At 64.2% G+C, this 57,671-nt stretch carries 47 protein-coding genes and 4 pseudogenes; 35 read left to right on the top strand and 16 right to left on the bottom strand.

The window, feature by feature from the left end:
* Positions 1-192 precede the first annotated feature (192 nt).
* From AB3X99_RS36640 to argG, 3 genes and pseudogenes are all read left to right on the top strand, one after another.
* On the top strand, positions 193-1,203 hold the full coding sequence (locus tag AB3X99_RS36640; RefSeq protein WP_342949367.1) for a glycosyltransferase family 2 protein: 1,011 nt from the start codon (positions 193-195) through the stop codon (positions 1,201-1,203).
* A 335-nt stretch (positions 1,204-1,538) separates the two neighbouring features.
* Positions 1,539-1,774: pseudogene (locus tag AB3X99_RS36635) on the top strand (GntR family transcriptional regulator); the annotation flags it as partial.
* 172 nt (positions 1,775-1,946) lie between these two features.
* Positions 1,947-3,281 (top strand): argininosuccinate synthase, encoded by a 1,335-nt coding sequence (gene argG / locus AB3X99_RS36630; RefSeq protein WP_069263475.1) that lies wholly within the window; start codon positions 1,947-1,949, stop codon positions 3,279-3,281.
* Positions 3,282-3,535: 254 nt separating this feature from the next.
* On the opposite strand, the gene AB3X99_RS36625 is transcribed toward argG, so the two are convergent.
* Positions 3,536-4,879, bottom strand: coding sequence for a replication initiation protein (locus AB3X99_RS36625; protein ID WP_368606552.1), 1,344 nt, complete (start codon positions 4,877-4,879; stop codon positions 3,536-3,538).
* Positions 4,880-6,276: 1,397 nt separating this feature from the next.
* Between AB3X99_RS36625 and AB3X99_RS36620 the strand changes: the two genes are divergently transcribed.
* From AB3X99_RS36620 to AB3X99_RS36595, 6 genes are all read left to right on the top strand, one after another.
* Positions 6,277-7,485 carry an AAA family ATPase gene (locus AB3X99_RS36620; RefSeq protein ID WP_062859876.1) on the top strand — a complete coding sequence of 403 codons (1,209 nt, stop codon included), beginning with the start codon at positions 6,277-6,279 and terminating at the stop codon, positions 7,483-7,485.
* Positions 7,482-8,480, top strand: coding sequence for a ParB/RepB/Spo0J family partition protein (locus tag AB3X99_RS36615; RefSeq protein WP_069262986.1), 999 nt, complete (start codon positions 7,482-7,484; stop codon positions 8,478-8,480). The genes AB3X99_RS36620 and AB3X99_RS36615 overlap by 4 nt, the downstream gene beginning before the upstream one ends.
* A gap of 2,542 nt (positions 8,481-11,022) precedes the next feature.
* The gene (locus AB3X99_RS36610) at positions 11,023-12,273 is read left to right on the top strand and encodes an exonuclease SbcCD subunit D (protein WP_368606551.1); all 1,251 of its coding nucleotides are present in this window, start codon (positions 11,023-11,025) and stop codon (positions 12,271-12,273) included.
* 3 nt (positions 12,274-12,276) lie between these two features.
* Positions 12,277-15,747, top strand: a complete 3,471-nt coding sequence (locus tag AB3X99_RS36605) for an AAA family ATPase (RefSeq protein ID WP_368619717.1) — start codon at positions 12,277-12,279, stop codon at positions 15,745-15,747.
* 232 nt (positions 15,748-15,979) lie between these two features.
* A complete protein-coding gene (locus AB3X99_RS36600; RefSeq protein ID WP_069262990.1) occupies positions 15,980-16,492 on the top strand; it encodes an H-NS histone family protein in 513 nt (170 codons plus the stop codon).
* Between the two features lie 132 nt (positions 16,493-16,624).
* Complete coding sequence (locus AB3X99_RS36595; protein WP_368619716.1) at positions 16,625-17,422, top strand: sulfite exporter TauE/SafE family protein; 798 nt, start codon at positions 16,625-16,627, stop codon at positions 17,420-17,422.
* 12 nt (positions 17,423-17,434) lie between these two features.
* Here the strand turns inward: AB3X99_RS36595 and AB3X99_RS36590 are convergent, their stop codons facing one another.
* Both AB3X99_RS36590 and AB3X99_RS36585 read right to left on the bottom strand, forming a co-directional pair.
* Entirely contained in the window at positions 17,435-18,760 is a 1,326-nt protein-coding gene (locus tag AB3X99_RS36590) for an MFS transporter (RefSeq protein WP_368619731.1), read from the bottom strand.
* 291 nt (positions 18,761-19,051) lie between these two features.
* Entirely contained in the window at positions 19,052-20,455 is a 1,404-nt protein-coding gene (locus tag AB3X99_RS36585; RefSeq protein WP_368619715.1) for a GGDEF domain-containing protein, read from the bottom strand.
* Between the two features lie 265 nt (positions 20,456-20,720).
* On the opposite strand from AB3X99_RS36585, the gene AB3X99_RS36580 reads away from it, so the two are divergent.
* Genes AB3X99_RS36580 through AB3X99_RS36565 form a run of 4 tightly spaced genes read left to right on the top strand, consistent with a single transcriptional unit; the run spans position 20,721 to position 26,733 of the window.
* Positions 20,721-22,607: an SPFH domain-containing protein gene (locus tag AB3X99_RS36580; protein WP_368619714.1), complete on the top strand. Its 1,887-nt coding sequence runs from the start codon at positions 20,721-20,723 to the stop codon at positions 22,605-22,607.
* Between the two features lie 36 nt (positions 22,608-22,643).
* Positions 22,644-23,720, top strand: a complete 1,077-nt coding sequence (hflC, locus tag AB3X99_RS36575; RefSeq protein ID WP_368619713.1) for a protease modulator HflC — start codon at positions 22,644-22,646, stop codon at positions 23,718-23,720.
* Entirely contained in the window at positions 23,717-24,751 is a 1,035-nt protein-coding gene (gene hflK, locus AB3X99_RS36570) for a protease modulator HflK (RefSeq protein ID WP_069262995.1), read from the top strand. Before hflC ends, hflK begins: the two co-directional genes overlap by 4 nt.
* The gene (locus AB3X99_RS36565; RefSeq protein ID WP_368619712.1) at positions 24,748-26,733 is read left to right on the top strand and encodes a heavy metal translocating P-type ATPase; all 1,986 of its coding nucleotides are present in this window, start codon (positions 24,748-24,750) and stop codon (positions 26,731-26,733) included. The genes hflK and AB3X99_RS36565 overlap by 4 nt, the downstream gene beginning before the upstream one ends.
* A 9-nt stretch (positions 26,734-26,742) precedes the next feature.
* Here the strand turns inward: AB3X99_RS36565 and AB3X99_RS36560 are convergent, their stop codons facing one another.
* The gene (locus AB3X99_RS36560) at positions 26,743-27,651 is read right to left on the bottom strand and encodes a LysR family transcriptional regulator (protein ID WP_368619711.1); all 909 of its coding nucleotides are present in this window, start codon (positions 27,649-27,651) and stop codon (positions 26,743-26,745) included.
* A 107-nt stretch (positions 27,652-27,758) separates the two neighbouring features.
* Between AB3X99_RS36560 and mdlC the strand changes: the two genes are divergently transcribed.
* The 5 genes from mdlC to AB3X99_RS36535 all read left to right on the top strand — a co-directional run bounded on the left by mdlC (position 27,759) and on the right by AB3X99_RS36535 (position 34,650).
* Positions 27,759-29,411 (top strand): benzoylformate decarboxylase, encoded by a 1,653-nt coding sequence (mdlC, locus tag AB3X99_RS36555; protein WP_368619710.1) that lies wholly within the window; start codon positions 27,759-27,761, stop codon positions 29,409-29,411.
* A 49-nt stretch (positions 29,412-29,460) separates the two neighbouring features.
* Entirely contained in the window at positions 29,461-30,912 is a 1,452-nt protein-coding gene (locus tag AB3X99_RS36550; protein WP_368619709.1) for an aldehyde dehydrogenase, read from the top strand.
* A gap of 9 nt (positions 30,913-30,921) precedes the next feature.
* Complete coding sequence (locus AB3X99_RS36545; RefSeq protein ID WP_368619708.1) at positions 30,922-31,845, top strand: ketopantoate reductase family protein; 924 nt, start codon at positions 30,922-30,924, stop codon at positions 31,843-31,845.
* Positions 31,846-31,918: 73 nt separating this feature from the next.
* Positions 31,919-33,316, top strand: a complete 1,398-nt coding sequence (locus AB3X99_RS36540) for an MFS transporter (protein ID WP_368619707.1) — start codon at positions 31,919-31,921, stop codon at positions 33,314-33,316.
* 197 nt (positions 33,317-33,513) lie between these two features.
* Positions 33,514-34,650 (top strand): porin, encoded by a 1,137-nt coding sequence (locus tag AB3X99_RS36535; protein WP_368619706.1) that lies wholly within the window; start codon positions 33,514-33,516, stop codon positions 34,648-34,650.
* Positions 34,651-34,730: 80 nt separating this feature from the next.
* Here AB3X99_RS36535 and AB3X99_RS36530 read toward each other — a convergent pair whose 3' ends face one another.
* Positions 34,731-35,879 carry a branched-chain amino acid ABC transporter substrate-binding protein gene (locus AB3X99_RS36530; protein WP_368619705.1) on the bottom strand — a complete coding sequence of 383 codons (1,149 nt, stop codon included), beginning with the start codon at positions 35,877-35,879 and terminating at the stop codon, positions 34,731-34,733.
* A gap of 388 nt (positions 35,880-36,267) precedes the next feature.
* On the opposite strand from AB3X99_RS36530, the gene AB3X99_RS36525 reads away from it, so the two are divergent.
* Both AB3X99_RS36525 and AB3X99_RS36520 read left to right on the top strand, forming a co-directional pair.
* Entirely contained in the window at positions 36,268-37,110 is an 843-nt protein-coding gene (locus AB3X99_RS36525) for an intradiol ring-cleavage dioxygenase (protein WP_368619704.1), read from the top strand.
* 68 nt (positions 37,111-37,178) lie between these two features.
* Positions 37,179-37,673: a class I SAM-dependent methyltransferase gene (locus AB3X99_RS36520; protein ID WP_368619703.1), complete on the top strand. Its 495-nt coding sequence runs from the start codon at positions 37,179-37,181 to the stop codon at positions 37,671-37,673.
* A gap of 174 nt (positions 37,674-37,847) precedes the next feature.
* Here the strand turns inward: AB3X99_RS36520 and AB3X99_RS36515 are convergent, their stop codons facing one another.
* Positions 37,848-38,150, bottom strand: coding sequence for a DUF4148 domain-containing protein (locus AB3X99_RS36515; protein ID WP_368619702.1), 303 nt, complete (start codon positions 38,148-38,150; stop codon positions 37,848-37,850).
* Positions 38,151-38,425: 275 nt separating this feature from the next.
* Complete coding sequence (locus tag AB3X99_RS36510) at positions 38,426-38,800, bottom strand: BON domain-containing protein (RefSeq protein ID WP_368619701.1); 375 nt, start codon at positions 38,798-38,800, stop codon at positions 38,426-38,428.
* A gap of 129 nt (positions 38,801-38,929) precedes the next feature.
* Between AB3X99_RS36510 and AB3X99_RS36505 the strand changes: the two genes are divergently transcribed.
* The 5 genes from AB3X99_RS36505 to rpsU all read left to right on the top strand — a co-directional run bounded on the left by AB3X99_RS36505 (position 38,930) and on the right by rpsU (position 41,078).
* Complete coding sequence (locus AB3X99_RS36505) at positions 38,930-39,109, top strand: hypothetical protein (RefSeq protein WP_368602813.1); 180 nt, start codon at positions 38,930-38,932, stop codon at positions 39,107-39,109.
* A gap of 165 nt (positions 39,110-39,274) precedes the next feature.
* Positions 39,275-39,478 (top strand): cold-shock protein, encoded by a 204-nt coding sequence (locus AB3X99_RS36500; protein WP_091997204.1) that lies wholly within the window; start codon positions 39,275-39,277, stop codon positions 39,476-39,478.
* Positions 39,479-39,756: 278 nt separating this feature from the next.
* On the top strand, positions 39,757-39,981 hold the full coding sequence (locus AB3X99_RS36495; protein WP_368602836.1) for a hypothetical protein: 225 nt from the start codon (positions 39,757-39,759) through the stop codon (positions 39,979-39,981).
* Positions 39,982-40,494: 513 nt separating this feature from the next.
* Positions 40,495-40,761 carry a translation initiation factor IF-1 gene (gene infA / locus AB3X99_RS36490; protein ID WP_083245150.1) on the top strand — a complete coding sequence of 89 codons (267 nt, stop codon included), beginning with the start codon at positions 40,495-40,497 and terminating at the stop codon, positions 40,759-40,761.
* A gap of 104 nt (positions 40,762-40,865) precedes the next feature.
* Complete coding sequence (rpsU, locus tag AB3X99_RS36485; RefSeq protein ID WP_069263010.1) at positions 40,866-41,078, top strand: 30S ribosomal protein S21; 213 nt, start codon at positions 40,866-40,868, stop codon at positions 41,076-41,078.
* 12 nt (positions 41,079-41,090) lie between these two features.
* Here the strand turns inward: rpsU and AB3X99_RS36480 are convergent.
* A pseudogene (locus AB3X99_RS36480) lies at positions 41,091-41,573 on the bottom strand (substrate binding domain-containing protein); the annotation flags it as partial.
* Positions 41,574-41,587: 14 nt separating this feature from the next.
* Between AB3X99_RS36480 and AB3X99_RS36475 the strand changes: the two are divergent.
* Together AB3X99_RS36475 and AB3X99_RS36470 are read left to right on the top strand one after the other, a co-directional pair.
* A complete protein-coding gene (locus AB3X99_RS36475; RefSeq protein ID WP_368619700.1) occupies positions 41,588-41,953 on the top strand; it encodes an acyl-CoA dehydrogenase family protein in 366 nt (121 codons plus the stop codon).
* Entirely contained in the window at positions 41,950-42,234 is a 285-nt protein-coding gene (locus AB3X99_RS36470; protein ID WP_368619699.1) for a hypothetical protein, read from the top strand. The genes AB3X99_RS36475 and AB3X99_RS36470 overlap by 4 nt, the downstream gene beginning before the upstream one ends.
* 33 nt (positions 42,235-42,267) lie before the next feature.
* Here the strand turns inward: AB3X99_RS36470 and AB3X99_RS36465 are convergent, their stop codons facing one another.
* Positions 42,268-42,558, bottom strand: coding sequence for a hypothetical protein (locus tag AB3X99_RS36465; RefSeq protein WP_069263012.1), 291 nt, complete (start codon positions 42,556-42,558; stop codon positions 42,268-42,270).
* A 233-nt stretch (positions 42,559-42,791) separates the two neighbouring features.
* Between AB3X99_RS36465 and AB3X99_RS36460 the strand changes: the two genes are divergently transcribed.
* Entirely contained in the window at positions 42,792-44,225 is a 1,434-nt protein-coding gene (locus AB3X99_RS36460; RefSeq protein ID WP_368619698.1) for a DEAD/DEAH box helicase, read from the top strand.
* 412 nt (positions 44,226-44,637) lie between these two features.
* A complete protein-coding gene (locus AB3X99_RS36455; protein WP_368619697.1) occupies positions 44,638-45,513 on the top strand; it encodes a LysR family transcriptional regulator in 876 nt (291 codons plus the stop codon).
* Between the two features lie 345 nt (positions 45,514-45,858).
* Here AB3X99_RS36455 and AB3X99_RS36450 read toward each other — a convergent pair whose 3' ends face one another.
* Positions 45,859-47,070: a polysaccharide pyruvyl transferase family protein gene (locus AB3X99_RS36450; protein WP_368619696.1), complete on the bottom strand. Its 1,212-nt coding sequence runs from the start codon at positions 47,068-47,070 to the stop codon at positions 45,859-45,861.
* Positions 47,071-47,243: 173 nt separating this feature from the next.
* Between AB3X99_RS36450 and AB3X99_RS36445 the strand changes: the two genes are divergently transcribed.
* Complete coding sequence (locus AB3X99_RS36445; RefSeq protein ID WP_368619695.1) at positions 47,244-47,669, top strand: Fur family transcriptional regulator; 426 nt, start codon at positions 47,244-47,246, stop codon at positions 47,667-47,669.
* 24 nt (positions 47,670-47,693) lie between these two features.
* Here the strand turns inward: AB3X99_RS36445 and AB3X99_RS36440 are convergent.
* Positions 47,694-47,840, bottom strand: a pseudogene (locus tag AB3X99_RS36440) (zinc-binding dehydrogenase); the annotation flags it as partial.
* Between the two features lie 156 nt (positions 47,841-47,996).
* Here AB3X99_RS36440 and AB3X99_RS36435 point away from each other — a divergent pair.
* Entirely contained in the window at positions 47,997-48,434 is a 438-nt protein-coding gene (locus AB3X99_RS36435; protein ID WP_069263018.1) for a PRC-barrel domain-containing protein, read from the top strand.
* Positions 48,435-48,451: 17 nt separating this feature from the next.
* Here AB3X99_RS36435 and AB3X99_RS36430 read toward each other — a convergent pair whose 3' ends face one another.
* Positions 48,452-49,306 (bottom strand): DUF1989 domain-containing protein, encoded by an 855-nt coding sequence (locus AB3X99_RS36430; RefSeq protein WP_133180720.1) that lies wholly within the window; start codon positions 49,304-49,306, stop codon positions 48,452-48,454.
* A 280-nt stretch (positions 49,307-49,586) separates the two neighbouring features.
* On the opposite strand from AB3X99_RS36430, the gene AB3X99_RS36425 reads away from it, so the two are divergent.
* The 3 genes from AB3X99_RS36425 to AB3X99_RS36415 all read left to right on the top strand — a co-directional run bounded on the left by AB3X99_RS36425 (position 49,587) and on the right by AB3X99_RS36415 (position 51,990).
* Positions 49,587-50,486, top strand: coding sequence for a LysR family transcriptional regulator (locus AB3X99_RS36425; protein WP_342949343.1), 900 nt, complete (start codon positions 49,587-49,589; stop codon positions 50,484-50,486).
* A 159-nt stretch (positions 50,487-50,645) separates the two neighbouring features.
* The gene (locus AB3X99_RS36420; RefSeq protein ID WP_069263021.1) at positions 50,646-50,957 is read left to right on the top strand and encodes an antibiotic biosynthesis monooxygenase; all 312 of its coding nucleotides are present in this window, start codon (positions 50,646-50,648) and stop codon (positions 50,955-50,957) included.
* A 19-nt stretch (positions 50,958-50,976) separates the two neighbouring features.
* Positions 50,977-51,990: a zinc-binding alcohol dehydrogenase family protein gene (locus tag AB3X99_RS36415; protein WP_368619694.1), complete on the top strand. Its 1,014-nt coding sequence runs from the start codon at positions 50,977-50,979 to the stop codon at positions 51,988-51,990.
* Between the two features lie 136 nt (positions 51,991-52,126).
* On the opposite strand, the gene AB3X99_RS36410 is transcribed toward AB3X99_RS36415, so the two are convergent.
* Both AB3X99_RS36410 and AB3X99_RS36405 read right to left on the bottom strand, forming a co-directional pair.
* Positions 52,127-52,351 (bottom strand): hypothetical protein, encoded by a 225-nt coding sequence (locus AB3X99_RS36410; RefSeq protein WP_368619693.1) that lies wholly within the window; start codon positions 52,349-52,351, stop codon positions 52,127-52,129.
* Between the two features lie 241 nt (positions 52,352-52,592).
* Positions 52,593-53,087, bottom strand: a complete 495-nt coding sequence (locus AB3X99_RS36405; protein WP_069263023.1) for a MarR family winged helix-turn-helix transcriptional regulator — start codon at positions 53,085-53,087, stop codon at positions 52,593-52,595.
* A gap of 198 nt (positions 53,088-53,285) precedes the next feature.
* On the opposite strand from AB3X99_RS36405, the gene AB3X99_RS36400 reads away from it, so the two are divergent.
* Positions 53,286-55,307 (top strand): FAD-dependent oxidoreductase, encoded by a 2,022-nt coding sequence (locus AB3X99_RS36400; protein WP_368619692.1) that lies wholly within the window; start codon positions 53,286-53,288, stop codon positions 55,305-55,307.
* Positions 55,308-55,331: 24 nt separating this feature from the next.
* Here AB3X99_RS36400 and AB3X99_RS36395 read toward each other — a convergent pair whose 3' ends face one another.
* A complete protein-coding gene (locus AB3X99_RS36395; protein ID WP_368619691.1) occupies positions 55,332-56,633 on the bottom strand; it encodes an MFS transporter in 1,302 nt (433 codons plus the stop codon).
* A 42-nt stretch (positions 56,634-56,675) separates the two neighbouring features.
* Positions 56,676-57,545 (bottom strand): annotated as a pseudogene (locus AB3X99_RS36390) (mannitol dehydrogenase family protein); the annotation flags it as partial.
* Positions 57,546-57,671: the final 126 nt, after the last annotated feature.

Here is a 57,671-nt window from a genome sequence, read left to right as displayed (position 1 = left end):
ACGTCGGCACTTTGTGCGGATGCCGGCCAGTGTTGGCTTTGCGGGCCGCGTTGCGCAAGGCGCATTCCTTGCGAATTATTTTCAATTTCTTTCGCGTTTTGTTCCTTTACCGTCATGTGCAACGGATGAAGTTCGCATTACGAACCCACTTTTGCGAACGTCTCCGCATCCCTCAAGCACTGGGGTCTGCCCATGACGACAACAACGAAGGTCTCCATTTGCCTGCCGACGTACAACCGGCCTGAACTGCTGGTTCGCTGCATCGAATCGTGCCTCATGCAAACGCATGCGAACATCGAGATCGTGATCGGCGACGACTCGAGCGACGATCGCACGCAGCAGCTGATCGCCTCGCGTTACGGAGACGACCCGCGCATCGCCTACCGGCGCAACGTGCCGGCGCTCGGCCAGGCGCCCAACGTGGCCAGCCTTTTCGAGCGGGCGAGCGGAGACAAGATCCTCCTGATCCACGACGACGACTATCTGCTCGTGCACTGCATCGAGAAGCTGCTTGCGCAGTGGGAGCGTTATCCGGATCTGGAAGTCGCGTTCGGCGATCAATACGAAACCGATCACGACGGGCGCATCATGCACGCGGCCAGCGAACGCATGAACATCGCGTATCACCGTACGGCCAGCGCCGCGGGACTGCAACACCCGCCGGGCCGCGTGGGCATCGTGCAGATGTTCCCCAACAACGGCTGGCTTGCCAATGCGGCGCTCGTCAAGCGCATCGGCTACGACGACCGCTACGGCACCTGCTGCGATTACGTGTTCGGCACGCGCCTGTGCCTCGCGGCAAAACGGGTGTGCTACGTGAACGAATACGTTTCGTGCTATCGCATCACAGACGTTTCGGTGTCCCAGGCGACGCGCACGAGCATCAATGCCTCGTCGATCTCGGCGTGGCGTTTTCTCAACAGCCTCACGTTGCCGCCCGAACTCGAACCGGCGCGCAAGCTCGCCATGCGCCGGCTCGTGCCGATCGTGGTCTCGCTGCTCGCGCGCAATCGCGAGGCGCGCGCCGGGCTGCAGCTCGCACTCTGCAATCTCTACGCGTACCGCTTCGGCTTCAGCCCGCGACTCTACTATCACCTGCTGATGATCTGGAAAGCCACGCGGCGGCCCGGCGCGGAGCCCGTCGCCCTGTTGGGCATGAAGGACGAGCAGGTCGTGGATACGTCCCGAACGCGCATGCCGTAGCAGACATATCACGCCGTGAACGGGGCTGCAGGTCTTGGGTGCACCTTTCGTGACGGGCTCGCAGTCGTCCGTCTCGTTGGAATACGCGCACATGGCGTTGGCGAGCGCACCTGTACATGGCGTCTCCTTGCCGGACCGGTAGTCGATTGGAATGCCTTTTAGTATCGACAGTTGGATTCAGCATATGGCGAATTCCCGCCTTTCTCCGAGACCTTCTCGCGACCGTGTTGACATCTCCGTAACCGCCCTGCGATTTCGAGAGCGAAGCGGGCGGCGGATTTGTTACACTCCGCGGCGCTGCGCCCGGTCGCGGCGCCCCGGGGGAAAGAAAGCGCATGGATGAAGACGTCGGCGTACTGGCCGCCCTGGAAACGGGCGAGCAGTCGAGCGTCGCCGGGATTGTCGACCGAGTGGCGCGCGGCATCATCGAAGGCCGGCTCGTCCCGGCGACGACCCGAATTCGGTCGATCTCGCCAAACGCTTCGGTGTGAGCCCTACGCCCGTGCGTGAGGCGCTTTTCGCGCTCACGCGCGAAGGCCTCGTCGACTGGTCGCCGCGCCGCCGCCCGCAGCCTGCGCTGAGCAAGCGCCCTCGCTGCGCCCCTTTTTTATTAACGCGGACACCGCGGCGAACGGGGCCTGCCGCCCTCCCCGCCAGGCTTGCCGAAAGGCCGGGGATACAACATACTTGACGATTCGACCGAATTCCTTCCGCATTCTCGTTCTACCGGGTTCTTTCTCATCATGAGCACAATTCTTGAAAGCCTTCCGACCGGCCAAAAGGTCGGTATCGCCTTCTCCGGCGGCCTCGACACCAGCGCCGCGCTGCACTGGATGAAGCTCAAGGGCGCCGTGCCTTACGCCTATACGGCGAACCTGGGCCAGCCCGACGAAGACGACTACGATTCGATCCCGCGCCGCGCGACCGAATACGGCGCCGCCGGTGCACGCCTGATCGACTGCCGCGCGCAGCTCGTGGCGGAAGGCATCGCCGCCCTGCAATGCGGCGCGTTCCACATCTCGACGGCCGGCGTCACGTACTTCAATACGACCCCGATCGGCCGCGCTGTGACGGGCACGATGCTCGTGGCGGCGATGAAGGAAGACGGCGTCAACATCTGGGGCGACGGTTCGACCTACAAGGGCAACGACATCGAGCGCTTCTACCGCTATGGCCTGCTCGTCAATCCGGACCTGAAGATCTACAAGCCGTGGCTCGACCAGCAGTTCATCGACGAACTGGGCGGCCGCTCCGAAATGTCGGAGTTCATGCGCCAGTCGGGCTTCGAATACAAGATGTCGGCCGAGAAGGCCTATTCGACGGACTCGAATCTGCTCGGCGCAACGCACGAAGCGAAGGACCTCGAAAGCCTGGAAAGCGGCATCAAGATCGTGAACCCGATCATGGGCGTGGCGTTCTGGCGCGACGACGTCAAGATCGACCGCGAAGAAGTGACGATCCGCTTCGAGGAAGGCCAGCCGGTCGCGCTGAACGGCCAGACTTTCCCGAACGCCGTGGAACTGCTGCTCGAGGCGAACCGCATCGGCGGCCGTCACGGTCTGGGCATGAGCGACCAGATCGAAAACCGCATCATCGAGGCGAAGAGCCGCGGCATCTACGAAGCCCCGGGTCTGGCGCTGCTTCACATCGCGTATGAGCGCCTCGTGACGGGCATCCACAACGAAGACACCATCGAGCAGTACCGCGAAAACGGCCGCCGCCTGGGCCGCCTGCTGTACCAGGGCCGCTGGTTCGACCCGCAGGCCATCATGCTGCGTGAGACGGCCCAGCACTGGGTGGCGCGCGCCATCACCGGCGAAGTGAAGATCGAACTGCGCCGCGGCAACGACTACTCGATCCTCAGCACGAAGTCGGACAACCTCACGTATCAGCCGGAGCGTCTGTCGATGGAGAAGGTCGCCTCGACGTTCTCGCCGCGCGACCGTATCGGCCAGCTGACGATGCGCAACCTCGACATCACCGACACGCGCGAGAAGCTGCGTGTGTATTCGAAGGTCGGTCTGCTCGCACCGGGTGCGGCTTATACGCTGCCGCAGCTGAACGACGAGAAGAAGTAAGGCGTCGTCGCTCAAGGAAGAAAGGGAAGGCACTGGGCCTTCCCTTTTTTTATGTCTGCGCGGGTTTGCGACTGGCGTTCGAGTTACCCACAGATTTTGTTGGCAAGCTTGTGGAGAACACCTGGGACGAGTGTCCTAAACCATTGATCGACTGGAAGTTTTCCGCCACGTGAGCGCGGAAGGCAGTGACGGACTGCGAGGCCAGGCTGAAATACGCCCACCGACATATCAGCCGTCAAGCGTATTGCAGACACTCACTGCGCGGCAAGTTGCTTCATCTTCCCGTAGACGAATTGCCCGAAATACCACGACAGATCGGAGTGGTTGAGGATGTTCCCGTCGGAGAGCGCCCCCGCCTCGAGCTTCAGGCGGCGCAGCATGAGCTTGCCGGCCTGCGAGGCGATGTAGAGCCGCACCAGCTCCTTGCGGGTCTTCTCGTCGGCCGATTCGAAGTGCTCGCGGCCTCGCTTGACCTCCTCGTTGCGCTGCGAGCGCGCCTCTTCGTCGCGCGCCGCGATGCTCTGCTTCACCGCCGTGGTCGCGACCGTCCTGGCGGTCTCCTGAGCCGTCGCAGCCACGGCCAGCTCGCCCTGGATCGCCACCATCTTGCGCTCGGCCTCCGAGACCTGCCAGTTGTGGCTCAACGCCTTCATCAGATAGCCCGCAGGGCTCTTGGTCACCTTGCCCTGGTTGAGCCGGAAACGCGTGTATTCGATGGCCTGCTGGATGCGCTCGTCGGTCCAGCTCATGCGATGCTCCGCGATCACGTCGAACTGCTTGTTGGAGAGGCCGAACTCCTCCTTGAGCGTGAGCAGCAGGTCGTGCGCGTCGGGCTGCCGTGAGAGAAGCGCGGCGACCGTGTCCTTGCGCTTCATCCGGAAGCGGATCTTGTTGATTTTGCGCGAGGTTTCCGAGTCGGCCCGGGTTTCGTAGCTGAGGTCGATGTCGGATAGCTCGTTGATCTGGCGCACCGCCGGATCGAGATACTTGGGCCGGAAATGCTTGAACTCCGACGCGCTCGTACCGAGTTTGCCGGGCCAGCGCCGCATGACGTCGAGCTCGATCCAGTCGGTCAAGCCGGCCGCCACGAAGGGCAACACATAGTCGTAGATCGCGCGCGCGTAGGTCTGCGAGAACGACGCCGTGATGCACAGGTTCAGCCAGTGATGCTTGTCGGGCCCGGTGATGTGGCGCAGCATGAGCGGCGGAATGCGGAACTGGATGCGCCCCTTGCCGATCTTGACGCTGCCCATCAGTTGCTCGGAAATCCACTGGTCGTCTTCGCTGGGCGCGCGGTCGGGCGGCGTGTCGGTCACCTCGATCAGCACGCGCTGCGCTTCCTTGATGACGCTCTGCAAATGGCGCACGTTGCGGCTCTCATAACGCATGAGCCACTTGAAGTAATTCAGGTCGACGTCGTAGATATCGCGCGGCGCGGGTTCCTGGGCGGCAATGAAATAGGCGGCGTCGATGAAACGGCGCGAAGACAGCCCAAGTCCATTGATGGCGACGAACACGTTGTTGCGCTGAAAACCGATCTCCCGCGTGCTCTCATTGATCGGCTGGCCGGACATCTCCTCAAAGAGACCCAGCGACATCTGCAGTGTTGTAGTCCTTCGCCCGCTCTCCTCCGACATACGCACGCTCTCCCCGTCGACATTGGCGGGCACTCTATCACTACGCAAACACAAGTCAACACAATAAACGTTACCTCAAACAGGCACCGGATTCGGCTCGCGCACAAAAAACGTACCTGATCGCACAAATATCTCTACAGCGGCGGCACATAAAACGGCACCCGGCCGCACATAAAACGGTGCAGCGAGCACATAGAACGGTGCTTTTGGAAGGCAAGTCCTTGAAAAGCAAGAAAATGGGTGCGTACGTTAGTTGGTTGGTGGGTTTTTATCTTTAAGTAAACAAACAAACCGCTCACAAAAAAAGATGCTCAGTGCGAACTTTTTCGTGTTGTGTCTCGCGATGCAGTGAGGGAATTCAAGAGGAATAACCCTTCAAAGCCCCGCACGTAAAGGCTCCCGGTGGCGGTGCATCGGGACTGGATTTGCTTTTCGCCCGCCGAAACCCATGGAAAGGTAACGATTTCTGTGCAGTTCCAGTGAGCTATGGAAGTGGTTTATGTGCAGAACGTCTTTATGCGAGCCGACATCAAGTTGGATGCGGCAAAGGTGGTCGATGGGACGTTATTCAGAAGTGACTTTTCGGTGGGAGGAAGGAAGGCAACGGAATTTGTGCATGGCCGAGCGACGCCGTGATAGCAACGTTTTTTGTGCACATCCTGGAAGGCGGGCGGAAGGTAACGGTTATTGTGCGGTCGCCGTGTGATGATTCCGTCGTTTGCCGCCTGCGCGAGGTAACGAAATTTGTGCAGCGTGGGCGGTGAGATTCGTCCTGGTGGAATTGGGCTGCCTCGGGATAGCGAAATGGCAGCGGCATTGGCCGCGCAGGGGAAATCGGGTAACGGTTTTTGTGCCTTTACGGTGGTCGGCGCGTGCGCAGCAAGGCTTTCCCTGCGCGTACGGTAACGGTTTTTGTGCAATCGTGGCCGGCCAGGGTGGCTCGCAGAAGTCTGGAAGCACAAAAATCGTTACTCGCCCGCTAGGTCAGAGGGGGCTAGCGGATCACCCGGTGAAACTGCACAAAAACCGTGACTGTGCGGGGCACATGGGAGCGATGAAGCCTGCGGGGAATGATCTGCAGCTGGATTTGCACAAAAACCTCGACCGACATCGTCAACAACGAGGTGCTCTGGCCCCGGCGATTTGCACAAAAAATAGGCAGACCGCAGCGAAAGGGCCTACAACGGCCTGGGCGACGTTGCCGGTTTTGCTGCTACTTTGCCCTTGGGAATGTCCCACGAGGGCAATACGGGCCGTTTTGAAGGGTCATTTTTTTTCATATCGCCCTCAATTAGTGTGTTTTCATACGCTTTTGCTGTATTCTACGCTTTATCCAAATTCTGATAAAAAGCGTATTAATGGCGAAAACTATCGAATTGCCGTCGATCGATCGACGTGTGGATCTTTCCGCGATCACTGAATTTGCCGAAGAGGCCGGTCGTCTATCTGAAGAGCTTCGGGAGATGATGCTGGCGCCGCGGCCGCGAAAGATGGCGCCCACATTTACGTCCGCTCAGGTCGCAGAGATGTGCGGCATTGATCGCATCAAACTGAACAACCTGCTCGCCACCCGCGAGGGTCTTCCGCAAGGTGTGGCGCAAGGTTCCGGGCGCAGCCGGGTCTTCACGCTGCCGGAAGCGAGAACCTGGGTCCAGCAGGTCTCCGATATTTATCAGACACCGCTCCATACCGGGGTGCGCGACGCCGACGGCAAGGTGATCCTCGTTGCCAACTTCAAGGGCGGCTCGACGAAAACGACCACCACCATGTGTCTCGCCCAAGGCCTGACCTTGCGTGGTCGCAAGGTTCTGCTGATCGACCTGGATCCGCAGGCGTCGCTCACGGAGCTTTGCGGTCTGTATGCCGAAAAGGAAGTGACTGAGGATAGCACGGTCCTGCCGTTCATCTACGACCCGCATATGGAAGGCGGTCTGCTGAATTTTGTGCAGGAAACCTATTGGGACGGACTTGACGTCATTCCCGCGCACCCCACGCTGTTTTCCGCGGAGTTCCATATTCCCGGAACCGTGATCAAGAACCCGGGGTTCAAGTTCTGGGATCTGCTGCGTCAGGGGGTGGAGGCGCTGCGCAAGCAATACGACTACATCATTCTGGATACGGCGCCGTCGCTGTCTTATCTCACGATCAATGCGCTCATGGCCGCCGACGCGATGGTCATGCCGCTCGTGCCCGAAAGCCTGGACTTCATCAGCTCGGTCTCGTTCTGGAGCCTGTTTTCTGACCTCGCGCACACGATCATGGAACGCGGTGACGAGAAGACATACGACTTCGTTTCCGTCCTGCTTTCGAAGGTCGACTACGGCAAGACATCGTCTGCACCGGTTGTGCGCTCGTGGGTGCAGCGGACTTACAAGGACTGGGTGAACGCGCTCGAGGTGCCGGCCAGTTCCGCGATGAGTAACGGCGCACTCGCCATGGCGACCGTGTTCGACATCAGCAAGGGAGACCTCGCTGACAAGACGGTTGCGCGCGTGCGTCAGCCGCTGACTGATTACGTACAGTGGATCGACGATCTTTACGTCGAACAATGGAGGGCCGGCAAGTGAGTTCATTCCGCGACAAGATGGCGGCGAAGACCCGTGAACTCGGTTCGACGTCGGAGCGGCCAGCCGCCGAACGGCCGGCAGCCGTCGCTCCGGCCGAGCCGCCGCGCCGCAGCAGCGCGTTCAAGACCGGGCCCGGCATGCTCGGCGCGTTGGCGGTGGCGCAGCAGCGCATCCAGGAACTGGAGAACACGAGCGACAAGCTCATGCTTCCGGTGAACGCGATTCAGCCGAACCCGTGGCAGCCGCGCAAGATTTTCAGCGACGAGGGCCTTGCCTCGCTGGCCGAATCGATCCGCGAAGTCGGGCTCGTCGAGCCGATCGTCGTTCGTCGGGCGGAGAACGGCTATCAGCTGATCGCCGGTGAACGACGTCTTCGCGCGCACGCCCTGATTCAGGCACAGGATATTCGCGCCTCCGTGATCGAGTGCTCCGATCAGGACATGGCGGTGCTCGCGCTGGTGGAAAACGTCGGTCGCGAAGATCTCACCGACTACGAGATCGGACAATCGCTGCGCCGCGCCGAACGGGAGTTTCCGACGCGCAAGCGCATGGCGGAGGCGTTGGGAATGTCGCGCAAAGGCCTGTACCGCTTTTTGGCCTTTGAAAATCTGCCGGACTTCATCCGGCGCGATCTTGATTTGAATCCACGACTGCTCGGCGGCTCGGCTGCTGACGAGGTTGTTTCAGCAATCAAGAAGTACGGCTCGGCGGGTCTTTCGGCTGCGCGCGACTTGTGGCCGGCCGTGGTCGGCCGGACGCTGGACCAAGGCAAGCTGGCCGCGGCGATCGGAGCGCAGGCGAGTCGGGGGGAATCGACCGAAAGCGTATCCGAACGCAGCATCGAGAAGATCTTCTCGGGCAAGAGCCACGCCGGCAGCATTACCAAAGACACCAACAGCTTTACGGTGAAGCTCAAGACGGGTGTGCTGTCGGATGCCCAGGAAACGCAAATTCGGGAGCTGATCAGTCAGCTGTTCAATGTGAAGCCAGGCTGATTGGGCCTCGAGGCTGTTGATGTGGATGGAAGCCCGCCTCGGCGGGCTTTTTCTTTTTGCGGGTTAAGTTGTGTGTCGAGTTGACACACAGTTGTCCGGCGGGGCGAGCGTGTGTCGACTCGACACACGGGAAGGTGCGTCGTGGCCGGGACGTGTGCGGGCTGTGACGATGCCCTGTGCACGGTGCCTGGATTTCGGTTGCCGACAGCTCGTCGCGGGTTGGTTGTTGGGGGTGAGCGTTTCCAGACGTTGGGTCCATCGACTTGCTCCGTGTGTCGAGTCGACACACGGCGGGAAGAAGGTGTTCGGCTTGGCTTGCGTCGTGTCGAGCCGAGCGGGCGTCGAAAATGCCTGCGTTCCCCCGGCGATGGGTCGTGTGTCGACTCGACACACGACCGATGATCGTGCCGGCCGAAAGACGCAACATATAGCCGGCTTGAGTACGCCGCCGGCGACGCCCGCGGACTGCTGTCGGCGTGGGGCGCACTCGAAAACTGCGAGCAGCGGTCCACGATTTTGTCCGCGAGGGATTGGACGCTGTGTCGAGTCGACACACGCGGAGCGTCGCTGCAAACCGGAGAGTCATCAGACCGCGCGACGACGGGCACGGGGATGAGATCATCTCTCAAGCACTCTCATCGTGTCGCGTCCGCGAGGACGATGCATTGCCTGTTCGCTTGCAAGCCGACTTGCTACCCAGAACGGTGTGTCGAGTCGACACACTGCCTCGACTTCCTCTCGGTCCCCGTCTGAGAGGATTGCGATCAAGACACGCCCCATCGGTGCGAAGCGAGAGCAAGGCATGAGGTCATCTCCTCGGCTGCACACATCCTGGGTAGCACGGGACCATGGTCCATCGCTCAGGTGCTGATCTGACGGCCGAGGCTGTGTGTCGAGTCGACACCCGCGGACCGTGGCGGCAAATCGGGAGGGCCATGGAGCGCACGACAACACGCATGAGGATGTGACATCTCCAGCCGCCTCCATCATGTTGTGTCCGCGAAGACGATCCGTCGTCTGTTCGCTCGCTTGCTGAATTCCCACCGGGAACGGTGTGTCGAGTCGACACGCGGTCGTTGCCTTCCCGCGCTAGCGGTCTCTGGCGAACGTGATCTGGGAGATGCCTCGTGGGTGGGGCGCGGCTCGTGAGGAAGCGAATACCTCCAAAGTGCCTGGCGCCCGCCACGTGTGAAACCCGCAGATGCCACTGTCCTGGGCGCCGGCCGCCACAGTTGCGATTAGCGTAGCCAGCGCGTGCGTAGTATCGGGCGTGCCGGTGTATCGACTCGACACACGGTGGACGCACTCAACGCCCTGCGGCTTCAAATGGGTCAAGCTGCTCGCCAGTGGAAAACGAGCGGCTTCAACAGTACCGGACGAGATCACGCCGCTTCGAAGATCCGCAGACGTGTCATGTCTCTCATTAACTCCTTGAGAACGACATCGCCCACATTGATTTTCCCTGACACCTTCTCGGCGATGTGCGCCCCGTACGCGTCACATTTTCACGCCTTGCGTTCATGCTCAAGCAGTGTGCAAGCGCTGTTCACTCGTTTAGCCGACGCTTTGCGCCGAGACTCCCGGCCGGTTGCCCTCGGGACCGGAGTAGCCCGCTTAACGGTGCCCGCGTGACGCGTCTTCTCGTACGGGTAGCTGCAGGCAAGAGGCGAACCTGTTGCGCGGTATGGCAGCGGGGTAGTAGCACTCGTCAGGTTGACGTGGCACGGCGCCATGTCTCCGCGCTCCCGCATAGAACTCGTTCTGTTATTCGTTGCTCAGCCGGCCAGCGACTGTGGAGCATGACATCTCGTCACTGAATAAGCAGCGTCCCGCAGCAAGTTTACAAATGCAACTAACTGCCAAATCCGCCCCCCAAAGATGAAGCAAGCAACACAAGACACGCGCCCAATGCTCCCCCATAACGAGAAGGCAAACTAGCGATCAGCACGCCACCCATCAAGGAAATCGAACAGAGGCGCAGAGCAGCTATGGGAAGCCAGTGGGAAATCAGCCAACCGCCCAGCGACCTAAACGACGAGAACAACAGACACAGACACATCGCAGAAAGTTAAACGGCGCCCGCGCCTCAGAAAACCAGCGTGAAACAATTCACTCAAAACTGAGAAATCGGCAAAACGCCCATCCCACGGGCGCTCCACGCCTGAAACCATCCAAATTCTAGTACTTGTTTCACGGCGATAACGGACGTCCGACCCCGAAACACAGTGAGAATAGCCGCGAAGTCGCTAAATCCCGCTCGTCGGCATCAATCGTATATTTCAATACGTATTTTGTAGTTTTCGAAAATTCGAGCCGACGTGACGCGCGAGCAGCGCTTCACCCACGCCCCACCACGTTACCTGAAGCCGCCCCCATCCGCGTCGATTAAAATTGGGCCCCATTGCCGAAGGCTCAGTCAGGGTTTCGATCCGGGACCACAGCCATGTTCAAATCGCCAGCGCGCATCACGCGCCGCTCGCGCGATAAAACAGCAATCGCCCTTTCTCCATTCAGCGCTCGCAAACACCAAAGAGGACACGTCGTGAAGTTCATCCACGCGGCAGACCTACACCTCGACAGCCCGCTACATGGCCTGAGCGCCTATCCCGATGCGCCGGCCGCCCAATTGCGCAACGCCACGCGCGAAGCCTTGCGCCTGCTCGTCGATCGGGCCATCGAAGAAGAGGTCGCGTTCGTCGTCATTGCCGGCGATCTCTACGACGGCGACTGGAAGGACCACAACACCGGCATCTTCTTCGGCCAGCAGATGGGGCGTCTGCGCAAGGCCGGCATTCGCGTCTTCGCGTTGTGGGGCAATCACGACGCGGAAAGCGAAATGACCAGGAAGCTCACGTTGCCGGACAACGTGGTGGTGTTCAGTCATCGCAAGTCTGAAACCCACGCGCTGCACGACATCAAGGTTGCACTGCACGGACAGAGCTTCAAGGACAAGGCCGTGATCGAAAATCTGGCGGTGGGCTACCCGTCGCCGGTTCCCGGCTACTACAACATCGGTGTGCTCCACACCGCGCTCGAAGGCTATGCCGCGCATGCGACCTACGCGCCATGCACGCGTGCCGAATTGCACGCAAAGGGTTACGACTACTGGGCGCTTGGTCACGTCCACGAATTTCAGCAGTGGGCGGAAGAGTCGACCATCGTCTTCCCCGGCAATCTGCAGGGCCGGCACATCCGCGAAACGGGGCGCCGGGGCGCCGTGCTCGTGAGCGTCGAAGACGGTCGCACGGAGGTCGAGCGTCTCTACCTCGACGTGCTGCGCTGGGAGTCGGTGCGCGTCGACGCGAGCGACTGCGAAAGCGTCGCGGATCTGGCGCGCAAGATCGGCGCTGCGCTCGAAGCGCTCCTCTCCTTCGACGCGCATGTGACCCGCGCAGTCCGCGTGACGGTGACGGGCAAGTCGCCGGCACATGGACTCTTTTTCGGGCGCGCGACGCAATTGCGCGCCGAAGTGCTCAATCAGATCGGCATCATCGGCAATGACAAGTTGTGGCTCGAAAAGGTCAAGCTCGAAACGAGCGCGGCCGATACGGCTGCCGCACAGAACGAGCAGATCGAAGCGCTCGCCGACCTCAAACTGCTACTCGAAGCCGCCACGCAAGACGCCGAATTTCTCGCGCTGCTCGAACGTGATTTACGCGCCTTTATCGGCAAGGTGCGCAGCGAAGTGAAAGAAGACGCGCCGCTGCTCGAACTCGCCCGCGACGGCAAACTCGCGTCGCTGGTGGAGCAGGTCGGCCCCGCGCTGCTTGCGCGGCTTTCCACGGGAGAATGACCAGTGCGTCTCAAGCAACTCGATTTGATCAAATACGGCAAGTTCACCGACACGACCCTGCCGTTTCCGCACGCGGCGCACGATTTCCACGTCATCGTCGGGCCAAACGAAGCGGGCAAGTCCACAGTGCGGACCGCCGTGTCGGAGTTGTTGTTCGGCATGCGCCTGCAAACGCCGCTCGATTTTCTCCACAACACACCGGAATTGCGCATTGGCGGCGTGCTGGAAAACGGCGCGGTCGAGCAACGATTTCATCGCGCGCGCGGCCGCAATTCGCTGCGCACTCCGCAGGACGACAAGCTACCCGACGATTTTCTCGCGGCATTTCTCGACGGCACGAGCAAGGAGTTCTTCGAGCAGATGTTCGGCCTCGATCATGTGCGGCTCGTTGAAGGCGGGCGCAGCATTCTCGACGCATCGGACAAGCTCGGCCAGGTGTTGTTCGAATCGGCGGCGGGTATGGGCAGCCTCGGGCCCGTGCGCGAGGAGCTCGAGAATCGCGCGGCCGAACTTTGGGCTCCGCGACGCAGCGGCAGTGCGTATGCACAGGCGGAAACGTCGTTCGCCAAGGCAACGAGCGAACTGAAGGCCGCGCAGGTGCGCACGCGCGATTGGGTCGAGAAGAAAGACGCGCTCGAAGCGGTCGAACAGGCTATCGAGCGGTTGCGCGCCGAGCAGCGCGGTCTCGAATCGCAGCGCTCGAAGCTCGAACGCGTGCGCCGCCTCGCTCCCTATATAGAAGAGCTTTCGCTCAAGCAGCGCGAGTTGGCCGCATTGGGCGAGGTCGTCGATTTACCGCCCACTGCGCATGCCGATCTGCTGAAGGCGCAAGCCGACATTGCCGCCGAGCGCAAAGTGCAGGAAGCGCGCCAGGCCGATCTCGCAGGCAAAGAAGCCTCACGCGATGCGATCGAGCCCGATCGTGCGGCACTTGCACTCGCCGCCGAAATCGATGCGCTCGATACGCTGCGCGGCGAATGTGTCAATCATCCGCGTGAATTGCTGGTGCGTGAAACCGAGATCCGCAACCATCTCGACGCCGCATTCGCCGCTGCGGCTCAGCTAGGCTGGCCGGGTGACGAAGCCGCATTGCGCGCGGCGCTGCCCGGCGCGCTCGCGTTGAAGACGGTGACGAACCTGCTGCGCGATCACGGTCTTCGCGAGCAGGCGCTCACGACCGCGCGCGAGGGACACGATGAACAAGCGCGTAAGCTCGCACAATTGCGGGAGCAGCTTGTGCGCCTGCCGGGCATCGAAGTGCCGCACGCGTTGCGCGCCGCGCTCGACGATGCACGTGAATTGCGCAACAGTGTGACGAAGGAAAGCGCGCTCGAGCGCGAACTCGCGGATGCTCAGCGCACGGTCGAAGAGAAGCGCCAGCTGCTGGGCCAATGGAACAAGCCGGTGCCAGCGCTGCGCGCGCTCAATCTGCCATCGGCTACGCGCCTGGCCGCGCTGCAAAAGGAAGAAAGCGATCGCCTGAGCGCGGTGGCCGCAGCGCGAGAAGCAGTCGCAGCCGCGCAAGAAGAGATCGAGCGTTTCGAATTGCAGGAGACGCATTTCACGCAGGGCAACAAGGTTGTCACGACTGCGCAAGTGCAGGCGGCGCGCACGCGCCGCGATAGCGCGTGGAACGAAGTCAGGCAGGCGCGCGTCAGTCTCGCGGATGGCGCACCCGTCGTGGACGACGCGATGCGCCTCGCCGACGAACTCGTCGACGCGCAACTCGGCACCTCGCAGGCAGCGGCCACATTGCAGAACTTGCGTCAGCAAGTCGAAACAGCCCGCGCGAATGCGCAGCGCAAGCTTGCGGCATTGAGCGAACGCGAGCGCGAGCTCGAAGCCTTTCGCAATACCTGGACGCAAATTGCCATTGATGCGCAACTGGCTGGCATGCCGATTGCGGACATGGGCGCTTGGCTCGCGAATCGCGAAGCGGCGCTCAATGCACAGAGCGAATGCGATCGCCGCGCGAGTGAGCTTGAAGCGCGTCGAGCGGCGCGCATCGCCGCGCATGCCGAGCTGCTCGAAACGTTGCGCCCGGTGGCGCAGGCAAACGAGGGCGACGCACTGACTACGTTGATCGGCATCGCGGAAACCGTCGTGCAATCGGCTCAGAAGAGCGCCGTGCAGCGCGAAGGTCTTGAAACGCAGATTCGCGACGTCGAACGCGCGAGTGAATCCGCGCAATCCCGTTTGACCATTGAACAGGAAGCCTACGCAAAGTGGCAGACGCAATGGCGAGAGGCGCTCGCGCAAGCGAATCTCGGCGCTCGCGCGGCGACGCTCGCAGCAGCGGAAGGCGCCGTCGAACTCGCCAATATCATTGCGGCCGCTTTTTCGGACGCCGAAGCACCCCGTAACCGCATTCGCGCGATCCGCACGCAACTGGCGATGCTGGAAACCGACGCGCGACGCCTCGCCGAGGCGCTCGCGCCCGAATGGTCCGCGTCGAGTGACGGCATCGACGTGGCGCGTCAGCTCGCGGCGCGGCTGGCAGCCGCGCGCGAAACGGCAAAATGCCTCGCCCAGGCCGATGCGGAAGTGCAGCTTGCCCGCACGCGCGTGGCCGATGCCGCCGCGGCGGTGGCGGGGGCACAGGCGCGCATCGAGCCCGTTCTGCAGCTCGCGGGCGTGAACGAAATCGATGCGGCATTGCCGCTCGCCGAGCGTTCCGACGCGCGCCGTGCGCTGTCGAAAGCGATCTCGGCGGCGCGGGACACGCTCGTGCGCGAAGGCGATGGACTTGCGCAGGAGGCCATCGCGGCAGAGATTGCGGAGCAGCCCATTACCGAGCTGCCTGCGCTGCTGGCAACGGTGAACCAGAAACGCGAAGCCGGCGACCGTGCGTTGAGCGAGTGCCTGCAGCAGCAGGTCAGCGCGAGGCAGGCGTTCGAAGCCATCAACGGCCAGGCCAATGCCGCGCTGGCCGAAGCAAAACGCCAGGAAGCCCTGAGCGCCATGGGCGAAGCCGCCGAGCAATATCTCGAAGCCGCGACCGCGAGCCGCTTGCTCAAATGGGCAACGGATCGTTATCGCGACCAGAAGCAGGGGCCGATGCTGCGTCGCGCAGGTGAAATATTCAGCGGACTCACGCTCGGTGATTTCGCGAGGCTCGTGGTGGATAACGAACGCAATCCGCCCGCATTGCATGCACGGCGCAGTAACGGCAAAACCGTGGAAGTGAGTGGAATGAGTGAAGGCACGCGCGACCAGCTTTTTCTCGCGCTGCGTATCGCGGCTCTCGAATTGCAGCTGGTGAGCAAGGCGGCGCTGCCTTTCGTTGCCGACGATCTCTTCATCAATTTCGACGACGAGCGCGCAAAGGCCGGTTTCGCGGCATTACGGAATCTCTCCGCGAAAACCCAGGTGTTGTTTCTCACGCACCACGATCACCTTTTGCCCATGATTCGCGAGATATTCGGCGTGCAGGTCAATGTCGTCGAATTGCAGCGCGCGCCTCTCGTCGCCTAGCGGTGCGAATGTTTCTCAATGGAAATTCATGGAGACATTGTTTGCGGAACGATCAATAGTCTGATCAGGAAACATGTTTTTCACTACAAAACATTCGTTTAAATTGCCAGCATGCGTGATTTGACTTCATAATCACCTTGTCTTTCGCGACGCCCATGCCGACAAGATCGCAATTCGATCGGCCAGTGATGGTTGAAGGGTGTCCGTAAAAACCGTGAATAAGGAGGTGTGAATGGTCACCCTGGATGCAATTCAATCGAAGATCGCAAAGCTGCAAAAGCAGGCCGAATCGATCGTGGAAAAACAAACGTCGGTCGGTCTCACGAAAATTCGCGATCTGATGGCCAAACATGGCCTGAGCGTGGCCGACATCGAACGCTTCGTCGGCAAGAAGCGTGGCCGCAAACCTGGCAAAGGCGTCAAAGCCGCAGGCCCAAAGCGCACCGTTGCGGCCAAATATGCCGATCCGAAAACGGGCGCCACGTGGACCGGCCGCGGCCGTGCGCCGGCGTGGATTCGCGACGTGAAAGACCGTTCGAAATTCCAGATCGACGGCAGCGCGGCAAAGGCCGCCACCAAAGTCGCACGCAAACCGCGCGCCAATGCGGCGGCGGTGAAAAAGACCGCGGCGAAGCGCGCCAAGGCCGCGCCCGCAAGGAAAGCCGCACCCGCAAAACGGGCGGCGCGTAAAACCGCAGGCCGTAGAGCCGCGGCAAAGCCGGCACAAGCCGCAGCGGCTGCTTAATAAAGTCGCTGAGAAAAGCGCATAAGCGAAATTCGCTTGCGAACCGGTGGCCGCGCCGGCGTTTCGACGCCCGCGGCCACTTTCACATGAGCGGCGCGAAACGACGCGCGCCTATTGCCCTGATCGTCATCGATGTCCGGTCTTTCGTTTTCCTCGGGGCTTCTCGCGCCCCATCTGCAGTCGCTCGACGGACTTCAATTGCTCGGCATTGCGGTTGCGCTCGTGCTGGGCGGCATGGTGAAGGGCGTGACGGGCATAGGCGTGCCGCTCGTGGCCATGCCCATCGTCACGCATTTTTTGCCGGTCAAGGAAGCGGTGCTGCTGCTGTCCATGCCGATCATTCTCGGCAATATTCCGCAGGCGCTGGAGGGGGGCGAAATGCTGCCTACCGTGCGCACTATCGCGGCGCCGCTAATTGGCACCGTGATCGGCAATGTGATTGGGGTGTCGGTACTGATCGCACTTGAGCCGCATCACGCCCAGGCGGCCTCGGGTGTCGCGTTGATCGTGGCGGCGTTGCTTTTGCTCGTCTCGCCGCGTTTCAAGCTCGCGCCTGGACTCGCGCGGCCGGTGGGATTCGCGCTCGGTTTCGGGGCGGCGCTCATGGAGAGCATTGCCGCCGTGCCGGGGCCGTTGCTCGCCATGTATCTGATCGCGTCGGGCGCCACGGGCCGCGCCTTCACGAAGCAGATTGCGATCATTCTCGTCGTTTCGGTCATCACGCTCATCACGACGTTCAGCCACGGCGCGCATGCCAATCTCGTCGATCTCGCGATTTCGGCGGCGGCCAGCGTGCCCGCCATCGCGGGCATGCTGCTCATTAGACCGTTGCGCGACAGAATGCATCCGCTCGCGTTTCGCGTGGTCGTGCTCGTGTGCGTGCTGGCCGCGGCCGTACAGATGATCGTCAAATCGCACGTGCTGTTTTGACGATCGCCTGATTCAATGGCTGATCGCTTCGAGCGAGAGCCCGCGCGTCACCGGCCCTAGCAGAATCATCACGATGCCCACGAGCATCGAAGCGCCGATGAACACCGCGACGCCAGGCACACCGTAATGATGGAGCAGGATGCCGATGGCGAGCCCCGCGAATGCGGCGGCGATGCGGCTCCACGAGTACACGAAGCCGACGGCGCGAGCGCGGATACGCGTCGGGTAAAGCTCGGCCTGGTAACCGTGATAGGCGTAGGACATCACGTTCGAAGCAAGCGTGAAGAGCACGCCCAGCACGATCAGGACCCACGGCTGCGTGGCTTGCGCGAATAGCGTAATCACCACCGCCATCATCAGGAGGCCGCCGACGATCTGCGTCTTGCGCTCCAGCTTGTCGGCGAACCACACGCCAATCAGCGGCCCGAACGGATTGGCGATGGCAATCACGAAGGCGTACGCAAGACTCTGCGTGATGTGGACGCCACGCGCAATCAGCAGCGTCGGCACCCATGCCGCGAAGCCGTAAAACCCGATCACCTGCGCCATGTTGAAGATCGACAGAATCACCGTGCGCCGCAAATACGGCGCGCGCAACACTTCGCCAAGCGAGCCGCGCCCGGCCTTTTCAAGCGAGATCGCCCCGAGCGGCGGCAACGCCGTGCCCGTTTCTGCCGTGACGCGCCGCTCGATGTCGGCAACGATGCGTTCCGCTTCGTCCTCACGGCCATTGCGCGCGAGCCAGCGCGGACTTTCGGGAATACTCCGGCGCAGGAACCACACCACTACCGCGCCCACCGAACCGATCAGGATCACCACGCGCCAGTAGTCGAGGCCGATAGGATGCGTGTCCTTGAGGATATAGGCGAGAAACGCGACGACCGGCACCACGCTGAAGGTGATGAACTGGTTGACCGCATAGGCGCGGCCGCGCTCGCCGCTCGGGATCAGTTCGGAAATGTACGTGTCGATGGTCACGAGCTCGATGCCAATGCCGATGCCGGCAATGAAGCGCCAGATATTGAGCGCCTGGCCGCTCGTCTGAAACGCCATGATCGCCGTGCAGGCGATGTACCAGATCAGCGACCACGTGAAGATCATGCGCCGCCCGAACCGGTCGGCGACCTGGCCGAACGCGAGCGCGCCGACCCACAGCCCGGCGAAGGTCGAGAACACGAAGGTGCCGAAGCCGGCCACCTTGAGCGGCCCGAGCGCGGAGAAGAAACCGAGCGATTCCGGCGTGAAAAGACCCGAATGCACCATGCCGGGCGCGACATAGCCCGTGAAGAAGAGGTCGTAAAACTCGAATACGCCGCCGAGCGACAGCAGAATCACCATCGACCAGACTGTGCGCGACGGCGGCAACCGGTCGAAGCGGGCGGCAATTTCCGCCGATTTTTCAATGGACATCCCGATTCCTCATTACATTTTGAAAGCGTGTGGGGAACAAAATGTGCCTGCATCGATGTGTTTGCATGGGTTGCGCGCGACGTATGCAAATGCTGAAACAGGCCATAGCACGCACTTTATGGGTGCCGCGACGTGGAAGCACCTGGTTGAAACCCAAATGCGTTGCGCTTATGACAATGCCGCTTATGCCAACGAGGGAGGCAATGAGTCGGCCGCGCTTTACGCGATGCTCGCGCCTGTGTGGCTCACGCGGTTGCGGCCGGCGTGTTTGGCCGCATACAAGGCGGCATCGGCGGCTTCGATCAGCGCATTAGGGGACGACGCAACGATCGCGTCGCGCGTGGCGCAGCCCGCGCTCACCGTGACGAGGCCTCCTGCGGAGGGGGAGGGAATGCCGAGTTGCTCGACGGCGGCACGTGCGCGTTCGGCGAGCGCCGCGGCTTCATTTGCGCCGGTATCGGGCAGGACGAGCGCGAATTCTTCGCCGCCATAGCGCGCGACAAAGCCGCCGGGCGCGTGCCGCGTGCTCGCAAGCGTGGCGGCGAGCGCGCTCGCTACGGCGCCGAGACAGGCGTCGCCGTGCAGATGGCCGAAGGCGTCGTTGTAGTGCTTGAAGTGATCGACATCGAGCATCACGAGCGACAGCGGCTGGCCGCTGCGCGCTGCGCGCTCGAAGGCCTCGCGGAACTGCTCGTCGAAATAGCTGCGGTTGTAGACGCGCGTGAGCGCATCGCGTGCGGAGGCGCGGATCAGCGTGGCGTGTTCTTCGGCGAGCTGACGATAGAGCGCCGTCACTTCCCACACCAGCACGCACACGAGCACGCCTGGCGCGAACATGCTGAACACGCGCGCGACATACCAGCCCACCGTGAAGCGCTCGATGCTGAGCGTATTGAGCGCGGCGTCGACGAGCGAGGCGAGCAGCGCCACCACGATCCACAAATCGAGCACGAGGCGCAGCCGTCCCTTGAGCAGCACGAGCGCGATGGCGATCAGGTTGAGCGCGCAGATCACGAGACCCGCGAGATTGTTCGCGATGGCCGACACCGGCGAGGGAGCAGGCGCAGCGTTCGCAACGTCGTGAAACGGCGATGCGAGATCGACGTGCGTGACGAGCACGCCGAGCAGGGCGGCGAGCGCCGCCGGGCACGCGATCAGCAGCCAGCCGCGTGCGTCGAGACGTTCGCGGGCGAACGGCGGGGCGGGCAGGCGCTTTCTCACCAGTTCGGCGACGATGACGAGCGCGGGAAAGCCTGCGTGCCAGAACACCCACATCCATGCGGCGCTATTCGGGAGCGCGCCGAGCAGGCCCGTGCGCGCGAACACGCCAGGAAACATCAACAGCTGCAGCGCAACGGCAATGGCCGTGAACGCGTAGGCGCCGCCCAGCGCCGCGAGCATGGCCACGCGCGTAGCCGCGAAACGCGCGCCCAGCAGGAACGCCGCGATGCTCGACGTGGTGAATACGGCGAGCGCGCACATCGGCATGAACGGGGCGATGCCGGGCAACGCGTCGCGTGCACGCGGCGCCGCGAGCGCGAGCGTGAGGAGGATCGCAAACGCGCATATGCTGGCGAAGAGCGCCTGCCTGCGTGTTGCCGGACCGATCAGCAAGCCGTCCATATGATGACTTTTGGGTTGATGCGCAGCTCGAGCATGTGATCGTGGCGTGACAGCGTGAGGGCCGCTCGCGTCCGGAAAGCAGACTAAATTGACTGAAGGTATTGTGCTCCGAATCGGCTAAATAGTGGGGCACGGATGCGCGAGCCCAGTTATATTGAGTTTCGGTTATGAGCGCGCTACATTGGGCGCGCGAATTTCGGCATCGCGCGATCGGTGGTCGTCACGCGCGGGCGTGGCTCATGTAATTTGCATGTAAGGATTGCTGATGATGCATCGCGTATCGCGCGACCACCGCGAAGGCTATGGTTGGCTCGGCGGTCGTGCGGGCCAGACGAGGCTTGGCTGGTCCGCGTTGGGGTTGGCTTGCGTGTTCGGCGCGCTGGCTTTCGTTTTCGCTGTGCCGTTCGATGCACGCCTATGTGCCGTGATGTCGAGCGCGTGCCTCAATCTCTTCATCGTCGCCTTCGGCACACGGCTCTCGGCGGCGCGCGCGCCAGCCGGCGAACCGGTCTCGAAGACTTCGCTGCGCCTCTTGCGCCTCGCGTTCCAGCGCAATTCGGAGGCCGCCGACATGCGCGGCCTGCTGCGGTCGCTGCCGTGGCAAGGGTGGATCGCGCCGCTCGGCGCGCTCTTTTCGCTTGCGTTCGCCATCTCTGCGTGGACGTCCCCCGCCTATGCGCCAACGGTTTCGCAACGTGAATCCGCGCCTTTTCTCGTAGCGGGAGCCGCTGCGCTCGTCATCGCTTTTGCTGCGCTCGTGGCGGAGCGCTTTCATGCGCAGCGCGCCGCGCAGTCACGCGAATCCGCCGCGCTCGCGGGGCCGTTGCGTCTGGTGCTCGTCGCTGCGTTGAGTATGGCGGCTTCAGTTGCGGCGCTGGCTTATGCGGGCGAGGCGCTTACATGGCTAGTGCGTATCGTCGCCCTGCTTTCCGGTGTGATTGCCGTCGAACTCGGCCTGCGTGCGCTGCTCGCTGCGCTGGCAAAGCCCGGCGATGACCGCTTCCTGCATAGCACTATCGCGGGCGTGCTGAGCGTGCAGGCACGTCCGGTCGCCGCACTGAATGCCCAGTTGCGTATGCGTTATGGCATCGATCTGCGGCAGAACTGGGCGCTCCAGAGTTTCGTTCGCCTCCTGCCAGGCGCGCTCGCGGCCATGGTGGTGGCGGGCTGGCTACTCGGCGGCGTGACGATCCTCGGCCCCGATCAGCGCGCTGTGTACGAGCGCTTCGGCGCACCTGTCGCCGTGTGGCAGCCGGGCCTGCATGTGGGCCTGCCCTGGCCCTTCGGCCGCGCGCGCGTGATCGACAACGGCGCGGTCCATCAACTGATCGTCTCGGGCAGCGCGAACGACAGCAGCCGCGCCGCGCCTGCCGTTTCCGCCGATGGCGACACACCCGCGCAATTGAATCGCCTGTGGGATGTGACGCATCCCTGGGAGACGACTCAGGTGATCGCAGGCACGAGCGGCGCCCAGCAGGCGTTCCAGATCGTGAGCGCGGACGTGCGGCTCGACTATCGCGTCGGCCTCACGGACGCGGCGGCGCGTGCCTCGCTGTATCGCGCTGTCGCTATGGACGACACGGTGCGCTCGATCGCGAACCGCGAGGTCGTGCGTTACCTCGCGTCGCGCACGCTGCCGTCGCTGCTCGACACGCCGCAAACGGCCATGGCCGGCGCGTTGCGCGGCGCCGTGCAGCGCGAATTGGACCGGCTCGCGAGCGGCATCGAGGTCGTGGCCGTGGTGATCGAGAGCGTGCATCCGCCTGCGGGCGCGGCCGCCGCGTATCACGGCGTGCAGGCCGCGCAGATTCGCGCGCAGGCCAGTGTGGTGCAGGCGCACGGCTTTGCGGCGACGGCGCTTGGGCAAGCGCAGCAGCAGGCGATCGAGACCGTCGCGCTGGGTAGCGCGAACGCGGCGGACACGCTTGCCGCCGCGCGCGCCCAGCAGATCGCCTTCGACGCCGATGTGATCGCGCAGCAGCTCGGCGGGCCGGCATTCGGCTTCGAGTATTACCTGCACAGCCTGCAAAAAGGGCTGAAAAACGCGAGCGTGACCGTGATCGACGACCGGCTAGCGAGCGGCAGCCGCGCGACGATCGACCTGCGCACGTTGAGCCCGGCCGCGGCGGCTGGCATGAAGAAGGCGTGGTGACCCGTTACCCCATAGACAGAGTAAGGTGATTCGACAGTGAGCCTTTTGCATACGCACGGCGATGCGCATTCTCATCATCATCATGACCACGGCGCAGGCAGCTCGGGTGGCGCAGGCGGCCTCGCGCCCGTGAATCCCCGGCGTTTTGCGCTGCGCGTGGCGTTCGCGCTGTTCTGCGTGATCGTCGCGCTCATCGTAGCGAGCGTCGTGCAGGTGCGCGAGGGCGAGGCCACCGTGGTCACGCGCTTTGGCGACCCCGTGCGCGTGCTGCTGCGGCCCGGTCTCGCGTGGCGCCTGCCTGCGCCCATCGAGGCCGCTGTGCCGGTGGACCTGCGGCTGCACACGACGTCGAGCGGTTTGCAGGACGTCGGCACGCGCGATGGCTTGCGCATCATCGTGCAGGCCTATGTGGCCTGGCGCGTGCCCGCCAATGCGAACGACATTGGCCGCTTCGTGCGTGCCGTGCGCAACGAACCCGACGAAGCCGCGCGCCAGATTCGCTCGCTCGTCGGGTCGGCCTTGCAGACGACGTCTGCCGGCTTCGATCTTGCCTCGCTCGTGAACACCGATCCGTCGCAGGTCCGCATCGGCGCATTCGAAGAGGCGCTGCGCCGCCAGGTCGATGCGCAGGTGTACGCGGCCTATGGCGTGCACGTCGTGCAGGTGGGGCTCGAGCGTCTCACGCTGCCCGCCGTGACGCTGGCGGCAACGGTCGATCGCATGCGCGCCGAACGCGAGACCGTGGCCGCGCAGCGCACCGCCGAAGGCCTGCGCGAAGCGGCGCAGATCCGCTCGGACGCCGATCGCGACGCACGCGTGCTGATCGCCGACGCCAACGTGAAAGCCGCCGATATCGAGGCGCAATCGCGCAAGGATGCGGCGGCGATCTACGGCAAGAGCTACGCCGCCGATCCGCAGCTCTATACGATGCTGCGCTCGCTCGACACGCTCGGCACGGTCGTCAACAGCAACACGAATCTGATCCTGCGCACCGATGCCGCGCCGTTCCGCGCACTGGTGCAGGGGCCGCCCGGGCTCGGAGCGGCCACGGCGCCGTCGGGGCAGGTCGTTGCGCCCGCAACCACTTCGCACGCGCGCGGGCACACGCCATGAGCACGAGCGACAACTTCCCGGCGCTCGGGCCCGGCGCACAGGCGGTGCGTCTGTCGTTCTGGTTCGTGGCGGCGCTGGCCGTGCTGGCCGCGCTCGCGTGGGCCACGTCGAACGTGCGCCGCATTCCCGCCGACAGCAGCGCCGTCGTGATGCGCTTTGGCGCCTACGTGCGCAGCCAGGGCGCGGGACTGCTCGTCGCGTTACCGCGGCCGTTCGAAACGGTGCTGCTCGTGCCGGGCAGCGAGCGTGTGCTCGAGAAGCGCATCGTCTCGCTTACACGCGATCCGGGTGCGCCCGCGCAACTGAGCGATGCAAGCGACGCGCTCGCGGGGTCCGGCTACGTGCTCACGGGCGACAACGGCGTCGTGCAGGTGAGCGCGACGCTGTTCTACCGCGTGAGCGACCCTTACGCGTATGCGTTGCAGCTCGAGCATCTCGACGCCGCGCTCGAGCGCATCGTCTCGGCCGCGCTCGCGCAAACCGCCGCGCAACGCGACCTCGATTCGATCCTCGTCGCGCGCCCGGAGATGGTGGCCGCCGATCAGCAGATGGCCGCGCGCCGCGAGCAATTGCGCGGCGATCTCGCACGCGCGGTCCAGCGCCAGCTCGACGCGCTGACTGCCGCGCGTGCGGGGCTCGGCATCGAGGTCTCGCGCATGGATCTGCAAGCGTCGTTTCCAGCCTCGGCGGTCGATGCGTTCAATGCCGTGCTGACTTCGCTGCAGAACGCCGAGCGCGATGTCGCGCAGGCGCGCACGCTCGCGGAAAAAACGCGGCAGCACGCGCAGCAGAGCGCCGACCGCATCGTGCAGGACGCGCAAGCGAGCGCCGCGGAGCGCGTGGCGACGGCGCAGTCGGAAACCTCGACGATCGCGCAACTCGAAGCGGCGCTCGGCGCGAACCATGACCCGGGGCTGCTTGCGCGTGCGTATCGCGACCGCGTGCAGGCGGTGCTCGCGCACGCCGCGCGCGTGACGACGCTCGACCCCAACGACGCATCGAGCCTCGTGCTGCCGGGGCGCGCGCCATGACCACGCCATACGACACGCCGACGAGTCAGCGCGCACCCGGCGCCGCACAGGAAACCGGATCCGCGCACGCCCACGGCCACGCACGCGAGGGTCACGAAGCTCCCGCAGGTCCATCCGTCGCCACGCTCGTCATGTCGGACGCCGAGCGTCGCGCCATCACTCGCCACACGTCGCTCGCGCTGTTCGCGGGCGCATTGCTGCTGCTCTCGCTCGCGTGGCCGCATCTGGCGCCCGGCAGCGCCACGCTCGCGCAGGTGCTGGCGGCGGTCGCCTCGCTCGTGGTCGCGCCGCCCGTGTTCGCGGGCGCGTGGCGCAGCCTCAGGACGCCGAGTCTGCACGGCGTGACCGACCGCCTCATCGCGCTCGCCATGCTCGGCGCGTGGGCCGTGGGCGACATGACGACGGCCGCGCTTCTGCCGATCGTGATGACCTTCGGCCACGCGCTCGAAGAGCGCAGCGTGCTCGGCTCGCAGGAAGCGATCCGCGCGCTGGGCCGCCTTACTGCCGGCGACGTCCGGCGTGTGAGCGCCGCGGGCGCGATCGAGACTGTGCCCTATGACGCGCTTCGTCCCGGTGACGTCGTCGACGTGCTGCCCGGCTCGCGCGTGCCCGCGGACGGCATCGTGCGGCACGGCCGCTCGGCCATCGACAACGGGCCGATCACTGGCGAATCGTTGCCGCAGGACGCGGGCGAGGGCGCGCGCGTCTTCGGCGGCGCGATGAATCTGGACGGCCCGCTGCGCGTGGAGATCACGCACGTCGGCAAGGCCTCGACGCTGGGCAAGGTCGTCGAGTTGATGCAGCGTGCCGAAGCCGCGAAGCCGCCTATCACGCAGGCGCTCGAACGCTACATGGACGCCTACCTCGCGCTCGTGCTGCTGATCGCGGCGATCGTGTGGTTCGTGAGCGCGAACGCTTCGGCCATGCTGGCGGTGATCGTCGCCGCGTGCCCATGCGCGCTCGTGCTGGCGGCGCCTTCCACCGCGATCGCCGGCATCGCGGCGGGTGCGCGGCGCGGCATCTTGTTCAGGAATGCGGCCTTTATCGACGCGCTGGCCGAAATCGATACGCTCGTGATCGACAAGACGGGCACGCTCACGCACGGCGAATTGCGCGTGACGACGGTGATGTTGCAGCCGGGTGCGGACGAAGCCACCACACTGGCGCTGGCCGCCCAGCTCGCTCAGGTCAGCGCGCATCCGGTGTGTCGCGCGCTGTTGCGCTACGGCGCGCCGGGAACGCCGCCAACCGAGCCGCCCCCGCTCGCGCGCGAGATGCGCGGACTCGGCGTGCTCGCGACGATGCCCGAAGGTGAGGCGGTGCTGGGCCGCCATGATCTGCTCGAACAATACGTGAGCGCGCTGCCGCCCGCGCCCGCGCAGCTGGACGGCCCGTGCGCAGGCCTCGCGCTGAACGGCCGCCTGCTCGCATGGTTCGGTTTCGCCGACACGGTGCGCCCGGAAGCGCGCGAAGCGTTGGACGGAATGCGTGCGCTCGGCATCGAGCGTGCGACGCTGCTCACGGGCGACCGCGAGCGCGTGGCGCGCCGCGTGGCCGCCGAAGTGGGCATCGACACCGTGGTGGCGCATGCGCTGCCGCACGACAAGCTCGACTATGTGCTGGGCGAGATCGGCGCGGGGCGCCGCCCGATGGTGGTCGGCGACGGCCTGAACGACGTGCTCGCGATCAAGGCCGGCGCGACCAGCGTGGCGATGGGCGAGCGCGGCATCGATATCGCCGTGGCCGCCGCCGATATCGTGCTGCTCGCCGACGACCTGCGCCGCGTGCCGGACAGCGTGCGCCTCGGGCGGCGCTGCCGGCGCATCGCGACGGCGAATGCGGCGATCGGGCTGGCGTGGACGGTGGCCGTCATCACGCTCGCGGCGCTAGGCGTATTGAGCGCCGTGGCGAGCGCGGTGCTGCACAACGTGGGCACGTTCGTCGTGATCGCGAACGCGGGGCGCCTCCTGCGCGACGAATGACGAACGCCGTTAGTGCGGCACCGCCGTCAACGTGCGCAACTGCTCCAGCAGCTTCACCGCCGGGCTCGGCAGAATGCCGTGGCGCCGGCGAAACGCGGTGAGCGTGCGCCGGCCCTCGACTCCCGGCATGTCGAGCGTATCGAACACACCCGCCTTGCTTTCCGTGAGGTACATCGTCGATGCCATCCAGCTCAGGAACCCCGAGCGCGCCACGAGGCTCTTGAGCGCCATGATCGAGCGCGTTTGCACGACCACGTTCGGCCGGCCCAGCCCGTGCGCCGCGAAGACCTGCTCCATGTGCTCGAACGGCGCCGTGCCGCGCGGCGGAATCGCCCATTGCTCGTCCAGGGTGTCCGCGAGCGTGAGGTCGGGTTTCGCGCGCAACGGATGATCGTGCGCCGCCACTACGTAGCTGGAATCCTCCCAGCGGCAATCGCCGATCGCTGCGATTTCGTCGGTATCGGGCACGGCCATGCTGAGCGCGAGATCGATCTCGCGTTTGACGAGCGCATCGGCGAGCCGGTCCCACACGCCTTCGAGAATCTCGACGCGCAGCCCGGGCCAGCGCCGCAGCACGCCGCTCACGGCGAGCGGTAGCACGAGGCTCGCAATGCTGCCCACCGCTCCCACGCGGATCGTGCCGCGCGCGAGGCCGCGCATGGCGTCGATTTCCTCGCGCGCCTGCTCCGCTTCGCGCTGCAGCAGGATGGCGTGCGGCAGGAGCGCTTCGCCCACGGCGGTGAGGTGCATGCCGCGAGAATGCCGCTCGAACAGCGGCGCGCCCACTTGCTCTTCGAGGCGGCGGATCGCCCGCGAGAGCGCGGGCTGGGTCACGTGCAGCGTTTCCGCCGCGCGCCCGAGACTGCCCGCCGAGACGATGGTCGCGAACGCCTGGAGTTGCTGGAGGTTGTAAGTCATGCCTAAAGGTAATGGCTTTTGGCGAAATCCGCAATTTTCGGTTACCTGTAGCGTCGCGATAATGATCCTCCATTGAACGACGCGCTTTTTTCGAGAGGAGGCCTTGGATGACTGGCAGTGCGCCTCAGCAGGACCAGCAGAAGCGGGATACCACGGCGCCCGGCGGTGCCGGCGGTGCCTATACCGTGCGCGACGCGGTCATCGACTTCGCGCGCCGCGTGGGCATGACCTCGGTCTTCGCCAACCCCGGCTCGACCGAGCTGCCCATGTTCCGCGACTTTCCCGCCGACTTCCGCTACGTGCTCGGCCTCCAGGAAGCGGTCGTGGTCGGCATGGCCGACGGCTATGCGCAGGCCACCGGCAATGCGGCGCTCGTGAACCTGCACTCGGCGGCGGGCGTGGGCAACGCCATGGGCAACCTTTTCACGGCGTTTCGCAACCGCACGCCGCTCGTCGTTACGGCGGGCCAGCAGGCGCGTTCGATCCTGCCGTTCGATCCGTTTCTCGCGGCCACCCAGGCCACCGAGCTGCCCAAGCCCTATGTGAAGTGGAGCATCGAGCCGGCGCGCGCGCAGGACGTGCCGCTCGCCATTGCACGCGCTTATGCGATCGCCATGCAGGAGCCGCGCGGCCCGGTGTTCGTGTCGATTCCCGTGGACGACTGGGACCAGCCGGCCGAACGCGTGCCCGATCGCGCGCTCGCGCACACCACGCGTCCCGAGCCCGCGATGCTGGCGAACATCGGCGCGGCGCTGGACGCGTGTGCGCGCCCCGTCTTCGTGGTGGGCGGCGCGGTGGATCGCGCGGGCGCGGCCGACGACGTGGTCCGGCTCGCGGAGCGCCATCGTGCGCGCGTGTTCGTCGCCCCCATGACGGGCCGTTGCAGCTTTCCGGAAAAGCATCCGCTGTTCGCGGGTTTTCTGCCGGCCATGCGCGAGCGCATCGTCGAGTTGCTCGGCGGGCACGATCTCGTGTTCGCGATCGGCGCGCCGGCTTTCACCTATCACGTGGAGGGCCACGGGCCGCACGTGCCGCCGGGCGCCGCGCTGTACCAGTTGATCGACGATCCGAACACCGCCGCGTGGACGCCCGAGGGCATGGCCGCCGTGGGCAATGTGAGGCTGGGCGTGCTGGATCTGCTGGAGCGGCCCGCGCCGGCCGTCGAGCGTGCGATGCCCGCGCAGCGCGCCGTGCCGCCGCGCGCCATGCCGCCGGCTGTGCCGGGCGAGCGCATGTCGGTCGCCTACGCGCTGCAAACGCTCGCCGAAGTGCGCGACGCGGGCACGACCGTCGTCGAGGAAGCGCCCAGCTCGCGCCCGGTGATGCAAGCGTACCTGCCCTACGAGCGCCCCGGCACCTTCCTCACGATGGACAGCGGCGGCCTGGGCTACGGCATGCCCGCCGCCGTGGGCGTGGCGCTCGCGAAGCCCGGCGAACGCGTAATCGCGCTGATCGGCGACGGCTCCAGCATGTACTCGATCCAGGCGATCTGGAGCGCGGTGCAGCTCGATCTGCCGATTACCTTCGTCATCCTGAACAACACGCGCTACGCAGCGCTACAGGACTTCGCGCCGGTGTTCGGCTTCGCGCCGACCGACCCGGTGCAGGGCACCGACCTGCCGGGGCTCGATTTCGTCACGCTGGCCGCGGGTATGGGCTGCCCCGGCGTGCGTGTGAGCGAGGCGGGGCCGTTGCGCGATACGCTTGGCCGCGCGCTGGCCGGGCAGGGCCCGAAGCTGGTCGAGCTGCTCGTCGCCTGAACGGTGCGTGCGCAACCTGTCGAATTCACGTAAAGCGAGGAAAAAGGACATGCAAACCGTAACGATGCTGATCGACGGCGAAGCGGTGCAGGCACGCAACGGGGCGACGTTCGAGCGCCGCAATCCACTCGACGGCACGGTGGCGAGCTGCGCGCCCGCGGGCACGGTGGAAGACGCAGTCGCGGCGGTCGATGCGGCGGCGGCCGCCTTCCCGGTATGGTCGGCCATGGGCCCGAGCGAACGCCGCGTGCTGCTCACGAAGGCCGCGCACGCGCTCGAAGCCAAAGCCGACGCGTTCGCCGCCGCGATGGCCGCGGAAACCGGTGCATCGGGTATCTGGGCGGGCTTCAATGTGCATCTCGCGGCAGCCGGCCTGATCGAGGCCGCCGCGCTCACCACGCAGATCGGCGGCGAGCTGATTCCCTCCGACGTGCCCGGCAGCCTCGCCATGGGCGTGCGCCAGCCGGCGGGCGTCGTGCTCGGCCTCGCGCCCTGGAATGCCCCCGTGATCCTCGCGGTGCGCGCTATCGCGTTGCCGCTCGCGTGCGGCAATACCGTCGTGCTCAAGGGCTCGGAGATTTGCCCGGCCACGCACGGTCTCATCATTGCGGCGATGCTGGAGGCGGGCCTGCCGCGCGGCACCGTCAACTTCGTGACGAACGCGCCCGCCGACGCGGCGCGCGTGGTCGAAGCCATGATCGCGCACCCGAAAGTGCGCCGCGTGAACTTCACGGGCTCCACGCGCGTGGGCCGCATCATCGCCGAAACCTGTGCGCGCTATCTGAAGCCTTCGGTGCTCGAGTTGGGCGGCAAGGCGCCGCTCGTCGTGCTCGACGATGCCGATATCGAAGCGGCGGCGCACGCGGCCGCGTTTGGCGCGTTCGCCAATTCCGGGCAGATCTGCATGTCGACGGAGCGCATCATCGTCGATGAAAGCATTGCCGACGCCTTCGTCGCGCGTCTGGGCGAGCGCGCCCGCGCGCTGCCGCTCGGCGATCCGCGCAAGGGCCCGGTCGTGCTCGGCTCGGTGGTGGACATGAGCACCGTGGAGCGCTGCAACGCGCTGATCGACGACGCGCTCGCCAAAGGCGCGACGCTCGTATGCGGCGGCAAGGCCGAAACCACGCTGATGCCCGCCACGCTGCTCGACCATGTCACGCCCGGGATGCGCGTCTATCACGACGAATCGTTCGGTCCCGTAAAAGGCATCGTGCGTGTGCGTGGCGAGGACGCCGCGATTGCCTGCGCGAACGACAACGCGTACGGGCTTTCGTCGGCGGTGTTCAGCCGCGATCCGGCGCGCGCGTGGGGCGTCGCGCAGCGCATCGAGTCGGGCATCTGCCACATCAACGGGCCGACCGTGCACGACGAAGCGCAGATGCCGTTCGGCGGCGTGAAGGAGAGCGGCTTTGGGCGCTTCGGCGGCAAGGCGGGCATTGCCGAATTCACCGAACTGCGCTGGATCACGATGCAGACCGCGCCGCGCCACTATCCGTTCTAAGGGCGCGCCATGCATATCGCCATACTCGGCGCGGGCGCGATGGGCTCGCTGTTCGGCGGTCTGCTCGCCGTTGCGGGCCATCGCGTCACGCTGCTCGACGTCGACGACGCTCACTTGAACGCGATCAACGAAGCCGGTCTGCGGCTCACGACCGATGCGGGCGAGCGAGTCGTCGCGAATCTCGAGGCGTTGCGCCCGGAGGCGGCGACCACGCCGGCCGATCTGCTGATCGTCTTCACCAAGACGCTGCACACGCAGGCGGCGCTCGGCGCGGCGCACGCCGTGCTCGGGCCGCAAACTGCGCTGCTGTCGCTGCAGAACGGCCTCGGCAACGCCGAGCGTCTCGCACAGTTCGCGGACCCGGCTCGCGTGATGATAGGCGTGACGACCTGGCCGGCCGACAAGAACGGCCCTGGCCGCGTGAGTTCGCACGGCCAGGGCGTGATCCGCCTGATGAGCGCGGACGGCGCGCATTCGCCGATGCTTTCCCGCACGGTCCAAGCGCTCAACGACGCCGGACTCGCCTGCAGCGCGGACGCCGATGTCTGGGCCGCGATCTGGGAGAAGGTCGCGTTCAACACGGCGCTCAACAGCCTTTGCGCGGTGACGGGCTGCACTGTCGGCGAACTCACGAACGCGCCGGACGGCGAAGCGCTCGCGCTCAAGATCGTCGCAGAAGTCGCGGCGGTGGCGCATGCGCACGGCGTGGCCGTGAACGAGGCGCATGTGGCCGACAACGTGCGGCACGCGCTCGCGCATCACCGCGCGCATCGGCCTTCGATGCTCCAGGACGTGATCGCCGGGCGCAAGACCGAGATCGAGGCCATCAACGGCGCGGTCGTCGAGGCGGCGGGCATGCGTGCGATCGCCGTGCCATATACGACAGCGCTGCTGCATCTCGTGCGCCTCGTCGATGCAAAGGATTCCGTATGAAATAGCAGTCAACGTCGCACCACCATGACAAACGAATGACTGCGCGTCCACAGCGCAGCAAAGGAGACAATTCATGACTTATGCCACGCCCGCCCCCGCCTCGGGAGCGACCCCGCGCGAGAGCGACGCCATCGCTGGCGGCACGGTCGATATCGGCCGCACGCTCGACGAAGGCGCGTATTCCACGCTGCAGAAGTTCGCCGTGGTGCTGGCGGCCTTGTCGATCGTCGTCGACGGCTTCGACAGCCAGTTGATCGGCTTCGCGATTCCGGTGCTGATCAAGGAGTGGGGCATCACGCGCAATGCGTTCGCCCCCGTGGTGGCGGCGGGGCTGATCGGCATGGGCTTCGGCAGCGCATTCGCCGGCCTGTTCGCGGATCGCTTCGGACGCCGCTGGGCCGTGGTGGGCAGCGTACTCGTGTTCGGCACGGCGACCTGCGCGATCGGCCTCGCGCCGAACGTGGCGGCCATCGCCGTGCTGCGCTTCATAGCAGGCTTTGGCATTGGCGGCGCGCTGCCGAGTTCGACGACGATGACAGCCGAATTCACGCCCGCGCGCTTTCGCACCTTCGCGGTGACGGCAACCATCGTGTGCGTGCCGCTCGGCGGCATGCTGGCGGGCATTTTCGCGGCGCAAGTGCTGCCGGTGTACGGCTGGCGCGGGCTCTTTTTCGCAGGCGGCGTGCTGCCCCTCGTGCTCGCGCTCGTGCTGCTCGTGGCGCTGCCCGAGTCTCCCCGCTTTCTCGCACGCCGGCCGAAGCGCTGGCCCGAACTCGTGCGCCTGCTCGGCCGCATGGCGCGCGAGGTTGCGCCGGACGCGGTGTTCACCGACGTGCGCGAGCAAAGCGCCGAAAAGCACGTGGGCTTCACGGCGCTCTTTCGCGACGGCCGCGCACGCGACACCGTGGCGATCTGGTGGGCGTTCTTCATGTGCCTGCTCGCCGTGTACAGCGCATTCAGCTGGCTGCCCGCCATGCTGACGAGCGAAGGTCTGAGCGTCTCGCTCGCCGGCTACGGGCTGAGCGCGTACAACCTGGGCGGCGTGATCGGCGCGTTGCTGTGCGCGCTCGCCATTGCGCGCTTCGGCTCGCGCGGGCCGCTCCTGCTGTGCTGCGCGGGCGGCGCGGCGAGCGCCTGGGTGATGCTCGGCGTGGGTGCGACCCAGCACACGGGCTTGCTCATTGCGGGTCTCGGCCTGCACGGCCTCTTCGTCAACGCGGTGCAATCGACCATGTACGCGCTGTGCGCCTACGTCTACCCAACGGGCGTGCGCGCGACGGGCACGGCCTCGGCGCTGGCATTCGGCCGCGTGGGCGCGATCCTGAGCGCGTTTGCCGGCGCGGTGGTGATTACCGCAGGCGGCGCGGCAGGCTATTTGACGATGCTCGGCGCAGCCATGGCGCTGGTGCTGATCGCGCTGGCCGTGGTGGGCCGTCATATCCCGAAGCGCGCGGGACAGCAGCGGATTTGATCCGTTCCTGAGACTGGACGATGGCGCGGGCCTGCGCCATCGCGTTCGATCGGTCAGTGCATTCAATCAAGAGTACTAAAAAACGACGCACGACATGGCGGCGCGGCTGCGTGTCGCCTTCTCACGCCTCGAATCGAAAACAACGTCCGGCTGGCGGCAAGTCCGCGAGACCGGAACACCAGGAGAACACGGAGATCATGAAACTTCGGATCGCAGCAGGGCTGGTCTGCGCTGGCCTCAGCGCGTCGGCGTTCGCGCAGGGCAGCGTTACGCTTTACGGCATCGTCGATACCGGCATTGAATATGTTTCACACGCGAACGCGGCGGGCGACAGCGTGGTGCGCATGCCCGGCATTACCGGCGAAATGCCCTCGCGCTGGGGCGTGCGCGGCAGCGAGGGGCTGGGCGGAGGGTGGTCCACGATTTTCGCGTTGGAGAGCGGCTTCAACATGCGCGGCGGCACGTTGAATCAGGGCGGCCGGCTGTTCGGGCGCCAGGCGTGGGTGGGCATGAGCAGCCCCTATGGCAGCCTGACGTTCGGGCGTCAGTACACCATGACGTTCTGGGCGATCGCCGACGCCGATCTGCTCGGACCGGACATCTACGGCGGCACCGCTTCGTTCGACCAGTACCTGCCGAGTTCGCGCAGCGACAACACGATCGTCTACAAGGGCAGCTACGGCGGCTTCACGCTCGGCGCGACGTGGTCATTCGGGCGCGATTCGGCCGGCACCGGCAATTCGCCGGGCCAGGGCACCTGCGCGGGGCCCGTGCCGGGCAGTTCGCAGTCTTGCCGCGAATGGTCGGCGATGCTGCGCTACGACCGCAATGGCTACGGCGTCGCCGCTGCCTATGACGAACAACGCGGCGGCCCAGGCGCGGCGGCGAACCTCTACGACGGCACGCCGACCTTCGCGCTGACGAACCCGGGCGACACCGACGTGCGCATCCAGCTCAACGGCTACGGCCATGTCGGCGCGCTGCGCATCGGCGGCGGCTGGCTGGGCAGGCGCGTCGACACGGTTTCGGCTGAAACGCCCAACGTGCATTCGGACCAGTTCTATCTCACGGCGCAGTATCCGGTGACGGCGGCCTTTATCGTCGACGGCGGCGTGTACCACATCGTCAATAGCGACCACGACACGCGCGGCACGATTGCGGCGCTGCGCACCACGTATCAGCTGTCCAAGCGATCAGCCGTTTATCTGCAGGGCGCGTATTTGTGGAACAGTGCGAAGGCGGCCTACACGGTGAGCCAGGGTGGCGGCGGCACGACGCCCGCACCGGGAGCGGGGCAACTGGGGATCATGGCGGGTATCCGGCATAGCTTCTAGGTATGCGGCTGCCGGTGGCGTTGCAAACCCTCGCGTTGCACGCGGCCCTCGCCTGAACGAGGCGAGGGCCGCGTGGGCGATCAGAGACCGCTTACCGTCTTGACCGTCACCCACTGGCCGTTTTTCACCTGATAGACCGTGGACGAACCGTTCTTGAGCGAGCCATTCGCGTTGTACGCGATATGGCCGGTAATGCCGTCGAAGGCGATGCTTTGCATCTTCGCGCGATAGTCGTCGGGCTTGGTCGAATTGGCGGCCTGCATCGCCTTGATGGCGGCCCACGCCGCGTCGTAGCCGAACGGCGCATAAGAGAGCACGTCGACGCCATACTTCTGCTTGAAGCGGTCGGCGAACTTCGCGCCGACCGGCGTGCTGTCGAGCGGCCGGCCATACTCCCACGCCATGGCGCCTTCGGACACGTCGCCCGCGAGCTTGACGAAGTCCACATCCTTCACGCCGCCGCCGCCCACGTACTGCGCCTTGATGCCGAGCTGGGCCATCTGCTTCATGATGCCGGCCGCCTGCGGGTTGAGGGCGCCCACGAAAATCAGATCGGGGTTCTTGCTCTTGATGTTCGTGAGCTGCGTCTTGAAGTCCGTCGCCTGGTTCGTCGTGTACTCGCGGTCGACGATCTCGCCACCGTGCGCCTTGACGGCCTTCACGAATTCGTCGGCTTCGCCCTGGCCGAACGCCGTGCGGTCGTCGATGACGGCGATGCGCTTGGCCTTCGTCGTCGTGACTGCGTAGGCGCCCGCGGTGCCCGCGTTTTGCGCGTCGCTCGAGATCACCATGAAGATGTTCTTGAAGCCGCGGCCGCTGATGACCGGGTTCGTCGCGGCCGGATCGATGTCGGGCAGGCCCGCCTTTTCGTACAGCTCGGAAGCGGGAATGGTCGTGCCCGAGTTGAAGTGGCCGACGACGACCGAAACGCCTTCGTCGACGAGCTTTTGCGCGACCTGCACGCCCACGCGCGGGTCGGCCTGATCGTCTTCGGCGACGAGTTCGAACGAGACGGGCTGGCCGTTGATCTTGACGCCTTGCGCCTTGGCGTCGTCGAGGGCCATCTTGACGCCGTTTTCCAGGTCTTTGCCGTAATTCGCGTTCGGTCCGGTGAGCGGCGCGGCAAAACCGATTTTAACGACGGTATCCGCGCGCGAGGCGAGCGGTGCAACAGCGAGAAGTGCTCCAACGGCAACTGCGATAGGGGTAAGAGTCTTCGCAAAACGCATGTTGTTTCCTTTGTCGGCAAGCATGGGTCTACTGCTGTGGCGTGCATACCGGCCAGGCCTGCCCGCTTCGCGCGGTTAGCGGCCGGCTCACGACTCTCTTGTTCGCGTCGACTGCGGGTTGGGCTCCTCCAGAATAGGCGTGGAATCGATCGAAGCGCCCCGCACGCAAGACGCCGGGGCGAGACGCTGAGAGCGACTATAGGAAGCCAATATCGCTTCGTCTTGACCGTTCACGACGGCTTCCATGCGCATTTCTGCATAGCCGGCCGAATCGGGGCAATCAGGGCAAGTACGCCCTGCCGGGGCGAAATAAGGCGTAGTAGAAATGTAATCGACATCCGCGCGGGGTCCGGTAAAGTCCCGCCATCACGCGCAATGCAGCACAACAATGACATCACGCCTGTCACGACGAGAATTCATCAAACTGACGATCGCGGTCGGCACGACCGTTGCGACCATTGAAACGAGCCCCGCGGCCTTCGCGAACGCTGCGCCTTGCCGGCTCACGCCCGAGCAGGAAGTCGGCCCTTACTGGATCGACGGCGATCTCGTGCGCCGCGACATCCGGGAGGGCAGAGCGGGCGTGCCGTTGACGCTCGACATCGTGCTTACCGACGCGAGAACGTGCGCGCCGCTCGTTGGCGGGGCAGTCGACATATGGCAATGCGATGCGATGGGCGTCTATTCGGGCTACACGAAGATGGAACTTCCGCCCCCGCCCGATTTCGATCCGAAGGCGCCTGGCCGCCCGCCCGCGGGACGGCCCCCTGGTCCGCCGCCCATGACGCCGCCCACGCTGCGGCCTACCGACCACCAGACCTTCCTGCGCGGCATTCAGCACACCGATCGCGCGGGCATCGTCACGTTCGAAACCATCGTGCCGGGCAACTATCCCGGGCGCACCAACCACATTCATTTCAAGGTCCGCACGGCAAGCGCGTCGCAACCGCAGCGCACGCATGTTTCGCATGTCGGCCAGGTCTTCTTGCCGGAATCGCTGATGGTGACGCTGATGCAACTCGATCCGTATCGCGGCCACGCGATCCAGCGCACCACGCAGAGCGAAGACCCGGTATTCGTCGATCAGTCCGGCTCGACGATGGTCGCAAGCGCGAGCCCCATTGCCGTTGATGGCCGCGTCACCGGGTTGCGTGCGCGCGTGAGCGCGGTGGTCGATCCCGATGCGCAGCCGCAGCCGCTCGAACCGCTTTCGGGGCCTCACACACACTGATCCCGGCCGCACCGGGCGCGGGGCGGCAATGCTGGCCCAGGCGCGCTGATAGACTTCTTGCATGCAACATGGGAGAAGCGATCGTGGGGGCGTTCGAGCGTGTCTTGATGCGAGCGTTCGGTCGACCCGAAGGCATCCTCGGCCGGCTCGGCGGCATGCTCATGGCAAAGATGAACCAGCCGTGCGCGGCATGGGCTATCGGCCCCCTCGAGATTCGCGAACACGACCGGGTGCTTGAAATCGGGTTCGGGCCTGGCGCGGGTATTCAGCTTCTCGCCGCAGCGGCACCCTCCGGGCACATTGACGGCATCGATCCATCACAGGAAATGCTGGCGCAAGCCACAGCGCGGAATGCCGCTGCAATCGCCCGCGGCCGGGTCGGTCTGCGAATCGGCTCAGTGGAGCGGTTGCCATGCGAAGCCAGCACCTTCGCGCCCGGTTTCACTGCGTATTCGGGACAAAAGCCCGGCGGGTTGATCGAACGACTAACAGCCGCCGGCTTTGTCGAAGCGAAGCTTGTCGAAACCGGGAAGGCTTTTTGCGTGCTCGCTGTCGAACCATGAGCGAACAGGCAGGTAACGGCCATTCAGCAGGATCGCAGAACAAGCGTGTGCCTATTTCTTTCGCCTGCTCTTTTCGGGGTTCTGAAGGGTGCGAAGCGCATAGCACGACGCTCCATGCCGGCTCAGGAAGAGCCGGCATACACGCCATCGCGCGACCTCGTCAGACGAAAAAGCTTACGACCCGCCAAAGAACACCGGCTTCATCCCGGCCGGGCTGGCCGGATGGCCCATCTGCGACGAGCCGTTCATGGCAGGGCCGTAGCCGCTGCCCTGGCCGGCGGCACTAGCGTCGGCGGCCGGCATGCTGGAGGGAAAGTCGACGGTGTTCGCATTGGCCGGATTGAAGCCGGCTTGCTGAAGCTGTGCGATCTCGGCCTGTACTTGTGCGCGCGTCAGACCTCCATCCGACTGCGCCAACGAAGCAATTGGCACAGCCATGACGGCGACCGCGCAAACTGCGTGGACTAGCGTCTTCATAATGGTCCACCTCCGGGTTAGTGACACCGGCTCACACGTGCTGCAAACGGCCCGTTCATCCGAACCCTGGTTCGACCCCTTGCCAGACTTTGCAGCGCTCATACGTTATCGTTGTCCTCTGTTCCGATCGTATGCGCGGGTGATCGTTTTGGCCTCCACCATTTGATGGAGGCTCTCGAAATGGCGCGGCGGATCGTGTGGCCACGCGCGTCGAAGCAGGGATCGGCATTTCGATCCTTTCCCGAGATTGCCTGGATTGTTCGGGGGCGGATGGTCTAACGGCTGTTCCGCAAGGTCAGCTGATTCGTCACCGACCTGACTCCGCGCACCGATCTTGCCGTGTTGCCGGCGAGCGCGATCTGCCTGGGCTCAGGCACCCATCCCGTGAGCGTCACGACGCCGAGGCGCGCCCTGACGCGAATCCCTGAAGCATCCAGGTTCGGCGTCCGCTCAAGGGCGCTGCGGACGTCACGAGTCACGGCACTGTCCGGCCTGTTCTGAAGCCGCGACGTCGAGTACGCCGCCCGATGCGCTGTCGCGCCAGCACCCGTGTTCTCACCTGTCTGCGCGCCAGCGTGGATCGAGCCACAACTCATGGAGACCGCAACCAGGATCGCGCAGATTTTGACGCTCACACCGCTCACTTTCATGCTCCCTTTCAGGCCAGCCCTTCGATTTCCCGCTATCTAGCCGCTCCATCACGGTAGAACGCGTCACTGGCGTCCACCATTTGCGAGAGTCCGGGCTGTTCGAGTGGATAATGCCCGGCGCTTTCGAGCATGACAACCTTCACCGGCACCCTCTGGATCCTCTCGAGGAACGGTTCGCTCAAGTGCAAGGGCGTCCAGCGGTCTGCTGCGCGCAATGCCACGCCAGGCAAGGGGCGCAGCAAGGTAGGGCCGCATCGCTTCGCCGGCAAAGCGGGCCGCCTCGTGAAACAGTTACAAGATAAGTATTGACGCTGGTCCATCCGGCAGGGTAACGTTCGCATCGAAGTTCAAGAAGTTCGATTGCTGTTCATCAATTGCTCGCGCCCCCGCGGTATTCGTTGTCCTCTCCCTCCTTGAAGCTTCACGCGCTCTTCAATAGAGCAATTTTTCGCATTTTTTTCTCAAGGATTCTTCATGGATACCGGCACCGTTAAGTGGTTCAACGACAGCAAAGGCTTTGGCTTCATCACCCCGGACAAGGGCGGTGACGACCTGTTCGCTCACTTCTCCGAAATCAGGAGCGAAGGCTTCAAGACGCTGGCTGAGAATCAGAAGGTGAGCTTCGAAACGAAGCAAGGCCCGAAGGGTCTGCAAGCGGCTAACATCAAGCCGCTGTAAAGTTGAAGGGCCCGGCCTCCTCAGACGGACGCCGGGTTGCAGCGACACCCTCGCGGAGCTTTGCCTCCCTCTGTTGGCGCGATCACTCCTGATTGGCATCTGTTTATTCAGCAGCTTGCCGGCGCCATACGCCTCGTTGCGCCTCATTCTCCCCTCAGGCTTTAACGCCCTTTTTTCGCTTTTCGACTGCTGAAGAATTCGGCTCGAATGGCTTTGAATCGGCGCGCCCGTGCGCGATTCGCACGGCATGTGCGCGCTCAAATATCATTAAAATTAAAATGCAGAACAAGCAAATTCAACATTACAACGGCTATGCCGTCCAATCCTCGGCGCATCGCTTGCCCGATGGTAGCTTTTCATCCAACCTGTCGCTCGAACTCATCGACGGCGAGCGAGCCGAAGGCCGCTACTCGTTCTATTCGCTCGATTACTTCAAGAGTGAAGAGCAAGCGTTGCAGCACTCGACCCAGTGGGCACGCAACTGGGTCGACACGCGCGGCTAAAGACGACGCCAAAGTGCGAAACACTCAACGCACCTGAAGCGCCAGGGCGGGTGCAGCAAAGCGCGCCCAATCATCACGCGGGACTCCGAACTGCGCGTCGTCGGCATGCGTCGCTGACAACACCCATTCCTTGTGGCCCCGCCGAGAGTGGCGGGATAAATAGCGGCCTTCGGTTACAATACAGGACTAGTTCGCTTCGCACAGCACCGACAAGACGCGTGTGGGTGAGTCGCGAGTCCTCCTTTGATTGATAGTCCAGCGATAACTGTGCTCGCTGGACTATACGCCCCGACGCGTATCGGTCCGGTATTGCGAGCCGCCGCGTTTTACCCATCCCCTCGCGTATCTCAGTCGCCGCCCGGACAGAGCGGTGACCATGACTTCCGGGACGCAAGGGCAGCCCGGCAATTTCATGCTCCCCATTGCCGCGCGAGCGCTTGTCGATCAACGCTCGCGACGTCTTCACAATGCGGCGTCCGAACCCATGTCCCGCCAAATGATCAGGAATCTTGAATGGCCAAAGAAGAACTGCTGGAACTCGACGGTATCGTTGACGAAGTGCTGCCAGACAGCCGTTACCGCGTCACGCTCGACAATGGCGTGGTTGTAGGTGCGTACGCATCCGGTCGAATTCGCAAGAATCACATTCGCATCCTTGCGGGCGACCGGGTAACGCTGGAACTCTCGGTGTACGACCTGACGAAAGGACGAATCAATTTCCGGCATAAGGATGAGCGAAGCGGCGCCGCAACGCCAAGAACCCCATTTCGCCGTCGTTGACGGAGCGCGCGACCGTCGGCTGTGACCCTTACCTGTGCCACGACGCAGCGTGCACATCCATATCACGATTCGCCATGGCTGGTGGATCTCAACCAAGGAAAATAGTGACTACCGTAATTCTGAAACCCGACGAGCCCATGGAAGTTGCGTTGCGCCGTTTCCGTCGCTCGATCGAGCGCACCGGCCTGATTCCGGAGCTTCGTGCCCGGACAGCCTATGAAAAACCTACCGCGGTACGCAAGCGCAAAAAGGCCGCTGCTGTGGCACGCCTGCGCAAGCAGATCAAACGGTCGTTGCCGCCGAAGAAGCGGTACTGACCGCACCGGCATCTACCTGTGCCGACTGCCCCGATCCCATGGTGGCACTGCGCTGACCGCATCGACGAGGAAATCGATCATGACGCGCACCCTGGCGCTCAGCTGTCGACGGCTCGGGTACATGGCGAGTATGTCGATCTCGGCCAGCCGATAATCCGGCAACACGTGAACGAGTTTACCGGCACGTAGATCGTCGCCGGTCAGGAATGTTGGTTGCCAGATCACGCCTTGGCCAGCGAGCGCTGCCAAGCGTGCCGTGTCGCCGTTATTGGTATGCATGTGGCAGTCGACCCTCACAGCGTGGGTCTTGCCGCCACGGTCGATGAGTTGCCACTCATCGCCGGTGGCCGCATAGGTGTACCCGATGCAGCGGTGCTGCATCAGGTCCGCCGGCATGGCCGGTTGTCCGAAGTGGGCCAGATACGCCGGCGACGCGCACAGGATGTTTTGCGATGTCGCCAGCTTGCGGGCTGCGTGGCTAGTGGAGCCGGCGCGAGGCGGCGCGACGAATGCCTTCAGACCTGGTGGAGACGCTCAAAGCGATTGGCATGTATCGCATGTTCGTACCCGGGAGTCACGGCGGAATGGAACTGGATCTTCCGCAGGGGCTCAGGGTGATCGTCGAACTCGCTAGGATCGATGGGTCGTTGGGTTGGACCGCGATGATTGCCAGTGCAAGCGCGCTGATTGCCTCCCTGCTGAACATTCGGACCTATGATCAGGTGTACGAATCAGTTCCGGACGTCATACTCGCCGGGTCACCCCAGCCTGGGGGCACCGCACAGCCGGTGCCGGGTGGCTGGCGCGTAAGCGGGCGCTGGCCGTTCGCGAGCGGTTGTCAGCAGACCGAATGGATGTGTGTTTCGGCACGATGACGAAAGACGGAAAGCCGCTTCCCGGTCACGCTGGCGAAGACGGGCCGCCGCTGGTGCGCGGCTTCATTCTCCCGGCGTCCGAATGGCAGATCGAGGATACGTGGCACGTGGCAGGGCTCAAGGGTTGCGGCAGCCATCACATCGCGATCGCCGACAGGATCGTGCCGGAAAGCAACTTCTTCGATACCGAGAGCCGCGCGGTCCGAACATCAGCAGCGTGGGCGAGTCATCTCCCTGAATGCCTCATGAGCGCCCCTGGAGCGATCTGGCCCGATTCGTGAATATCGAAATCGCTGGCACGCAATGATGCGTGGTCAGGCAAGCACAACTTCCGCAAGGAACGTTGCGAAGTAGTCGTCGTCCAGCCATCCTGAAACATGCTTTGACGCTTCGATGCGCTGGATTTCGCTCTGTCCTTTATCCGTCAGGACGGCAATCTGTAAGGTGGGGAGGTACTTCGTACTGGGGGGAGGTTTCTGGTCTACGGTCTGGATCAAACCCTGTGCGCGAAGCAACGTGAAGATTGCCGGTCGCTTGTGCCACGGTATTTGTCGATGCAAAGCAAGTCGAAGAGCTTCTAGTACAGCGCCATTATTGAATTCCATGAGGATCCTTCTGGTGTTCGACTGAAACGTCCTGCTGGCTCTGGGTACCTACAGTAGCACATGAATGGGTTCTGTACGATGACACATAAAAACGAAACCTGTCATGTTCAGCGATGATGCCGGGGCGGCGCGCGGCGCCGCTACGTTATTCAGCGGCGTTCAGCATCGATCTTCCTGACCATCGAACCTGCGTGGTAACCGCTAAAATTACAGTTTTAGCCCGGAATACGCCGATGTCTTTTGCCTCGCTTGGCCTGATCGAACCCTTGCAGCGTAATGTGCAAGACCTCAATTACCAGACGCCGACGCCGGTGCAGGCCAAGGCGATTCCTGCCGTGCTCAGCGGCAAGGACGTCATGGCTGGGGCACAGACCGGTACCGGCAAAACGGCGGGTTTTGCGCTGCCCCTGTTGCAGCGGCTGGTGCAACACGGCCCGGCGGTGTCCAGCAACCGCGCGCGCGTTCTCGTGCTGGTGCCCACGCGTGAACTGGCCGAGCAAGTGCTGCAAAGCTTTATCGCTTACGGCAAAGGCCTCGACTTGCGATTTCTGGCCGCCTATGGCGGCGTGAGTATCAACCCGCAGATGATGAAGTTGCGCAAAGGCGTGGATGTGCTCGTTGCCACGCCGGGCCGTTTGCTCGATCTCAACCGCCAGAACGCCGTGCAGTTTGATCAGGTACAAACGCTGGTGCTGGATGAAGCCGACCGCATGCTGGATCTGGGCTTTGCGCGCGAACTCAACGCCGTCTTTGCTGCCTTGCCGGCTCAGCGGCAGACCCTGCTGTTCTCCGCGACGTTTACCGACGATATCCGCGCCATGGCGGCGGGCATTCTGCGCAGCCCGGTCAATATCAGCGTGAGCCCGCCCAATGCCACGGCCAGCAAGATCAAGCAGTGGGTGGTTCCGGTGGATAAAAGGAACAAGCCTGAGCTCTTCATGCACCTCGTGGCCGAGAACAACTGGGAGCACGCGCTGGTGTTCGTCAAAACCCGCAGTGGCGTGGATTATCTGGCGGCCATGCTGGATGAAGCGGGCTATGCGGTCGACACCATCCACGGCGACAAACCGCAACCGGCGCGACTGCGTGCGCTGGAGCGCTTCAAAACGGGCGAAGTCAATATGCTGGTGGCCACCGATGTGGCTGCGCGTGGGCTGGATATCGACGATCTGCCGTTGGTGATCAACGTCGATCTGCCGATCGTGGCGCAAGACTATGTGCACCGTATTGGCCGTACCGGCCGCGCGGGCGCCAGCGGCGTGGCGGTGTCGCTCGTGTGCGCCGATGAAGCGCCGCAACTGGCCGCGATTGAAGCGCTGATCCGGCAAACGCTGCCCCGCGAAGAAGAACCGGGCTTCGAAGCCGAACACCGCGTGCCGCAAACCAGCGCGACGGGTGAACTCATCAAGAAACCCAAAAAGCCCAAGAAGCCCAAAGTGCCCCATGCAGTGCCGGGCGCCATGCAGGTCGCCAGCAAAAAACCGCGACCGCAAAGTGGCGAGAGCAAGGGCAAGCCTGCGACGCAGCGCACTGTGGCCGCGGGTAAGGGCACAAGTTTCACGAGCGGTAGCCCATTCAGCGTGCAAAAGCCACGCAGCAAGCCAGCTGCGGATTCGCGCAAGCCGGCTGGCAAACCCGCTGGCGGCCGCGGCAAACGCCAACCCTGATCCTTGAGATGCGCAACGCCAGTCCTGGAACAGGCTGGCCACCGGCGCACTTTGGCGCAGGCGCGCACACAACCGTGCTCAACGCGGCCAGTGCCTGCGAGAGACGACAGCGAAGCTTACGGCGATCGCACCCGTCGCCGCGCGAAGGTGGGCGTCGTGGGACACGTCGCCGAAGCGAGAACGGCGACTGCGCACTCTGCGCGAATCGGAGCGGCTGACCGGGGGCGTGTCGGATTCGCTGTCGACCGCCGTTTTACCGATGGCGTCGGTTTCAAGGTCCGCCTGGGGGCCGTCAGCCGGCGAGGTTCGAATTGGCATTGCGGATGATTCTCGAGAGGGGCATGCACGTATTGAACTCCTCGCCCATCGATCAGTAAAATGAATGTTCTTACCGGTATGATTACTTTTCCGAATGGAACTGAAATTACTGAGGACGTTTCTGACGGTTACCGACCTGCGCCATTTCAGCCGCGCAGCGGATGCGTTGCACATGAGTCAGCCGGCACTCAGCAAGCAGATCGGCGCTTTGGAGGCGAGCCTCGGTGGCAGGCTGTTCGAACGCGGTCGGCACGGTGCGCAACTCACGCCGTTTGGCGAGACGTTCCTGTCCGATGCGCAGGCGCTCGTACGCGACGCGGATGAAATCCTGTTGCGCGCGCGAGAGGCAAGCAGCGGCCGGCACGGCCATTTGCGCCTCGGAATCTGCCTTTCCGTATTGACGATTGTGCCGAAGCTCATCGCCGATTTTCGAGAGCAGCATCCTGCCGTCACCGTCACCCTGAGCGACCTGTCTTCCGCAGAGCAAACGCGCCGTCTGCTGGCGGGCAAGCTGGATGCCGGTTTCCTTCGCTTGCCTGCCGCGGATGGTCTGTCGTCATTCAAAGTCGTAGACGAGGGACTTGCGCTCGCATTGCCGCCACACCTTCGGTACACACGCCTCCCGGCGAATCTCGACGCGCTCAATAAAATCGGCTTCATCTCGCTGGTGCGTGCACGCGGGCCTGGGCTCGCTGCACAGATCGACCGGTGGTGCATCGAGCACCGCTTCGTGCCGAAGGTGACGCAGCAGGCCGAAGACATCCAGTCGGTCCTGACTTCGGTCGCCGCGGGAGTGGGCATTGCGTTCATTCCTTCTCGCGCACGACACCTGCTGCGGGATGCTACGGTACTGCCGCTTCATGGCAAAAACGCCAAGTGGCGCGTGGGACTCGCATGGCCTTCCATGCGGGAAAATCCGGTTACGGCGCGCTTTGTTGCATTCTTGCGCGCCGCAATGAAGAACGGTTAGTGGATGCGCGGCTGTTCCTGGAACTTGTGTACCAGGCCGACCCCTATGCCGCGCGTGTCGCTGCCGGGAGCCACCGTCAAGCCTGAGTAGGCGGTGCCGGAGAGCGTGTATTGCGCCTGATTCCGGTTCTGGAGAAAGCCGGCCGCTGTGTAGATTGAATGGTATTTTTTTACTTTCAATCGGACCGGGTAAACCAGTATCGAACCGTCGAATCGCGCACAGAAGCCGCAATTCGCCGGTCGATCTATGCGCGAAAGGATTTGCGAATGGTTGTGCGAAAAATGGCGCGCTTATCTGACCGAGGGCAGTGTCGTCGTCCGCCGCCGCACCGATCTTTTGCACGGCCTATAGTCGATTCTCAGCAACCATAGTTTCGAATTCCTCCCGATAGCGCCGCGCGAGTGCCGATGCGGTTTCATGCAGTGATTCGCGATCGGTCGCGAGAGCATTGGCAACCGCATCGGCAAGATTGCCTAGATTCACAACGCCTGCGAGACCTGCCGCTTCCCATGTCCGCACATAAGCCGCATGCTTGCTTGCGTCGAGAGAATAATCAGGATGACTGATGTTGACGCGAGGAAGCGCGTACGCCATCGCGACGATGCGACCGTGCAGGCTGCTGCCGCAATAGATGCGGCTTCCTGCGATCAGCGCACAGATGTCCCAGACGTTCAGCGAGGCAAACACGCGAACGTGAACCGCGCGCAGTCGAGCCGCGAGCCGCTCGTACACCGCGAGGTCGTCATGCCAGGGAGCGGCGCCCGCGCGAAACAGCGCTATACCCAGGCCGTGCCCCCGCGCCGCGAGTTCGAATTGGGTGGCCAGCGTATCGAGCGTTGCATCGTCGCCGAAGTCAGCGCTGAATTGCGCGGCGACATAACCGCGTGGGAACGCCTGCCGCACGCCGGGCAGCGCGGAGTTGGCGGCGTGCCGGCGTATTGCCGTGCCGAACAGGGCCGCTGTCATCGTGGCGGGGTCCGGTATCAGGCGGGCTTCGATGCCCCGTTGGGCGAGCAGCGCCTGGGTTTGGCGGTCGCGCACGCTGACCGCATCCGCGGTCTGCAGCGCGGCGAGCACGTCGGCGCCCAACAGCGCATTGCGCGCATCGAGATCGACGCCTCCTGCCGCGTTGAACGAGAGATGCTTCACGCGCACGCCCGGCAATGCGGATTTCGACAGCACATACGGCGCGAGCGACGCCACGCCAACATGCTGGTGCGCCCACGCGTGTCCGTCGCGCAGCCAGTCATCTTCGGCTGCGATGAGCGCAGGCACGCGCTGCGGCGAGGCGAGCATGACGGCGGCCTCCCAGGCATTGCAGGTCAGCAACTCGCCGCCTGCGTGAATCACGTTCACGGGGCGGCCGCGCGCGAAAGCGGCGATGCGCGCGAGTGCGACCGTGGCAGGGCCGCCATCGCCATGCGGATCGCGCGCGGCGAGCCCGGCGAACAGCAGTTCGCGGCGTGGCAGCATGCGCGCCGCCACCTGCGCGATCAGCAGGTCGCCGAAATTGTGCCGGTCGAAGGCGCCGAAGATCACAGTGGGCGTGGAAGCCATGCGCGCCTCAGATCGTGCTTCTGTTCAATAGCCACCAGTCCCATACTCTCCCGTCCATACGGCGCCGCAGCATAAAGTGGGGCCGCAAGTCGGGCCGCTTCCCATACTGACATAAGGAAACCTTAAGCATTCTCGAGGAAACTGTCGGCCTTGCCGACGTGTTTTCCCTGCGTATGAGAACGGTCTACTCCGAACTGAAGAGCGCGCGCCTGCGCCCTACATCCAGCCGCGTGGCCGTGCTGAAGGTATTTCATGAGGCGCCGCACGAGCATCTGACGGCTGACCAGGTCTTTCGCCGCATTGCAAAAGACGTGGAGCAATGCAGCCTGGCAAGCGTCTATCGCGCGCTTGCGCAACTGATGGAATCGTCGCTGCTCGACAGCACCTGGGTTGGCGAAACGCGCGTGGTGTACGAACTCGGGCGTGGTGCGCCGCACGCGCATCTCGTGTGCGAGAGCTGCAAGACCGTGGTGGACATCGACGAGCCGATGCTGCAGGAACAGCACGCCACCATCGCTGCGGCGAAACGCTTTCGCTATACGCATTCAAGTCTCGTCGTGTTCGGGCTTTGCGCCCAGTGCGCCGCGGCTTCGTCGTGAACTCGCGCATTGCCGGCGCCAGGTTCAGAGCGTAACGACCACCTTTCCCAACTGCTCGTTCGATTCCAGATAACGGTGCGCCTCGACGATCTGCTCGAAGGGGAACGTCCTCGCTATGACGGGCCGTAGTGCCTCCGCTTCCAGGCCGCCCAGAATGAAGGCTTTGGCGCGCACCGTTTTTGCACCCGCCTGCTTCGTGCATGCTCGCGCAAGCAGCTTGAGCGCATCCCCGCCCCATACCGGCTACCATGGTATTCCGCCTGCAGTCTCGCGCTGATTCGCAACGACCTGCGCGGCGAACTAACCGGAATACAGGAGCGAAAGAAAATGCTTTTCCGCAAGACGATGTTGGCCGTAGCCGCATTCAGCGCCGTGCTGGCCAGTGCCGGCGCGAATGCCCAGATCGCGGGCGCGCAGCCCTTGAGCGTTTCGGTCGAGCAGTCGCAGGCGCTGCTCGAAGGCTGGAGCGTGAAGAAGAGCGTACTCGGCAAGTCCGTTTATAACGACGACAACGTGAAGATCGGCACCGTGCGCGACCTGATCGTGGCGCCGGACGGCTCGGTTTCCGCGGCCATCGTTTCGGCGGGCGGTTTCCTCGGCGTCGGCTCGCACGACGTCGCCGTGCCCATCGCTTCGCTCGACGTGCGCCAGGGCAATCTCTACCTGCCCGGCGCAACCAAGGAAGCGCTGAAGGCCACGCCCGCGTTCCAGTACGCGAAGGTCGAATCGCCGCCGAAGCCGAAGAAGGTCGAGAAGCAGCAGTAAGCTAGAGCCGTCGCGTTTCAGCAGCCGCACTTCCAGTCCGGCTGCTGCAACGCCATGCCGTGCAGGCCGCGATATTCGGCGACAGGCGGCGAAGACCAGCCTTCCAGCAGCGCCGGCGCCAGCCGGTAGATCTCGATGCCGAGCGGCCGGCAGACTTCCAGCGGGTCGCGTGCATCGGGTCCCCACATCGGCAATGACAGGTCGCCGCCGGGGCAGGTCGAAAGCGCGCACAACAGGTCGATCTCGGCGAAAAACTCGAGGTAGTCGCCCTTCTTCGCCGGGCAGGCCTTCATGAAGTACTTGTCCTCCAGATTCAGGCCTGTGCACTGGAACACGTTGAGCACGTCGTGCACGTCGTATTCGGTGAGCCCGTACGGCGCGATGGCGCGCGTGAGATTCGAGTGGCAGTGGAAATGAAAGTCTTCGCCGGTCAGCATGCGGTTCACGTAGGGGTCGCACCGCGTGCCGAGCAGGTCGTGTACGCGTCCGCCATGTTCGTCCACGCCGTAATCGGCGAGGCTGTCGTCGGTGATGGTGACGAGCGGGCGCAGGAAGGGCAGCGTCGACCACAGGCGGTCGAAAGTGCTCACGTGCGCCTGCTGGAGCTGGCGCGTGCGCGAAGCCCACATGCGTTCGCGCGGATCGTGCCGGTTCCACAGATTGAGGTCGGCCACCTGCGGGCCTTCGATCGTCACGATGCGGAACACGTGTCCGGCGGGCACGCTCCAGGCTTGCCCCGAGCGTATCGGCACGACGATCGATTCGATTAGCTCGCGCTGATCCTTCTCTTCGGCGATGCGGCGGTAAAAGGGTTTGTTCACGTCGAGCGCGGAGCCCTTGGTCGACTGGTAGGCGGCGGGATAATTCAGCATTGCCTCGTACTCCTGTATGAACGACCTGCGTGAACGACCTGTGCCCGCATTCGCGAAGCCGATGGGGCACGGCGCAGCCTTCGCGGGATCTCTGCTGGGGAGTATAGGAATCGCGCAACGGTAAGCCAAAGATTGTTCAACGATGCAATGTTGGGGATTCGCGGACTTTTTGGCGTGATCGGGCCTGCCCGCGCTCGAGGTGGCATCGTGTACAGTTCGCTTACTCCATGACCGCGGCGCCTGCTTCCGAGGCGAGCGCAGCCCAACGACGCGACGGTACATGATCAGACTGGAAGACCTCGTCATCTTTATCAGTGCAGTGGACAACGGGAGCCTCTCGGCCGCCGCGCGCCAACTCGATCTCACGCCCGCGGTGGCGAGCGCAGGCCTCAAGCGCCTCGAAACCGAACTCGGCACGCGCCTGCTCGTACGCTCCACGCGCAGCCTGCGCCTCACGCCGGACGGCGAGCGCTACCTCGAATACGCGCGCGGCGTCATGGAGCAGGTGGAGGCCGGCCAGAACGCCGTGGCGCATGGGCGCAAGATGATCGGCGGCACGGTGTCGCTGTCGATTCCCTCCGATCTCGGGCGCAACGTGCTCGTCCCCTGGCTCGACGACTTTCAGGTGCAGCATCCGGCGGTGTCGTTCCAGGTGCACATTGGCGACCACGTGACAGACATGTTCCGGTCGCCGGTTGCCGTGGCGGTTCGCTATGGCGTGCCCGAAGATTCCTCCCTCGTCGCGCTGCCCCTCGCGCCCGACAACCGGCGCGTGCTGTGCGCCGCGCCCGGCTATTTCGCGCGTCACGGCAAACCCGCGACGCCTGCCGATCTCTCGCGCCACAACTGTCTGCGCTTCGCGTTGAGCGACACGCTGCACGACCGCTGGACCTTCTACCGCGGCGACGTAGCGAGCGTCGTGAACGTGCAGGGCAACCGCAGCAGCGACGACGGCGAACTCGTGCGCCGCTGGGCCGTGGCGGGGCATGGCCTGGCGTACAAGTCGCGTCTGGACGTGCTCGCCGATATCCAGGCGGGGCGCCTCGAAACCGCGCTCGACGCGTTTCAGGGCGAAGGCGCGCCGCTGCATCTCGTCTGCGCGCACCGCACGATGCTCTCGCCGACCGTCAACGCACTGCGCGATTGGCTGCGCGATCGCATTGCCGCGTATCTCGCCTGATATTTGAATCCGCGGTCAGTCCGCTCGCAGTTCGGTACCGGGCCCGATCGCCCCCTCGATCTTCAAAGCAGCGTTGAAGCTGAATTCGCCGTTTGCCCCTATGCGCGCCGGGCGCGCTGGCCGATTATTCGTACGAAGACGAACGGCACGGAGGCTCGGATGATCGTCGCGATAGGCCGCTTTTACCTGCGAGCCGACAAGATTTCGCGTTTCGAGGCGGCCTGGCTGCGCGTATGCCCGCTGCTCACGAACAAGCCGGGTTATCGCGGGCACCGCCTCGGTCCGCAGTGCGAAGACGAAGGCTGCTACGTGCTGGAAGTAGAGTGGGACTCCCTCGACGCGCAGAGCGCGTTCATGATGCACGGCGATTTCCAGACCTTCCTGCACACGCTGTGGCCGTACTTCTCGGCGGACCCCGACCTCTATCACTTCGAGCCGCTCGTTCAACAAAGCCGGTTTCCCGCAATTTGACTGTCTGGAGGTATTCACGATGAAAGCGATTGGTTACTACCGAAATCTCCCCATCAGCGACGCCGATTCGCTGATCGATCTCGATCTCCCCGAGCCGCAGCCGGGTCCGCACGATCTGCTCGTCGAAGTACACGCGGTGTCGGTGAACCCGGTCGACGTGAAGGTGCGCGCGAACAAGGCGCCCGAAAACGGCGAGCCGAAAGTGATCGGCTGGGACGCGAGCGGCATCGTGCGCGCCGTGGGCCGCGACGTGACGCTCTTCAAGCCGGGCGACCGGGTGTGGTATGCGGGCTCGCTGCTGCGCCCCGGTACCAACAGCGAATTGCACGTGGTGGACGAGCGCATCGTGGGCCGCATGCCGCAGAGCCTCAACTTCGCCGAGGCGGCCGCGTTGCCGCTCACCTCCATCACAGCGTGGGAGTTGCTGTTCGACCGCCTCAAGGTGCCCGAGGGCACGGTGCCGTCCGGCGGCTCGCTGCTCGTGATCGGCGCGGCGGGCGGCGTCGGTTCGATTCTCGTGCAGTTGGCGCGCAAGCTCACGGGCCTCACGGTGATCGGCACGGCGTCGCGGCCCGAAACCTCGAAGTGGGTGAGCGAACTGGGCGCGCATCACGTCATCGATCATACGAAGCCGCTTTCGCAGGAAATCAAGCGTATTGGTATAGAAGGCGTGGACTATATCGCGAGCCTGAATCAGACCGACCATCACTTCGACGAGATCGTCGCCTCGATCAACCCGCAGGGGCATCTCGCGCTGATTGACGATCCGGAGCTGTTCGACTTCCGCAAGCTCAAGATGAAGAGCGTGGCCCTGCATTGGGAGTTCATGTTTACGCGCTCGATGTTCGGGACGAAAGACCAGATTCGCCAGCATGATCTGCTCGAGCGCATGGCTTCGCTCATCGACGAGGACGTGTTGCGCACGACCCTCAACGAGAGCTTCGGGACCATCAATGCGGCAAACCTGCGCCGGGCGCACGAACTCGTGGAAACCAACCGCTCGCGCGGCAAGCTCGTGCTCGAAGGGTTTTAAATCGCGCCGTCCGTCACTCGACTCCGCGGTCGAACGTACAATCGGCCGTGCTCACGAGCCTGACGAAAGGGCCACTCAGGGTGCGGTTATGGTGCTCACGGCTCGACGGCAATCCACGCCGTCGAGCTCGAGCGCGTCAGCGCGCAGTTTCGGGGCGCTTCCAGTGCGCGTTGGCGTGCTTGTCCGTAATGCGAACCTTCGCCAGCAGCGGCCTATAGCCTCTCAGGACGATTTCGCTGATCGCGAGAAGCTCGGAGCGAAAGATGTTCTCGGCGAACTTGCTGCCGTCCGCGAACTCCAGGGCATAGCCATCGATTGGCCCCCATTGGCCTCTCGGTAACGGTTCGATATAGACGTCCATCATGTTCTCCATTGATTAACAAGCGAATAAGAAGCGTCGTTGGATTCAGTCTATCGCAGTGAAAGACGACTTCCCTGCAGCATCGGGGAACCGCAATTTCCTTGTTGTTCAATGGTTTACGTGATGTCTTTCACGATAAGAGAAGGTGTCCTTCCATGTGCAATTGCAGGCCCGCAGCCGCAAATGCGGAATTTGCACACACCGGGCGCGCATTGCACGATATGAAAGCGCGAGCGTGCATTCACGCCTCGTCGCGCTGCGCCGGTTCGCCGAGATCGATCTCGTCCATGCCCTTGTTCAGCTGATTCAGGAAGTGCACGAGCGAAACCTTGTCGTCGAAGCGAAAGCTCGCGAGCGCCTGGCGATAGAACTCGTAGATCTTCGGCTGCAGGCTCTCCCAGAACACCTTGCCCTGCTCTGTGAGCACGACCTTTTTCGCACGCCGGTCCACGGTGTCGGCCACGCGCAGCACGTGATCGTCGCGCTCCAGGCGCTTGAGCACGCCGTCGAGACTCTGGCGGCTCACGACGAGATAATCGGCCAGTTCGGAAAATGACATGCCCTCTGCAACCTGCGGGCGCGACAGCGCGCCGAGCACCGACCACTGCACGGTCGTGATGCCGAGCGCCTTGGTCGTCTGCCGGTCGAGCGTGTTACCCGCCTGGAAAAGCCGGAAGAACAAGCGGTTGTGAATCGACGAGACGGATTGATCGTACGAAGGGTCGTTCTGGGTCATGGGCGCCTTTCGGTCGCCGCGCGAGTGCGGCGGCAATGAGACAAATACCTGATACGAAAATAGTGAAGGGAAGTGGGCGCGCCGTCCATCTGGGCAATACCCCTCCTCGTGCCCTCAATATATATCATGATGTTGACGTAATTAAGGGGCTCGCCTAGAGTGTGGAAACGACGCACGAGAATATCAAGAGACATCCCCATGGCGACCTACGATCGGCTTTTGACCCCGCTTCGCGTTGGCGCGACGCTGCTGCGCAACCGCATGGTGATGGGCGCGATGCACACGCGGCTCGAAACGCTCGACCGTCCGCAAGAGCGCCTCGCCGCGTTCTATGCGGCGCGCGCGGCCGGCGAGATCGGCCTGATTCTGAGCGGCGGGTTCTCGCCGAACGCCGAAGGCGTGATGGAGGCGGGTGGCCCGCTCTTCAATCGCGCGGAGCAGGTCGACGAGCATCGCGCCGTGACGCGCTCGGTTCACGAGGCGGGTGGCAAGATCGTGCTGCAGATCCTGCACGCGGGCCGCTATGCGAAAGTGCCGGAGTGCGTGGGGCCCTCGGCCGCCAAGGCGCGAATCAACGCGTACGCGCCGCGCGCGCTCAGCACTCAGGAAGTGCGCGCCACCATCGACGACTTCGCCCGCACGGCGGCGCTGGCGGTCCAGGCCGGTTACGACGGCGTGGAGATCATGGGCTCGGAAGGCTATCTCATCAACGAGTTCACGGCCGCCGTCACCAACGCGCGCGCCGACGAATACGGCGGCAGCTTCGCAGGCCGCATCCGCTTCGCGCTCGACATCGTGCGCGCCGTACGCGCAGAAATGGGCCGCGATCCCATGCTGATCTACCGTATCTCTTCAATCGATCTCGTGGAAGGCGGCATGAGCGGCGCCGAGATCGCGGCGTTCGCGAAGGAGATCGAAGCGGCCGGCGCGGATCTCATCAACACGGGTGTGGGCTGGCACGAATCGGCGGTGCCGACCATCGCGGCGTGCGTGCCGCGCGCGGCCTGGCGCGACGCGATTCGCAACGTCAAAGAGGCGGTGTCGATTCCGGTGATGGCGTCGAACCGCATCAATACGCCCGAGGTTGCAGAGGAACTGATCGCCTCCGGTGTGGCCGATCTCGTTTCGATGGCGCGCCCGCTGCTCGCCGACCCGGACTTCGCGAAGAAGACGCGGCTTGGCATGGCCGATGAGATCAACACCTGCATCGGCTGCAATCAGGCCTGCCTCGACCGCATCTTCACGGAACGCACGGCCACTTGCCTCGTCAATCCGCGCGCCGGGCGCGAGATCGAATTCGCGGCGGGCAAGGCTTTGCAGCCCAAACGCATCGCGGTCGTGGGCGGCGGACCGGCCGGCATGGCGTTCGCGATCAACGCCGCCGAACGTGGCCATACGCTCACGCTGGTCGAAGCGCATGCGCGGCTGGGTGGGCAGCTGAATCTGGCGAAGGTCGTCCCCGGCAAAGCCGAGTTTCACGAGATGCTGCGCTATTTCGAGGTGCGGCTAAAACGGCTTGGCGTGACGTTGCGGCTTGGGGAAGCCGCTACGGCTGATGAACTCGCCAGCGAGGCGTTCGACGAGATCGTCATCGCCACCGGCGTCACGCCGCGCGTGCCCGATATTGCAGGTGTCGATCATCCGAAGGCGGTGTCGTACATCGATGTGCTCGCGGGCAAGGTCGAAGTGGGCACGCGCGCGGCGATCATCGGCGCGGGCGGTATCGGTTTTGACGTGGCCGAGTATCTGCTGGGCGATGAGCAGGAATCGCTGGACCGCGGTGCGTTTTTCCGCGCGTGGGGCGTCGATCCTGAGAATGCGGATGCGGGCGGCTTGACGCGTAGCGACGCTCATGGCGCGCCGCGCCGTAGCGTGCACATGTTTCAGCGCAAGGAGGAACCACTCGGCAGGAGCCTCGGCAAATCGACGGGATGGATCCTGAAGGCCCGGCTGCGCAAGGCGCACGTGATGATGACGTCGGGCGTGACCTATGACGCGATCGACGACGAAGGCCTGCATTATCGCGTCGACGGCAAGCCGCATGTGCTCGCCGTCGATCATGTCGTGCTGTGCGCGGGCCAGAATTCGAATCGGACGCTCTATGACGAACTCGTCGCGCGCGCAGCGAAACCGAAGGTGATAGGCGGCGCCGATGTCGCCGCCGAACTCGATGCGTTGCGCGCTATCGATCAGGCCACGCGGCTCGCGCTAACGATATGACGTCGCTGCTGGCGCATGCGCTGGTCACGAATATGCTTCGTCCGTCAGCGGCGCACTCTTGCGCGCGTCGCGAATGAAAATTGCCGAGAGCGCCGCGCCAGTGAGTGCAACCGCACCGGCCAGCACGAACGCCGTGGCGAACGAGCCGCTGCGCTCCACCAGCAAGCCCGTCACTGCCGGCCCGATCACGCCCGAAAGGCTGCCCACGCAGTGCATGCAGCCGCTCACGCTGCCCACCCTCGCGGAATGCACGACGTCCTGCACGATCGCCCAGTAGAGCGCACCCGTCGCATAGAGCAGGAAGAGCGCGATGGACATCAGCGCGATGGCCGCGACAGCCGTATGGACGAGGCCGGCAACGCCCACGCACACGCCCGTCGCCGCGAGGCACGTCGACAGGACAAGCTTGCGTGAGAGCATGAGCTTGCCGGTCCAGCGGAAAATCGCATCGGAGATCGCGCCGCCCGCCGCGAGGCCAACGGTGCCCACGAGCCACGGCACGACGGTGGCGAGACTCATCTCGCGAATGTTGAGGTGATGCGCCTGCACGAGGTAGCTGGGAAACCAGCTCAGAAAGAAGAACAGCACGTAGTTGTAGGCGAAGAACGCCACGGCCGTTGCGATCACGAGCGGCTGGCGCAGCCATGCCGAAAGCGGCAAAGAAGCGGCGCTGTCGGGCACGGCGCGGCTCGTGTGCGCGACGCCCTGCCCCCGCCGCGCGGGCTCGGCTTCGTCGAGCGTGCTGACAAAGCGGCTTTCCGAGGGACGGTTGGCGGTGAGCAGCATCCACGCGACGCACCATACGAGGCCAATCGCGCAGATGATCCAGAACGCGGGGCGCCAGCCGAAGCTGATCGCGAGCAGCCCGATGACCGGGCCGGCAATTGCGCCGCCGAGCGGCGAGCCGGCGCTCAGGAGTCCCATGGAAGTCGCGGCGATGTCGCGCGGCATCCAGTTGTTGACCATCTTGTTCGCGCCTGAGCAGAGCGGCCCTTCGGCCATGCCGAAAAGCACGCGCAGCACGAGCAGGCTCGCGAAGCCCACGGCCACGGCCGTGAGCCCGCAGAAGATCGACCACAGCCCGACCGCGAGGACATACACGATTTTCGGCCCGAGCCTGTCGCTCGCGAGGCCGCCCACGAAGTTGAACAGCGCATAGCCTACGAAGAAGCTGCTGAACACGATGCCCATCTGCGCCGCATCGATGCCGAGGTCCTTTTGAACGAGCGGTGCGGTGATCGAAAGCGCCACCCGGTCGAGATAGTTGATGCCGTAGACGAGGAATAACAGGAATACGGTTATCCATCCCATCGTGCGTTGCTTCATGTTCAGTCTCCAGTCTTTATAGATATGGGCGCGCGTGCGGCATCAGGCAGGGGCGGGGCAAGCCAGCAGCGCGTTCGTGCCGTGCAGGCGCAGCGATTGCAGATGTCCGGCGAGCCGATCGGCGAACGCCTGCGGCCAGGGCGTTGCGCCAAACACGCTCGTGTGCGAGAGGGCGGCTTGCACGGTATCCAGCGCCGTGCTCGCGCCGCGCAGCTTCGCGGCAAGTGCGGGGGCGCCAGGATCACTCACCAGGACCGACGCGCCCGTGTCGCTGCGTTCGGTCGCGAGGTAGTGCAGCCAGGCGGCGAGCGCGCGTTCGAGATGGGGGCGCTCGATACCGCGCGCGAGGCTCTCGCGCAGCGCGGGTAGCCAGCGCACCGGCACTTTCTGGGTGCCGTCTGTCGCGATCTGACCGGTACGGTGCGCAAGCGTCGGGTTGGCAAAGCGCGCCAGCAGATCCTGGCAGTACGAGTGAACGTCGAAGCCGGGTGGGACCGTCACGGTGGCGAGCAGGTCCTCGGTCATCAGCGCGCGCACGAAGGCGGCCGTGGCAGGATCGCCCATCGCATCGGAAACGGTTTCGCGCCCGCGCAACTGGCCGACATACGCAATCGCCGAATGCGAGCCGTTCAGGAGGCGCAGTTTCATGGCCTCGTACGGGTGCACATTGCGTGTGAGCAGCGCGCCCGCGTCTTCCCACGCGGGGCGCGGGCCGCTGAAGCGGTCTTCGATGACCCACTGGGTGAACGGCTCGCATACGATCGCGGCTTCGTCGTGCAGGCCGAGTTGCGTGGCAGCCGCGTCGAGCGACGCGGGCGTGGCGGCCGGCACGATGCGATCGACCATCGTGTTGGGAAACGCGATCGTCTCGCCGATGCGGCGCGCGAGCGCCGGGTCGAACTGCTCCGCATACTAATGGAATGGACGCCCCCACCCGAAACGGCATCGGTGTGCCAAAGTGGAAGTGTCGAAGCTACCACTTAATCGAGGAGGGCGCCCAACATGAAGATTACGACGATTGGCATTGATTTGGCAAAA

The organism is Paraburkholderia sp. BR10882, from assembly GCF_040948855.1.
GTDB lineage: Bacteria > Pseudomonadota > Gammaproteobacteria > Burkholderiales > Burkholderiaceae > Paraburkholderia > Paraburkholderia nodosa_A.
This window is presented reverse-complemented; position numbering and strand designations above follow the sequence as displayed.

Coding starts and splice junctions, on each gene's coding strand:
- AB3X99_RS36545 (WP_368619708.1), top strand. CDS start 30,922: ATGCATATCGCCATACTCGGCGCGGGCGCGATGGGCTCGCTGTTCGGC.
- AB3X99_RS36400 (WP_368619692.1), top strand. CDS start 53,286: ATGGCGACCTACGATCGGCTTTTGACCCCGCTTCGCGTTGGCGCGACG.
- AB3X99_RS36525 (WP_368619704.1), top strand. CDS start 36,268: ATGACATCACGCCTGTCACGACGAGAATTCATCAAACTGACGATCGCG.
- AB3X99_RS36560 (WP_368619711.1), bottom strand. CDS start 27,651: ATGACTTACAACCTCCAGCAACTCCAGGCGTTCGCGACCATCGTCTCG.
- AB3X99_RS36515 (WP_368619702.1), bottom strand. CDS start 38,150: ATGAAGACGCTAGTCCACGCAGTTTGCGCGGTCGCCGTCATGGCTGTG.
- AB3X99_RS36405 (WP_069263023.1), bottom strand. CDS start 53,087: ATGACCCAGAACGACCCTTCGTACGATCAATCCGTCTCGTCGATTCAC.
- AB3X99_RS36395 (WP_368619691.1), bottom strand. CDS start 56,633: ATGAAGCAACGCACGATGGGATGGATAACCGTATTCCTGTTATTCCTC.
- AB3X99_RS36410 (WP_368619693.1), bottom strand. CDS start 52,351: ATGGACGTCTATATCGAACCGTTACCGAGAGGCCAATGGGGGCCAATC.
- AB3X99_RS36595 (WP_368619716.1), top strand. CDS start 16,625: ATGTCCGGTCTTTCGTTTTCCTCGGGGCTTCTCGCGCCCCATCTGCAG.
- AB3X99_RS36430 (WP_133180720.1), bottom strand. CDS start 49,306: ATGCTGAATTATCCCGCCGCCTACCAGTCGACCAAGGGCTCCGCGCTC.
- AB3X99_RS36415 (WP_368619694.1), top strand. CDS start 50,977: ATGAAAGCGATTGGTTACTACCGAAATCTCCCCATCAGCGACGCCGAT.
- AB3X99_RS36600 (WP_069262990.1), top strand. CDS start 15,980: ATGGTCACCCTGGATGCAATTCAATCGAAGATCGCAAAGCTGCAAAAG.
- AB3X99_RS36460 (WP_368619698.1), top strand. CDS start 42,792: ATGTCTTTTGCCTCGCTTGGCCTGATCGAACCCTTGCAGCGTAATGTG.
- AB3X99_RS36465 (WP_069263012.1), bottom strand. CDS start 42,558: ATGGAATTCAATAATGGCGCTGTACTAGAAGCTCTTCGACTTGCTTTG.
- AB3X99_RS36550 (WP_368619709.1), top strand. CDS start 29,461: ATGCAAACCGTAACGATGCTGATCGACGGCGAAGCGGTGCAGGCACGC.
- AB3X99_RS36540 (WP_368619707.1), top strand. CDS start 31,919: ATGACTTATGCCACGCCCGCCCCCGCCTCGGGAGCGACCCCGCGCGAG.
- hflK (WP_069262995.1), top strand. CDS start 23,717: ATGAGCACGAGCGACAACTTCCCGGCGCTCGGGCCCGGCGCACAGGCG.
- AB3X99_RS36455 (WP_368619697.1), top strand. CDS start 44,638: ATGGAACTGAAATTACTGAGGACGTTTCTGACGGTTACCGACCTGCGC.
- AB3X99_RS36505 (WP_368602813.1), top strand. CDS start 38,930: ATGACAACCTTCACCGGCACCCTCTGGATCCTCTCGAGGAACGGTTCG.
- AB3X99_RS36470 (WP_368619699.1), top strand. CDS start 41,950: ATGACGAAAGACGGAAAGCCGCTTCCCGGTCACGCTGGCGAAGACGGG.
- AB3X99_RS36435 (WP_069263018.1), top strand. CDS start 47,997: ATGCTTTTCCGCAAGACGATGTTGGCCGTAGCCGCATTCAGCGCCGTG.
- mdlC (WP_368619710.1), top strand. CDS start 27,759: ATGACTGGCAGTGCGCCTCAGCAGGACCAGCAGAAGCGGGATACCACG.
- AB3X99_RS36500 (WP_091997204.1), top strand. CDS start 39,275: ATGGATACCGGCACCGTTAAGTGGTTCAACGACAGCAAAGGCTTTGGC.
- AB3X99_RS36445 (WP_368619695.1), top strand. CDS start 47,244: ATGAGAACGGTCTACTCCGAACTGAAGAGCGCGCGCCTGCGCCCTACA.
- AB3X99_RS36450 (WP_368619696.1), bottom strand. CDS start 47,070: ATGGCTTCCACGCCCACTGTGATCTTCGGCGCCTTCGACCGGCACAAT.
- AB3X99_RS36620 (WP_062859876.1), top strand. CDS start 6,277: ATGGCGAAAACTATCGAATTGCCGTCGATCGATCGACGTGTGGATCTT.
- argG (WP_069263475.1), top strand. CDS start 1,947: ATGAGCACAATTCTTGAAAGCCTTCCGACCGGCCAAAAGGTCGGTATC.
- AB3X99_RS36565 (WP_368619712.1), top strand. CDS start 24,748: ATGACCACGCCATACGACACGCCGACGAGTCAGCGCGCACCCGGCGCC.
- AB3X99_RS36535 (WP_368619706.1), top strand. CDS start 33,514: ATGAAACTTCGGATCGCAGCAGGGCTGGTCTGCGCTGGCCTCAGCGCG.
- AB3X99_RS36590 (WP_368619731.1), bottom strand. CDS start 18,760: ATGGTGATTCTGCTGTCGCTCGGCGGCGTATTCGAGTTTTACGACCTC.
- AB3X99_RS36420 (WP_069263021.1), top strand. CDS start 50,646: ATGATCGTCGCGATAGGCCGCTTTTACCTGCGAGCCGACAAGATTTCG.
- AB3X99_RS36495 (WP_368602836.1), top strand. CDS start 39,757: ATGCAGAACAAGCAAATTCAACATTACAACGGCTATGCCGTCCAATCC.
- AB3X99_RS36640 (WP_342949367.1), top strand. CDS start 193: ATGACGACAACAACGAAGGTCTCCATTTGCCTGCCGACGTACAACCGG.
- AB3X99_RS36510 (WP_368619701.1), bottom strand. CDS start 38,800: ATGAAAGTGAGCGGTGTGAGCGTCAAAATCTGCGCGATCCTGGTTGCG.
- AB3X99_RS36425 (WP_342949343.1), top strand. CDS start 49,587: ATGATCAGACTGGAAGACCTCGTCATCTTTATCAGTGCAGTGGACAAC.
- AB3X99_RS36625 (WP_368606552.1), bottom strand. CDS start 4,879: ATGTCGCTGGGTCTCTTTGAGGAGATGTCCGGCCAGCCGATCAATGAG.
- AB3X99_RS36475 (WP_368619700.1), top strand. CDS start 41,588: ATGCCTTCAGACCTGGTGGAGACGCTCAAAGCGATTGGCATGTATCGC.
- AB3X99_RS36580 (WP_368619714.1), top strand. CDS start 20,721: ATGATGCATCGCGTATCGCGCGACCACCGCGAAGGCTATGGTTGGCTC.
- AB3X99_RS36585 (WP_368619715.1), bottom strand. CDS start 20,455: ATGGACGGCTTGCTGATCGGTCCGGCAACACGCAGGCAGGCGCTCTTC.
- infA (WP_083245150.1), top strand. CDS start 40,495: ATGGCCAAAGAAGAACTGCTGGAACTCGACGGTATCGTTGACGAAGTG.
- AB3X99_RS36520 (WP_368619703.1), top strand. CDS start 37,179: ATGGGAGAAGCGATCGTGGGGGCGTTCGAGCGTGTCTTGATGCGAGCG.
- AB3X99_RS36530 (WP_368619705.1), bottom strand. CDS start 35,879: ATGCGTTTTGCGAAGACTCTTACCCCTATCGCAGTTGCCGTTGGAGCA.